This is a genomic window from Pseudomonas sp. CFBP 13602, from assembly GCF_014842725.1.
GTDB classification, from domain to species: domain Bacteria; phylum Pseudomonadota; class Gammaproteobacteria; order Pseudomonadales; family Pseudomonadaceae; genus Aquipseudomonas; species Aquipseudomonas baltica.
The window spans coordinates 1-57,671 of the sequence record NZ_JACYVT010000010.1; the positions used below are offsets into that span (position 1 = coordinate 1).

Annotated in this window: 55 protein-coding genes (1 of these 55 running past the window's edge); 20 read left to right on the plus strand and 35 right to left on the minus strand. The window is 63.0% G+C overall.

Going from position 1 to position 57,671, the window contains the following annotated elements; translation table 11 throughout:
• Together mreC and mreB are read right to left on the minus strand one after the other, a co-directional pair.
• On the minus strand, window positions 1-929 hold a 929-nt coding region (gene mreC / locus IFU31_RS19275; protein ID WP_342345297.1), incomplete at its 3' end, for a rod shape-determining protein MreC.
• Window positions 930-1,113: 184 nt separating this feature from the next.
• The gene (gene mreB, locus IFU31_RS19280) at window positions 1,114-2,151 is read right to left on the minus strand and encodes a rod shape-determining protein MreB (RefSeq protein ID WP_008371426.1); all 1,038 of its coding nucleotides are present in this window, start codon (window positions 2,149-2,151) and stop codon (window positions 1,114-1,116) included.
• A gap of 205 nt (window positions 2,152-2,356) precedes the next feature.
• On the opposite strand from mreB, the gene gatC reads away from it, so the two are divergent.
• The 5 genes from gatC (at window position 2,357) to IFU31_RS19305 (ending at window position 7,167) form a co-directional block, all read left to right on the plus strand.
• Window positions 2,357-2,644, plus strand: coding sequence for an Asp-tRNA(Asn)/Glu-tRNA(Gln) amidotransferase subunit GatC (gatC, locus tag IFU31_RS19285; RefSeq protein WP_122479517.1), 288 nt, complete (start codon window positions 2,357-2,359; stop codon window positions 2,642-2,644).
• Between the two features lie 16 nt (window positions 2,645-2,660).
• On the plus strand, window positions 2,661-4,112 hold the full coding sequence (gatA, locus tag IFU31_RS19290) for an Asp-tRNA(Asn)/Glu-tRNA(Gln) amidotransferase subunit GatA (protein WP_192104244.1): 1,452 nt from the start codon (window positions 2,661-2,663) through the stop codon (window positions 4,110-4,112).
• An 11-nt stretch (window positions 4,113-4,123) separates the two neighbouring features.
• Window positions 4,124-5,569 carry an Asp-tRNA(Asn)/Glu-tRNA(Gln) amidotransferase subunit GatB gene (gene gatB / locus IFU31_RS19295; protein WP_122479519.1) on the plus strand — a complete coding sequence of 482 codons (1,446 nt, stop codon included), beginning with the start codon at window positions 4,124-4,126 and terminating at the stop codon, window positions 5,567-5,569.
• A 149-nt stretch (window positions 5,570-5,718) separates the two neighbouring features.
• Window positions 5,719-6,084 (plus strand): septal ring lytic transglycosylase RlpA family protein, encoded by a 366-nt coding sequence (locus IFU31_RS19300; protein ID WP_342214264.1) that lies wholly within the window; start codon window positions 5,719-5,721, stop codon window positions 6,082-6,084.
• Window positions 6,085-6,141: 57 nt separating this feature from the next.
• Complete coding sequence (locus tag IFU31_RS19305) at window positions 6,142-7,167, plus strand: calcium/sodium antiporter (RefSeq protein ID WP_122479736.1); 1,026 nt, start codon at window positions 6,142-6,144, stop codon at window positions 7,165-7,167.
• A gap of 13 nt (window positions 7,168-7,180) precedes the next feature.
• On the opposite strand, the gene IFU31_RS19310 is transcribed toward IFU31_RS19305, so the two are convergent.
• The 6 genes from IFU31_RS19310 to IFU31_RS19335 all read right to left on the minus strand — a co-directional run bounded on the left by IFU31_RS19310 (window position 7,181) and on the right by IFU31_RS19335 (window position 14,133).
• Entirely contained in the window at window positions 7,181-8,536 is a 1,356-nt protein-coding gene (locus tag IFU31_RS19310; protein WP_122479521.1) for an amino acid permease, read from the minus strand.
• Between the two features lie 45 nt (window positions 8,537-8,581).
• Complete coding sequence (locus IFU31_RS19315) at window positions 8,582-9,523, minus strand: AEC family transporter (RefSeq protein WP_185794060.1); 942 nt, start codon at window positions 9,521-9,523, stop codon at window positions 8,582-8,584.
• A gap of 208 nt (window positions 9,524-9,731) precedes the next feature.
• Window positions 9,732-10,643: a 5-dehydro-4-deoxyglucarate dehydratase gene (kdgD, locus tag IFU31_RS19320; protein ID WP_122479523.1), complete on the minus strand. Its 912-nt coding sequence runs from the start codon at window positions 10,641-10,643 to the stop codon at window positions 9,732-9,734.
• A gap of 769 nt (window positions 10,644-11,412) precedes the next feature.
• Entirely contained in the window at window positions 11,413-12,162 is a 750-nt protein-coding gene (locus tag IFU31_RS19325; protein WP_122479524.1) for a FadR/GntR family transcriptional regulator, read from the minus strand.
• Window positions 12,163-12,316: 154 nt separating this feature from the next.
• On the minus strand, window positions 12,317-12,877 hold the full coding sequence (locus IFU31_RS19330) for a response regulator transcription factor (protein ID WP_122479525.1): 561 nt from the start codon (window positions 12,875-12,877) through the stop codon (window positions 12,317-12,319).
• Entirely contained in the window at window positions 12,874-14,133 is a 1,260-nt protein-coding gene (locus IFU31_RS19335) for an ATP-binding protein (protein WP_122479526.1), read from the minus strand. The genes IFU31_RS19330 and IFU31_RS19335 overlap by 4 nt, the downstream gene beginning before the upstream one ends.
• Window positions 14,134-14,302: 169 nt before the next feature.
• Between IFU31_RS19335 and IFU31_RS19340 the strand changes: the two genes are divergently transcribed.
• The 13 genes from IFU31_RS19340 (at window position 14,303) to leuA (ending at window position 31,860) form a co-directional block, all read left to right on the plus strand.
• Window positions 14,303-15,010: an SIMPL domain-containing protein gene (locus IFU31_RS19340; RefSeq protein ID WP_192104246.1), complete on the plus strand. Its 708-nt coding sequence runs from the start codon at window positions 14,303-14,305 to the stop codon at window positions 15,008-15,010.
• A gap of 62 nt (window positions 15,011-15,072) precedes the next feature.
• Window positions 15,073-16,674 (plus strand): ABC transporter substrate-binding protein, encoded by a 1,602-nt coding sequence (locus tag IFU31_RS19345; protein WP_192057686.1) that lies wholly within the window; start codon window positions 15,073-15,075, stop codon window positions 16,672-16,674.
• 256 nt (window positions 16,675-16,930) lie between these two features.
• Window positions 16,931-18,532 (plus strand): ABC transporter substrate-binding protein, encoded by a 1,602-nt coding sequence (locus IFU31_RS19350; protein ID WP_185794064.1) that lies wholly within the window; start codon window positions 16,931-16,933, stop codon window positions 18,530-18,532.
• Window positions 18,533-18,744: 212 nt separating this feature from the next.
• Complete coding sequence (locus tag IFU31_RS19355; protein WP_122479530.1) at window positions 18,745-20,343, plus strand: ABC transporter substrate-binding protein; 1,599 nt, start codon at window positions 18,745-18,747, stop codon at window positions 20,341-20,343.
• Between the two features lie 161 nt (window positions 20,344-20,504).
• Entirely contained in the window at window positions 20,505-21,884 is a 1,380-nt protein-coding gene (locus IFU31_RS19360; RefSeq protein WP_122479531.1) for an OprD family porin, read from the plus strand.
• Window positions 21,885-21,956: 72 nt separating this feature from the next.
• Window positions 21,957-23,552, plus strand: a complete 1,596-nt coding sequence (locus IFU31_RS19365; protein ID WP_192104248.1) for an ABC transporter substrate-binding protein — start codon at window positions 21,957-21,959, stop codon at window positions 23,550-23,552.
• 76 nt (window positions 23,553-23,628) lie between these two features.
• A complete protein-coding gene (locus IFU31_RS19370; protein WP_122479533.1) occupies window positions 23,629-24,639 on the plus strand; it encodes an ABC transporter permease subunit in 1,011 nt (336 codons plus the stop codon).
• Window positions 24,640-24,649: 10 nt separating this feature from the next.
• Window positions 24,650-25,561, plus strand: coding sequence for an ABC transporter permease subunit (locus IFU31_RS19375; RefSeq protein ID WP_049861914.1), 912 nt, complete (start codon window positions 24,650-24,652; stop codon window positions 25,559-25,561).
• 10 nt (window positions 25,562-25,571) lie between these two features.
• Window positions 25,572-26,540 (plus strand): ABC transporter ATP-binding protein, encoded by a 969-nt coding sequence (locus IFU31_RS19380; RefSeq protein ID WP_122479534.1) that lies wholly within the window; start codon window positions 25,572-25,574, stop codon window positions 26,538-26,540.
• The gene (locus IFU31_RS19385; protein ID WP_122479535.1) at window positions 26,540-27,508 is read left to right on the plus strand and encodes a peptide ABC transporter ATP-binding protein; all 969 of its coding nucleotides are present in this window, start codon (window positions 26,540-26,542) and stop codon (window positions 27,506-27,508) included. Before IFU31_RS19380 ends, IFU31_RS19385 begins: the two co-directional genes overlap by 1 nt.
• Window positions 27,509-27,601: 93 nt before the next feature.
• Complete coding sequence (gene xseA, locus IFU31_RS19390; RefSeq protein ID WP_122479737.1) at window positions 27,602-28,981, plus strand: exodeoxyribonuclease VII large subunit; 1,380 nt, start codon at window positions 27,602-27,604, stop codon at window positions 28,979-28,981.
• A 3-nt stretch (window positions 28,982-28,984) separates the two neighbouring features.
• A complete protein-coding gene (locus tag IFU31_RS19395) occupies window positions 28,985-29,806 on the plus strand; it encodes a M23 family metallopeptidase (RefSeq protein WP_192104250.1) in 822 nt (273 codons plus the stop codon).
• Window positions 29,807-30,189: 383 nt separating this feature from the next.
• Window positions 30,190-31,860, plus strand: coding sequence for a 2-isopropylmalate synthase (leuA, locus tag IFU31_RS19400; RefSeq protein WP_192053571.1), 1,671 nt, complete (start codon window positions 30,190-30,192; stop codon window positions 31,858-31,860).
• A gap of 205 nt (window positions 31,861-32,065) precedes the next feature.
• Here the strand turns inward: leuA and IFU31_RS19405 are convergent, their stop codons facing one another.
• The 19 genes from IFU31_RS19405 to iscR form a co-directional block, all read right to left on the minus strand.
• A complete protein-coding gene (locus IFU31_RS19405) occupies window positions 32,066-32,866 on the minus strand; it encodes an amidohydrolase (protein ID WP_192104351.1) in 801 nt (266 codons plus the stop codon).
• Window positions 32,863-34,011, minus strand: a complete 1,149-nt coding sequence (locus IFU31_RS19410) for a pyridoxal phosphate-dependent aminotransferase (RefSeq protein ID WP_192104252.1) — start codon at window positions 34,009-34,011, stop codon at window positions 32,863-32,865. Before IFU31_RS19410 ends, IFU31_RS19405 begins: the two co-directional genes overlap by 4 nt.
• A gap of 441 nt (window positions 34,012-34,452) precedes the next feature.
• A complete protein-coding gene (gene der, locus IFU31_RS19415) occupies window positions 34,453-35,916 on the minus strand; it encodes a ribosome biogenesis GTPase Der (RefSeq protein WP_192104254.1) in 1,464 nt (487 codons plus the stop codon).
• Window positions 35,917-36,036: 120 nt separating this feature from the next.
• Window positions 36,037-37,191: an outer membrane protein assembly factor BamB gene (bamB, locus tag IFU31_RS19420; protein ID WP_197976848.1), complete on the minus strand. Its 1,155-nt coding sequence runs from the start codon at window positions 37,189-37,191 to the stop codon at window positions 36,037-36,039.
• On the minus strand, window positions 37,184-37,825 hold the full coding sequence (locus IFU31_RS19425) for a tetratricopeptide repeat protein (RefSeq protein WP_122479543.1): 642 nt from the start codon (window positions 37,823-37,825) through the stop codon (window positions 37,184-37,186). Before IFU31_RS19425 ends, bamB begins: the two co-directional genes overlap by 8 nt.
• Before the next feature lie 42 nt (window positions 37,826-37,867).
• Complete coding sequence (gene hisS / locus IFU31_RS19430) at window positions 37,868-39,157, minus strand: histidine--tRNA ligase (RefSeq protein WP_192104256.1); 1,290 nt, start codon at window positions 39,155-39,157, stop codon at window positions 37,868-37,870.
• Window positions 39,158-39,179: 22 nt separating this feature from the next.
• Complete coding sequence (gene ispG, locus IFU31_RS19435; RefSeq protein WP_122713484.1) at window positions 39,180-40,289, minus strand: flavodoxin-dependent (E)-4-hydroxy-3-methylbut-2-enyl-diphosphate synthase; 1,110 nt, start codon at window positions 40,287-40,289, stop codon at window positions 39,180-39,182.
• A gap of 1 nt (window position 40,290) precedes the next feature.
• Entirely contained in the window at window positions 40,291-41,274 is a 984-nt protein-coding gene (locus IFU31_RS19440; protein ID WP_192104258.1) for a RodZ domain-containing protein, read from the minus strand.
• Window positions 41,271-42,026 (minus strand): type IV pilus biogenesis/stability protein PilW, encoded by a 756-nt coding sequence (pilW, locus tag IFU31_RS19445; protein WP_043186565.1) that lies wholly within the window; start codon window positions 42,024-42,026, stop codon window positions 41,271-41,273. The genes IFU31_RS19440 and pilW overlap by 4 nt, the downstream gene beginning before the upstream one ends.
• A gap of 14 nt (window positions 42,027-42,040) precedes the next feature.
• The gene (rlmN, locus tag IFU31_RS19450; protein ID WP_122479547.1) at window positions 42,041-43,189 is read right to left on the minus strand and encodes a 23S rRNA (adenine(2503)-C(2))-methyltransferase RlmN; all 1,149 of its coding nucleotides are present in this window, start codon (window positions 43,187-43,189) and stop codon (window positions 42,041-42,043) included.
• Between the two features lie 28 nt (window positions 43,190-43,217).
• Window positions 43,218-43,643, minus strand: a complete 426-nt coding sequence (gene ndk / locus IFU31_RS19455) for a nucleoside-diphosphate kinase (RefSeq protein WP_043186559.1) — start codon at window positions 43,641-43,643, stop codon at window positions 43,218-43,220.
• Window positions 43,644-43,731: 88 nt separating this feature from the next.
• Window positions 43,732-43,932: a Fe-S cluster assembly protein IscX gene (gene iscX, locus IFU31_RS19460; protein WP_122479548.1), complete on the minus strand. Its 201-nt coding sequence runs from the start codon at window positions 43,930-43,932 to the stop codon at window positions 43,732-43,734.
• A gap of 13 nt (window positions 43,933-43,945) precedes the next feature.
• Window positions 43,946-44,287, minus strand: a complete 342-nt coding sequence (fdx, locus tag IFU31_RS19465; RefSeq protein WP_122479549.1) for an ISC system 2Fe-2S type ferredoxin — start codon at window positions 44,285-44,287, stop codon at window positions 43,946-43,948.
• 3 nt (window positions 44,288-44,290) lie between these two features.
• Entirely contained in the window at window positions 44,291-46,153 is a 1,863-nt protein-coding gene (gene hscA / locus IFU31_RS19470) for a Fe-S protein assembly chaperone HscA (protein ID WP_185794076.1), read from the minus strand.
• A gap of 46 nt (window positions 46,154-46,199) precedes the next feature.
• Window positions 46,200-46,721: a co-chaperone HscB gene (hscB, locus tag IFU31_RS19475; protein ID WP_192104260.1), complete on the minus strand. Its 522-nt coding sequence runs from the start codon at window positions 46,719-46,721 to the stop codon at window positions 46,200-46,202.
• Window positions 46,722-46,729: 8 nt separating this feature from the next.
• Window positions 46,730-47,053: an iron-sulfur cluster assembly protein IscA gene (iscA, locus tag IFU31_RS19480; protein WP_122479552.1), complete on the minus strand. Its 324-nt coding sequence runs from the start codon at window positions 47,051-47,053 to the stop codon at window positions 46,730-46,732.
• 90 nt (window positions 47,054-47,143) lie between these two features.
• Window positions 47,144-47,530 carry a Fe-S cluster assembly scaffold IscU gene (gene iscU, locus IFU31_RS19485; RefSeq protein ID WP_043186545.1) on the minus strand — a complete coding sequence of 129 codons (387 nt, stop codon included), beginning with the start codon at window positions 47,528-47,530 and terminating at the stop codon, window positions 47,144-47,146.
• 53 nt (window positions 47,531-47,583) lie between these two features.
• The gene (locus IFU31_RS19490; RefSeq protein ID WP_122479553.1) at window positions 47,584-48,798 is read right to left on the minus strand and encodes an IscS subfamily cysteine desulfurase; all 1,215 of its coding nucleotides are present in this window, start codon (window positions 48,796-48,798) and stop codon (window positions 47,584-47,586) included.
• A gap of 34 nt (window positions 48,799-48,832) precedes the next feature.
• Window positions 48,833-49,330 (minus strand): Fe-S cluster assembly transcriptional regulator IscR, encoded by a 498-nt coding sequence (gene iscR, locus IFU31_RS19495; RefSeq protein ID WP_122479554.1) that lies wholly within the window; start codon window positions 49,328-49,330, stop codon window positions 48,833-48,835.
• A gap of 150 nt (window positions 49,331-49,480) precedes the next feature.
• Here iscR and IFU31_RS19500 point away from each other — a divergent pair, with 150 nt between their 5' ends.
• Complete coding sequence (locus IFU31_RS19500) at window positions 49,481-49,708, plus strand: hypothetical protein (protein WP_192104262.1); 228 nt, start codon at window positions 49,481-49,483, stop codon at window positions 49,706-49,708.
• A gap of 46 nt (window positions 49,709-49,754) precedes the next feature.
• Here the strand turns inward: IFU31_RS19500 and cysE are convergent, their stop codons facing one another.
• Window positions 49,755-50,534: a serine O-acetyltransferase gene (cysE, locus tag IFU31_RS19505; RefSeq protein ID WP_185794077.1), complete on the minus strand. Its 780-nt coding sequence runs from the start codon at window positions 50,532-50,534 to the stop codon at window positions 49,755-49,757.
• Window positions 50,535-51,287, minus strand: coding sequence for a tRNA (cytosine(32)/uridine(32)-2'-O)-methyltransferase TrmJ (gene trmJ / locus IFU31_RS19510; protein ID WP_192104264.1), 753 nt, complete (start codon window positions 51,285-51,287; stop codon window positions 50,535-50,537).
• A 133-nt stretch (window positions 51,288-51,420) separates the two neighbouring features.
• Between trmJ and suhB the strand changes: the two genes are divergently transcribed.
• On the plus strand, window positions 51,421-52,236 hold the full coding sequence (gene suhB / locus IFU31_RS19515) for a type III secretion system regulator SuhB (protein ID WP_122479557.1): 816 nt from the start codon (window positions 51,421-51,423) through the stop codon (window positions 52,234-52,236).
• An 88-nt stretch (window positions 52,237-52,324) separates the two neighbouring features.
• On the opposite strand, the gene argE is transcribed toward suhB, so the two are convergent.
• The 6 genes from argE to IFU31_RS19545 form a co-directional block, all read right to left on the minus strand.
• On the minus strand, window positions 52,325-53,479 hold the full coding sequence (gene argE, locus IFU31_RS19520; protein ID WP_192104266.1) for an acetylornithine deacetylase: 1,155 nt from the start codon (window positions 53,477-53,479) through the stop codon (window positions 52,325-52,327).
• Window positions 53,476-54,153: a DUF1028 domain-containing protein gene (locus IFU31_RS19525; protein ID WP_192104267.1), complete on the minus strand. Its 678-nt coding sequence runs from the start codon at window positions 54,151-54,153 to the stop codon at window positions 53,476-53,478. Before IFU31_RS19525 ends, argE begins: the two co-directional genes overlap by 4 nt.
• 13 nt (window positions 54,154-54,166) lie before the next feature.
• Window positions 54,167-54,577 (minus strand): RidA family protein, encoded by a 411-nt coding sequence (locus IFU31_RS19530; protein WP_122713495.1) that lies wholly within the window; start codon window positions 54,575-54,577, stop codon window positions 54,167-54,169.
• 62 nt (window positions 54,578-54,639) lie between these two features.
• A complete protein-coding gene (locus IFU31_RS19535; RefSeq protein ID WP_192104269.1) occupies window positions 54,640-55,935 on the minus strand; it encodes a flavin-containing monooxygenase in 1,296 nt (431 codons plus the stop codon).
• Window positions 55,936-56,057: 122 nt separating this feature from the next.
• Entirely contained in the window at window positions 56,058-56,789 is a 732-nt protein-coding gene (locus IFU31_RS19540) for a class II aldolase and adducin N-terminal domain-containing protein (RefSeq protein WP_192104271.1), read from the minus strand.
• A gap of 72 nt (window positions 56,790-56,861) precedes the next feature.
• Window positions 56,862-57,671, minus strand: the 3' portion of a protein-coding gene (locus IFU31_RS19545) for a transporter substrate-binding domain-containing protein (RefSeq protein ID WP_192104273.1). Its footprint extends 24 nt past the window's final position; 810 of the gene's 834 nt are visible here — the last part of the coding sequence; its start codon lies off the right edge, out of view; its stop codon occupies window positions 56,862-56,864.

Below are 57,671 nucleotides of genomic sequence, written 5' to 3' on the forward strand. Positions count from 1 at the left end.
CTAGGCGCTGCCGGTGCCGCAGCGGGCGCAGCAGTGGCTGGCGCGGAGGTTGCTGCAGGGACCGGCGTCGCCGGGGTACCGTCCTGTGGCGCGGCACCCTGGCGGTCGGCCGCCTCTTGCGCCTGCGCCGCTTCGGTAGCCCGCTGCTCCGGCGAGCGACTGTCGCTGAACACCAGCAGCAGATAGCGGCTGCGGTTCAGGGCGGCGGTCGGCACGGCGCGGACGATGGCGAAGGGTTGACCGGAGTCGTGGATGACTTCCTTGACCGTGGCCACCGGGTAACCCGCCGGGAATCGCTGGCCCAGGCCAGAGCTGACCAGCAGGTCGCCTTCCTTGATGTCGGCAGTGTCGGCCACGTGGCGCAGCTCGAGCCGCTCGGGATTGCCCGTGCCGCTGGCGATGGCGCGCAGCCCGTTGCGGTTGACCTGCACTGGAATGCTGTGGGTGGTGTCGGTGAGCAGCAGCACACGCGAGGTGTAGGGCATCAATTCGACCACCTGCCCCATAAGGCCACGCGCGTCGAGCACCGGCTGGCCGAGTACCACGCCATCGCGCTCGCCCTTGTTGATCAGGATGCGATGGGTGAACGGGTTCGGGTCCATGCCGATCAGCTCGGCAACCTCGACCTTTTCGTTCACCAGCGCCGAAGAATTGAGCAACTCGCGCAGGCGCACGTTCTGCTCGGTCAGCGCCGCCAGCTTCTGCAGGCGCCCCTGCAGCAACAGGCCTTCGGTCTTGAGTTTCTCGTTTTCGGCCAGCAGCTCGGTGCGGCTGCCGAACTGGCTGGCAACGCCTTCGTACAGGCGCTGCGGCAGGTCGGTGACCCAATAGGCACGCATCAGCACCAGCGACATTTCGCTGCGCACGGGTTTGAGCAGGGTGAAGCGCGCGTCGACGACCATCAGCGCGACCGACAGCACGACCAGCACCAACAGGCGCACGCCCAGTGAGGGGCCCTTGGTGAAAAGCGGTTTAATAGGCCGCTCCTCCCAGGCAAATGTTCATGTGGTCATTCATGTGACGGCAAACCGGCCCGGATCGAAAGTACAGGACGCATACAGGTAGCATCGAAGACGCTACCTGTAAACGACCCCAGGAATCTTTCCCGCGAAGTTATTCGCTGGAGAGCAGATCCATGGTGTGCTTGTCCATCATTTCCAGGGCGCGACCGCCACCCCGAGCCACGCACGTCAGCGGGTCTTCGGCGACGATCACCGGCAGGCCGGTTTCCTGGGCCAGCAGCTTGTCGAGGTCGCGCAGCAGCGCGCCACCGCCAGTCAGCACCAGGCCGCGCTCGGCGATGTCCGACGCAAGCTCGGGAGGCGACTGTTCCAGCGCGCTCTTGACGGCCTGCACGATGGTCGCGAGCGACTCCTGCAGGGCTTCGAGCACTTCGTTGGAATTCAAGGTGAAGGCGCGTGGAACGCCTTCGGCCAGGTTGCGGCCACGCACGTCGACTTCACGCACTTCGCCGCCTGGGTAAGCGGTGCCGATTTCCTGCTTGATGCGTTCGGCGGTGGATTCGCCGATCAGGCTGCCGTAGTTGCGACGCACGTAGGTGACGATGGCTTCGTCGAAGCGGTCGCCGCCCACACGCACGGATTCGGCATAGACCACGCCATTGAGCGAGATCAGGGCGATTTCGGTGGTACCACCGCCGATGTCGACGACCATCGAACCGCGGGCTTCCTCGACCGGCAGGCCGGCGCCGATGGCGGCCGCCATGGGCTCTTCGATCAGGAACACTTCGCGGGCACCGGCGCCCAGCGCCGATTCACGGATGGCACGGCGTTCCACCTGGGTGGATTTGCAAGGCACGCAGATCAGCACGCGCGGGCTGGGCTGCAGGAAGCTGTTCTCGTGCACCTTGTTGATGAAATATTGCAGCATCTTTTCGCAGACGCTGAAGTCGGCGATCACGCCGTCCTTCATCGGGCGAATGGCGGCGATGTTGCCGGGAGTACGGCCGAGCATGCGCTTGGCTTCGGTACCGACCGCAACGACACTTTTCTGATTACCGTGGGTCCGAATGGCCACAACTGATGGCTCATTCAGGACAATACCGCGCTCACGCACGTAAATAAGGGTGTTGGCAGTGCCCAGGTCAATGGAAAGATCGCTGGAAAACATGCCACGCAGTTTCTTGAACATGGGAAAAGGACCCTAGGCAACGCGTGGGTAAAAAAGTGCGGCAAACTCTAACAACGGCGGGGATTTTGGGCAAGGCGCCAATATGTTAAATTGGCTGTTTTTCCGGGCACGCCTGCACTCGATCGCGGCCATATGACCACAGAAGTGCGATAGTGTTCCCCAAAACCACGGCTTTGCCGTATTTCATTTTCCACTGGAGATCCCCATGGCGCTTGAACGCTGCGACGTGGAAAAAATCGCTCACCTGGCCCGCCTGGGCCTGAATGAAGCCGATATGCCACGCACCATCGAAGCACTGAACAGCATTCTGGGCCTCGTCGACCAGATGCAAGCGGTCGACACCAGCGGCATCGAACCCCTGGCCCACCCACTGGAAGCCAGCCAGCGGCTGCGCGCCGACCAGGTGACCGAACGCAACCAGCGCGAGGCTTACCAGGCCATCGCACCGGCGGTCGAGAACGGCCTGTATCTGGTTCCGAAAGTCATCGAGTAAAGGGAAAGAGCCTGCCATGCATCAACTGACACTGGCCGAGATCGCCCGCGGACTCGCCGACAAGAAATTTTCCGCCGAAGAGCTGACCCGTACCCTGCTGGCGCGTATCGCCGAGCTGGACCCGCAGCTCAACAGCTTCATCACCGTCACCCCCGAGCATGCCATCGCCCAGGCGCAAGCGGCCGATGCGCGCCGCGCCAATGGCGAGGGCGGCGCCCTGCTGGGCGCGCCGCTGGCCCACAAGGACCTGTTCTGCACCCAGGGCATCCGCACCAGTTGCGGGTCGAAGATGCTCGATAACTTCCAGGCGCCCTATGACGCCACCGTGGTGGCCAGGCTCAATGCAGCGGGCGCGGTGACCCTGGGCAAGCTGAACATGGACGAATTCGCCATGGGTTCGGCCAACGAGAACAGCCACTACGGCCCGGTGAAAAACCCCTGGAACCTGGCCCACGTGCCCGGCGGCTCCTCGGGTGGCTCGGCGGCAGCCGTGGCGGCGCGCTTGTTGCCGGTGGCAACGGGCACCGACACCGGCGGTTCGATCCGTCAGCCGGCGGCCTTCACCAACCTCACCGGTATCAAGCCGACCTACGGCCGCGTGTCTCGCTGGGGCATGATCGCCTACGCTTCCAGCCTCGACCAGGCAGGGGTGCTGGCGCGCAACGCAGAGGACTGTGCCCTGTTGCTGCAAGGCATGGCGGGCTTCGACCCGCAGGACTCCACCAGCATCGATGAGCCCGTGCCCGACTACAGCGCCACCCTGGGCGGCTCGCTGCAAGGCCTGCGCATCGGCGTACCGAAGGAATACTTCGGTGCCGGCCTCGATCCGCGCATCGCCGACCTGATTCACGCCAGCATCGAGCAACTGCAGAAGCTGGGCGCAACCATCAAGGACATCAGCCTGCCGAACATGCAGCAGGCAATTGCCGCCTACTATGTGATCGCGCCGGCCGAGGCCTCTTCGAACCTGTCGCGCTTCGACGGCGTACGCTTCGGCTATCGCTGCGAACACCCCAAGGATCTCACCGACCTGTACAAGCGTTCGCGCGCCGAAGGCTTCGGCCCGGAAGTGCAGCGCCGCATCATGGTCGGGGCCTATGCACTTTCGGCGGGCTACTACGACGCCTATTACCTGCAGGCGCAGAAGATCCGCCGCTTGATCAAGAACGATTTCATGGCCGCCTTCGAAGACGTCGACATGATCCTCAGCCCGACCACGCCAAACCCGGCCTGGAAGCTGGGCGCCAAGAATGCCGACCCGGTTGCTGCCTACCTCGAAGACATCTACACGATCACCGCCAACCTGGCCGGCCTGCCGGGCCTGTCGATGCCGGCCGGTTTCGTCGATGGCCTGCCAGTCGGCGTGCAGCTGCTGGCCCCCTATTTCCAGGAAGGCCGCCTGCTCAATGCGGCGCACCAGTACCAGCAAGTCACCGACTGGCACACTCGCGCGCCTGAAGGCTTCTAAGGAGAAACATCATGCAATGGGAAGTCGTGATCGGGCTGGAGATTCATACCCAGCTCGCCACCCAGTCGAAGATTTTCTCCGGCAGCTCCACCACCTTCGGCTCCGAGCCGAACACCCAGGCCAGCCTGGTCGACCTGGGCATGCCCGGCGTACTCCCGGTGCTGAACCAGGAAGCCGTGCGCATGGCCGTGATGTTCGGCCTGGCAATCGACGCCGAAATCGGCCAGCACAACGTGTTCGCGCGCAAGAACTACTTCTATCCCGACCTGCCCAAGGGCTACCAGATCAGCCAGATGGAGCTGCCGATCGTCGGCAAGGGCCATCTGGACATCACCCTGGAAGACGGCACGGTCAAGCGTATCGGCGTGACACGCGCGCACCTGGAAGAAGACGCCGGCAAGAGCCTGCACGAGGACTTCAGCGGCAGCACCGGCATCGACCTCAACCGTGCCGGCACACCGCTGCTGGAAATCGTTTCCGAGCCCGACATGCGCAGTGCCAAGGAAGCCGTGGCGTACGTCAAGGCCATGCATTCGCTGGTCCGTTACCTGGGCATCTGTGACGGCAACATGGCCGAAGGCTCGTTGCGCTGTGACTGCAACGTGTCGATCCGGCCCAAGGGCCAGGTCGAGTTCGGCACCCGCTGCGAGATCAAGAACGTCAACTCGTTCCGCTTCATCGAGCGCGCCATCAACAGCGAGATCGCGCGCCAGATCGAACTGATCGAAGACGGCGGCAAGGTCATCCAGCAGACCCGCCTGTACGATCCGAACAAGGACGAGACACGCGCCATGCGCAGCAAGGAGGAAGCCAACGACTACCGTTACTTCCCCGACCCCGATCTGCTGCCGGTGGTGATCGAGGATTCGTTCCTGGAAACCACCCGGGCCACCCTGCCCGAGTTGCCGCCCGCCAAGCGCGAGCGCTTCAAGAACGAGTTCGGCCTGTCTGCCTACGATGCCAGCGTCCTCGCTTCGAGCCGTGAGCAGGCGGACTTCTTCGAGCAGGTGGTGGCCAGCTGCGCCGATGCCAAGCTTGCCGCCAACTGGGTCATGGTCGAGCTGGGCAGCCTGTTGAACAAGCAGGGTGTGGAAATCGAGGAGTCGCCGGTCAGTGCCGCACAACTGGGTGGCATGCTGCAGCGCATCAAGGACAACACCATCTCCGGCAAGATCGCCAAGATGGTTTTCGAAGCCATGGCCAACGGTGAAGGCGATGCCGACCAGATCATCGAGGCGCGTGGCCTGAAACAGGTCACCGACAGCGGGGCAATCGAGAAGGTGCTCGACGAAGTGCTGGCTGCCAATGCCGAGCAGGTCGAACAGTACCGCGCGGCAGACGAAGCCAAGCGCGGCAAGATGTTCGGCTTCTTCGTCGGCCAGGCAATGAAAGCCTCGAAGGGCAAGGCCAATCCGCAGCAGGTCAACGAGCTGCTCAAGAGCAAGCTGGCCGGTTGATGCGCCGACGCCTTTTCTGTAGCAGCGGCGCGAGCCGCGTCCGGCGCAGTTGTAGCAGCGGCGCGAGCCGCGTCCGGCTTCAACGCGGTGAAGCAAACGGACCGCGAATACCGCCAACGCGGTTTGCGCCGCTGCTACAGGCGCTGCGTGTGTGCTGTGTCGGTGCAATTGCCGTGCTGGCGGGCTGCGCCGGCCAGAACGACCTCATCGACCCGCGCGGCTACAACCGCGAGGGGGTCGCTTCCTACTACGGCGCACGCCATCATGGTGCTCGCACCGCCAGTGGCGAACGCTTCGATCAACACGGTCTCACCGCTGCCCACCGCCAGCTTCCATTCGGTACCCGGGTAGTGGTGACCAATCTGTCCAACAAGCGCAATGTAGTGGTGCGGATCAACGATCGCGGCCCACATTCGCGCGGGCGCCTGATCGATGTGTCAAAAGGCGCTGCCGAAGAATTGGGCATGCTGCGCAGCGGCACGGCCCGAGTGCGCGTGCAGACCTTGCAAGACTGACCTGGAGCGACCCTTATCCCCGATCTTGCCACCCTGCCCGGCCCGACCTTGCTGCAACTGTTCGCAGGGCTGCTGCTGCTGATTGCCGGCGCCGAGTGCCTGGTGCGCGGCGCCGTGCGCCTGGCGGCCGCGCTCAAGATCAGGCCGCTGGTAGTGGGCCTGGGCGTGGTTGCGCTGGGCAGCAGTGTGCCGCAGCTGGCCGTCAGCCTGCAGGCGACGTTCGTCGGTACGCCGGACATCGCCGTCGGCAGCCTGGTGGGCAGCAATATCTTCAGTTTGCTGGTGACCCTGGGGCTGTCCGCGCTGATCATTCCGCTACGGGTTTCGCGGCAACTGCTGCGGCTCGATATTCCTCTGTTGATCGCAGCCAGTGCGCTGGTGTTCGGGCTGGCCCTGAACGAACAGTTGGGGCGCCTGGAAGGCGGCGTCCTGCTTCTGGCCCTGGTCGGCTATCTGGGCGTGCTGTGGCGCCAGTCTCGGCATCCGGGCCGGGTGGCGACAGCCCAGGGCACAGCGCCCTGGCTCAAGTGCCTGGGCATGATGCTCGGCGGCTTGCTGCTGCTGGGCGCGGGCAGCCACTGGCTGCTGGAAGCGGCGCTGGAGCTGGCCACCGATTTCGGCTTGTCGGACCGGGTGATCGGGTTGACCATCGTGGCCGTCGGCACCTCACTGCCGGAACTGGCGACGTCGTTGGTCGCCGCCTTTCGCGGTCACCGCGAGATCGCAGTGGGCAACGTCATCGGCAGCAACCTGTTCAACCTGCTCGGTGTGCTCGGCCTGACCGCAGTGCTGGCACCTGCGCCCCTGAGCGTGTCACCCAACGCGCTGGACTTCGACCTGCCGGTGATGCTCGGCGTCACCCTGCTGTGCCTGCCGCTGTTCTATTCCGGATACCGGGTCACGCGGATCGAAGGGCTGGTGCTGCTGGGGTTGTACGTCGCGTATGGCCTGCACGTGGTGGCGTTCACCACGGGCATGCCATTGGCGGCCAGGCTGGAAGAGCTGATGCTGTTCTACGTGCTGCCGTTGCTGGCGGCGGTGGTGCTGTGGGGCACCCTGCGCGCCTGGCGCCGACAGCACTGAGCCAGGCGGCCTCCTACCCTGCCCGACGCTTCTTGACCATCCAGGCCACGGCCAGCACCCCAAGCCACAAGGGAATCAACAGCACCGAAATGCGGATTCCCGGCGTCATGTACATGATCACCAGAATGCCCGCCAGGAACAGCAGGCATACCCAGTTGGTGATCGGGTAGCCCCAGCTGGGGAAGAACGTCGCCTGACCGTTGGCGCGCATGGCCTTGCGAAACTTCAGGTGAGTGATGCTGATGATGCCCCAGTTGATGACCAGTGCGGACACGGCCAACGCCATCAACAAGCCGAAGGCCTCGCCCGGCATCAGGTAGTTGATGACCACGCTCAACCCGGTCGCCATGGCGGAAATACCCAGCGCTTTCATGGGCACGCCACGGCGGTTGACCTTGAGCAGGGTCTTGGGCGCATCGCCCTGCACCGCCAGGCCGAACAGCATGCGGCTGTTGCAATAGACGCAGCTGTTGTACACCGACAGCGCCGCGGTCAGCACTACCACGTTGAGCACGGTTGCCACTACGTTGCTGTCCAGCGCATGGAAGATCATCACGAACGGGCTGCCACCTTCGACCACTTTCTGCCACGGATACAGCGACAACAAGATGGTCAGGGCGCCCACGTAGAACAGCAGGATCCGGTAGATCACCTGGTTGGTGGCCTTGGGGATGCTGCGCTTGGGATCATCGGCTTCGGCGGCGGTGATGCCGACCAGCTCCAGGCCACCGAAGGAAAACATGATGACCGCCATGGCCAGGGTCAATCCACCGATGCCGTTGGGGAAGAAGCCGCCGTATTGCCACAGGTTGGCGATGCTGGCGTCCGGCCCACCGCTGCCGGTGGCCAGCATCCAGGCGCCGAAGCCGATCATGCTGACGATGGCGGCCACCTTGATCAGCGAAAACCAGAACTCCATCTCGCCATAGATCTTCACCTGGAACATGTTGATCGCGTTGATCAGCACGAAGAACACCGCGGCCGAGGCCCAGGTCGGCACGTCCGGCCACCAGTACTTGATGTAGATGCCCACGGCGGTCAACTCGGCCATGCCTACCAGCACATACAGCACCCAATAGTTCCAACCGGACATGAAGCCAGCCAGGCCGCTCCAGTAGCGGTTGGCGAAATGGCTGAAGGTACCGGTGACCGGCTCTTCAACGACCATTTCGCCCAGCTGGCGCATGATGAAGAAGGCAATCAGGCCGCCGATCGCGTAACCCAGGATGACCGACGGGCCGGCCATGCCGATGGTCTGGGCGATGCCCAGGAACAGGCCGGTGCCGATCGCCCCGCCCAGGGCAATGAGCTGGATATGCCTGTTTTTCAGACCCCGATGCAGACCTTCGGGGGTGGATTGATCATCCATTGCGGTTCCTTAGCGGGTGAATGCTTGCGGGTGTGCAAGCAGCGTCTAGATCCAGCCGCCCCACTGCAACAGGAATATTCCGATATTGGTGGTGATGGCTGCCGCCAGGGTGGTGATGACGATGATGGCGGCGGCGAGCGAATAGTTGCCGCCGCTGGCCCGCACCATGACATAACCGACCGAGGCCGAAGGAGCGCCAATATACAGGAACAGAATGCCCAGTTCCGCCCCGCGAAAGCCCAACAGCCAGGCACCGAAGGTACCGACGATCGGCAGCAGGATCATTTTCACCGCGCTGGCACTCAGCGCCACCGAACCACTGCTGCGCAATGCGGCCAGCGACAGGGTCCCGCCGATGCAGATCAGCGCCAGCGGCAGGCTCATTTGCGCGACGTAGTCAGCGGAGGTCAGGATCCAGTTGGGAATGGGCACCTGCAACCAGGCGAAGGGCACGGCCAATACCACGCTGATGATCAACGGGTTGACCAGGATGCTTTTGCAGATGCTGAGCGGATCGGACTTGATGTTCGGGCTGTAGATCGCCAGCACCACTACCGACAGCGAGTTGTAGAGCACGATCACCAAACCGGCGAGGATCGAGCCCAGGGAGATGCCGTAGTCGCCATACATGCTGCCCGCCAGGGCCAGGCCGATGACACCGTTGTTGCCGCGAAAGGCGCCCTGGGTGAACACCCCACGGTCGACTTGCGGGCATCGCTTGGTGGCGATCCACCAGGCGATGGCGAAGCTGCCCACCGTGGCCACCACGAAATACACCAGCAGGCCCGGCTTGAGTGCAGAGCGCAGGTCGGCATGGTAGATGCCCAGAAACAGCAGCGACGGCATGCAGACGTTGAACACCAGGGCCGAGGCGGTCTTGATGAAGTTGTCGTTGATCCACTCGATCCGCTTCAGCCCGTAGCCGAGAAACAGCATGGCGAACACCGGAGCGGTCACGTTCAGGGTCTGCAGAAATAGGGCGAGCATGCCGGGGAACCTGTTGCCTGGGGTCAGGCGACAATGATAGCGAGGATGTGGGGGTCAGGCGGGGAAATTCTGGAAAGGTATGGCAGGCAGGGCCGCTTCGCGGGCAGAGGGCTGGCCCCCCGCCCCGCTCCCACAGAGATCCTCAGTGTCTGCAGGATTCCCATAGGAGCGGTCAGCGGCCGCGAAAGCCGCACTGCAGTTTCGAGGCTTACTGCGGACCCATCTTGTCCATCAGGGCAGCGAGCATTTCGTACTCTTCGCCGGTCAGGTCGGTCAGCGGGGTGCGCACCGGGCCTGCGTCGTAGCCGGCAATCTTCGCGCCTGCCTTGACGATGCTGACTGCGTAGCCGGATTTACGATTGCGAATGTCCAGGTAAGGCAGGAAGAAGTCGTCGATCAACTTGCCCACGGTGACATGATCTTCAGCGGCGATTGCGCGGTAGAAGTCCATGGCGGTCTTCGGGATGAAGTTGAACACGGCGGACGAATACACCGGCACACCCAGAGCCTTGTAGGCCGCTGCATAGACTTCGGCGGTCGGCAGGCCACCCAGGTAGCTGAAGCGATCGCCCAGGCGACGGCGGATCGACACCATCAGTTCGATGTCGCCCAGGCCGTCCTTGTAGCCGATCAGGTTCGGGCAGCTTTCGGCCAGGCGTTCCAGCAATGGCGCGTTCAAACGGCAGACATTGCGGTTGTAGACGATGACGCCGATGTTGACCGATTTGCACACGGCCTCGACGTGGGCGGCTACGCCGTCCTGGCTCGCTTCGGTCAGGTAGTGCGGCAGCAGCAGCAGACCCTTCGCGCCCAGGCGCTCGGCTTCCTGTGCATACTCGATGGCCTGGCGAGTGGAACCACCAACGCCGGCGAGGATAGGCACGCTGGTGGCGCAGGTGTCGACGGCAGTCTTGATCACTTGCGAGTATTCGCTGGCAGCCAGGGAGAAGAACTCACCGGTGCCGCCGGCGGCGAACAGGGCGCTGGCGCCGTAGGGGGCAAGCCATTCCAGGCGCTTGATGTAGCCTTCGCGATGGAAGTCGCCCTGGGCAGTGAAGTCGGTTACTGGAAAAGACAGCAGGCCGTGATTGAGGATGGACTTTAGTTCTTGTGGATTCATTGTTTGAACACCCTGAGTCGCATGGAAAATTGAACAACCAAGCAGCCATGGCTGGCTGATGTCGTACGTCATCGTACAACTACTTATGCAGTTCCTCAATAGGTTGAACGAAGTATTTTCAGATTGTCCCTGATGGGCTTCACCGAACGCCGAGACGACACAAGGGATCCCTGTAGCAGCGGCGCGAGCCGCGTCCGGTGGCACCGCGTTCTGCCAGATACACCGCGGCAACCGCCGACGCGGCTTGCGCCGCTGCTACAAGGGTTGCGGTGTTTCTGTAGCAGCGGCGCGAGCCGCGTCCGGTGGCACCGCGCTCTGCCAGATACACCGCGCCAGCCGCCGACGCGGCTTGCGCCGCTGCTACAAGGATTGCGGTGTTCTGTAGCAGCGGCGCAAGCCGCGTCCGGCCGCACCGCGTTCTGCCAGGTACACCGCGGCAACCGCCGACGCGGCTTGCGCCGCTGCTACAAGGGTTGCGGTGATTCTGTAGCAGCGGCGCAAGCCGCGTCCGGTGGCACCGCGCTCTGCCAGATACACCGCGCCAGCCGCCGACGCGGCTTGCGCCGCTGCTACAAGGGTTGCGGTGTTTCTGTAGCAGCGGCGCGAGCCGCGTCCGGTGGCACCGCGTTCTGCCAGATACACCGCGGCAACCGCCGACGCGGCTTTCGCCGCTGCTACAAGGGTTGCGGTGTTTCTGTAGCAGCGGCGCAAGCCGCGTCCGGCCTCGCTGCGGTCTGCCAGATCACCGCGCCGACCGCCGACGCGGCGTTCAGCCCCTGCCCGCTTCGGCTTCCTGGTGCGCCTGGCGCAAACGCTCGCGGCTGTTGGTCAGGTGCAGGCGCATGGCTGCGCGTGCGGCATCGGAATCCTGGCGGGCGATGGCGTCGTAGATTTCCTCGTGCTCGCGACTGAGTCGGGTCATGTAGTGCTGCTGGTCGTCATGTGCCAGACGTGCCGAATTCAGGCGGGTGCGGGGAATGATGCTGGTGCCCAGGTGCGTCATGATGTCGGTGAAATAGCGGTTGCCGGTGGACAAGGCAATCTGCAGATGGAACTGGAAATCGGACGCCACTGCATCGCTGGCATGGGCCGCGCTTTCGTTCAGCGCATCGAGGGCCGCGCGCATCGCCGCCAGTTGCTCGGGCGAGCGACGGCTGGCGGCCAGCCCGGCGGACTCCACTTCCAGGCTGATACGCAGCTCGAGCACGGCGAGCACATCGCGCAAGGTCACGATGGTCGCCGGATCGATGCGAAAACCACTCGGGCTGGGCGTATCCAGCACGAAGGTGCCGATGCCGTGGCGGGTTTCGACCTGACCTGCCGCCTGCAGCCGGGAAATGGCTTCACGCACCACGGTCCGGCTGACGCCCTGCTCTTCCATGATGGCCGACTCGGTAGGCAGCTTGTCGCCACGCTTGAGGTCACCATCGAGGATGCGCTGGGTCAGCACGGCCACCAGTTCCTGGGCCAGGCTGCGCGGTTTGCGACGGGCGCGTGGGGCGGCGCTCTGAGTATCCATAGTGAAAGTCATTCTCGAAACGGTCGGTGATTGGAGCAATCATAGCCTAAAGCGGGTTGTACGATCATGGCATGAGCCGCCGCAGGGCCCGGCGGGCGGGCGAATGCCGCCTACCCGGGCGCGCAGGGCGCCAGCCAGAGCGCTCCACGCGAATTTACCGACGCACGGGGCGTTTCTGCAATTTGCGTTGCAGGGTACGCCGGTGCATACCCAGCGCTCGCGCCGTGGCGGAAATGTTGCCGGCGTGCTCGGTGAGCACTCGCTGGATGTGCTCCCATTGCAGGCGGTCGACCGACATCGGGTTTTCCGGCACCAGCGTGTCGAGGTCAGCGTGTTCGGCCGACAGCGCCGCCAGTACGTCATCGGCGTCGGCGGGCTTGCACAGGTAGTTGCAGGCGCCACGCTTGATCGCCTCCACCGCAGTGGCGATGCTCGAATAGCCGGTGAGAATCACCACGCGCATTTCCGGATCCAGCTCCAGCAGCTTGGGCAGCAGCACCAGGCCCGAATCGCCTTCCATCTTCAGGTCCAGCGCGGCGTAGTCGGGTACATCGTCCTGGGCCAGCTTCAAGCCTTCCTCGGCGCTGCCTGCGGTGCTTACGCGAAAGCCTCGGCGGGTCATGGCACGGGCCATCACACGGGTAAACGTGGCGTCGTCGTCCACCAGCAACAGGTGCGGCAGCTCTTCGCCTTCGACTTGGTTTTCGTCAGTCATCGATCATCTCCTGGGACGCCACGGGGCAGGCGCAGCTCGGTGAGCGTGCCGCCCTCTTCATGACTATAGAGTTTTACCGAGCCGCCGGCGCGAGTCACGCTGGCCTTGCTCAAGAACAGGCCAAGGCCGAAGCCCTTGCCCTTGGTAGTGAAGAACGGTTTGCCAATCTGCTCGGCAATGGCCAGGGGAACACCCGCGCCGTGGTCGCGGATCACGATGAAGATGTCTTCACTGTCCCAGTCCAGCTTGACCTCGAGGTTGTCGGGGCAGGCATCGGCGGCGTTGTTGAGCAGGTTGAGCAGCGCCTGGGTGAGGTCCGGAGGCGGCGACAGGTGCGGCACCTCGCCTTGGCCCAGGCGGTGGAAACGGTAGCTGGACTCGGGGCGCATCAGGTGCCAGCGATTGAGGGCTTCGTCGAGCCAGGCGGTGACCGGCTGATCGACCACGGCCATGCGTCGGTTGGCTTCGGCAGCCCGCACCAGTTGCTGGAGGGTTTCCTTGCACAACTTGACCTGATCCTGCAGCACCTGCAGGTCTTCCTGCAGTTCAGGCTGGGGATGGTCCTGGCGCATTTCCTTGAGCAGCACGCTCATGGTGGCCAACGGCGTACCCAGCTCATGGGCTGCGCCCGCAGCCTCGGTGGCCACCGCCAGCAGTTGCTGGTCACGCAGGCCCTCTTCGCGGCGCTGGGCACGCAGCTGTTCCTGGCGCCGCAGCTCTTCGGCCATCTTGGCGGCGAAGAAGGTAATCACCGAAGCGGCCAGGGCGAAGCTCAGCCACATGCCGTAGATCTGCAGGTTTTCACGGCCGATCGGCAGCGTGTCGAGGGGGTAGAAGTGCGCCAGCATGAAGGTGTAGCAAGCCAGCGCGATGCCTGAGAGCACCAGGGAGTAGACCCACGGCAGGGTCACGGCGGCAATGGTCAGGGGCACCAGGTAGTAGGACACGAACGGGTTGGCGCCGCCGCCCGAATAGTAGAGCAGGACGCTGTGGATCAGCAGGTCGCAGGCCAGTTGCAGGGCGTACTCGAGCTCGGTGACCGGCAACGAGAAGCGCAGGCGCAGGACGGTCAGCGCGCAGAGTATGGCGGACACCGCCAGGGTGGTGCTCAGCGCCAGCCAAGGCAAAGGCAGTAGATGCGTGAGGTAGGCGAAACCGACCGAGCCGGCCTGAGCGGCCAGTACCAGGGTGCGGATGAAGGTCAGGCGCCAGAGGTTCTGGCGTGAAGCGGAAAGAGGCATAGGATGGGCGAGCATTTGCTCTCCAGTGAGCGCTGCAGGCGGATCGGTGCAAGTATAACCAACTCGACACGCCGACAGCGGAAACTGCGGCAAATGACCGCGCGAAACGCATGAACCAGGCATCGTTCAGGAACCGCATCCGGCCTGGCCAGTCTTACCCAGCACCTACAACAAGGAGTTTTCCATGCCCGTCATCACCCGCAGCGCTTTGGTCCTTGGCGCGAGCCTGCTGGCCAGCCTTCCCGCGCTGGCCGACGAAGCCCGCTACAACCAGATTTCCCTGCGCGCCGAGGTCAGCCAGGAAGTGCCCCGCGACCTGATGCTCGTGACCCTCTACAGCGAAGAGCAGAACGCCGACCCGGCCAAGCTCGCCGCCGGCATCACCGACACCTTGAACAAGGCCCTCGCCCAGGCGCGCGAAGTCAAGGGCGTGATCGTGCGCCAGGGCAGCCGCAACAGCTACCCGATCTATGACGACAAAGGCCAGGCCATCACCGGCTGGCGCGAGCGCGCGGAAGTGCGCCTGGAAAGCGCCGATTTCCCCGCGCTGTCCAAACTCACCGGCGAACTGCTGCAGAGCCTGAAAATGGGCGCCATGGACTTCTCGATCGCCGACAAGACCCGCAAGCAGAGCGAAGACGCCCTGCTCAAGGAAGCCGTCGCTGCGTTCAAGGCCCGTGCTCAACTGGCCACCGACGCCTTGGGTGGCAAGAGCTACAAGGTGGTCAATCTCAACCTCAACAGCGCGGGCTACCCGCGGCCCTACGCGTCCGCCCCGATGATGATGAAAGCCGCCCGTTCCGACGCTGCCCCGGTGACCCCGGACGTGGAAGCCGGCACCAGCGAGGTCAGCATCAACGCTGATGGCGTCATCGAAGTCGTGATGCCTTGATGCGCTGCCGCCCTTGATCGGGCGGCCCTATCCCCTATTGCCATTCATCTGCCGAGGCCCCCATGCACATCCCCGCCTTCAAGCCACTGCTCCTGACCGCTGCCCTGTGTGCCGGGATGCCCATGGCCCAGGCCGCGAGCACCCTGGTGTACTGCTCCGAAGCCAGCCCCGCCGGCTTCGACCCCAGCCAATACACCAGCGGCACCGATTTCGACGCTTCAGCGGAAACCGTCTTCAATCGCCTGACCCAGTTCAAGCGCGGCGGCACCGAAGTCGAGCCTGGCCTGGCCACCTCCTGGGACGTATCGGCCGACGGTTTGAGCTACACCTTTCACTTGCGCGAAGGGGTCAAGTTCCACAGCACCGACTACTTCACGCCCAGCCGCGATTTCAACGCCGACGACGTGCTGTTCACCTTCCAGCGCCTGCTCGATCCCGAGCACCCCTTTCGCAAGGCCTACCCTTCGGAATCGCCCTACTTCACCGACATGGGCCTGAACACCAACATCAAGTCGGTCAGCAAACAGGACGAGCACACCGTCGTCTTCACCCTCGCCACGGTCGATGCCGCGTTCGTGCAGAACCTGGCCATGAGCTTCGCCTCGGTGCAATCCGCCGAATATGCCGCGCAGCTGCTCAAGCAGGGCAAGGCTGCCGACATCAATCAGAAACCGATCGGCACCGGCCCGTTCGTCTTCAAGCGCTATCAGAAGGATTCGCAGATCCGCTACGTTGCCAACAAGGCGTACTGGAAGCCTGAAGACGTCAAGCTCGACAACCTGATCTTCGCGATCAACACCGATGCTGCCGTGCGCCTGCAGAAACTCAAGGCCGGCGAATGCCAGGTCAGCGGCTATCCGCGTCCCGCCGACATCGAGGTGATGAAACAGGATCCCAACCTGCGTGTGCTCAGCCAGCCCGGCTTCAACCTGGGCTTCCTTGCCTACAACGTGACCCATCCGCCGCTCGATCAACTCAAGGTGCGTCAGGCACTGGACATGGCGATCGACAAGCCCGCCATCATCAAGGCGGTGTACCAGAGCGCCGGCCAACTGGCACAGAACGCCCTGCCCCCCGCGCAATGGTCTTACGACACGGGCATCAAGGACGCGCCCCACGACATCACCAAGGCCCGCGCGCTGCTCAAGGAAGCCGGGATCAAGGAAGGCACGACCATCGACCTGTGGGCCATGACGGTGCAGCGCGCTTCCAACCCCAACGCGCGCATGTCGGCGCAGATGATCCAGAGCGATTGGGCCAAGGTCGGCATCAAGGCCAACATCGTCAGCTACGAATGGGGCGAGTACATCAAGCGCGCCAAGAACGGCGAGCACGACACCATGATCTACGGCTGGACCGGCGACAACGGCGACCCCGACAACTGGCTCGGCGTGCTCTACAGCTGTGCGGCGGTCAAGGGCAGCAACTACGCCAAATGGTGCGACCCGGCCTACGACAAGCTGATCCAGCAGGCCAAGCTGAGCAGCGATCGCGACGAGCGTGTGAAGCTGTACCAGCAGGCGCAGCGTATCCTCAAGCAACAGGTGCCGATCACGCCCATCGCCAACTCCACGGTGTTCCAGCCCATGCGCAAGGAAGTTCAGGACTTCCGCATCAGCCCCTTCGGCCTGACCCCTTTCTACGGTGTCAGCCTCTCGCAGTGATACCTAACGCCCCATTGCAGTGCGCCAGCGTGGTGCAGTGGGGTCGATAAGCGTGCGTTCTGCTGCAAAACGTTATTGATCGTGCGTTCAACTATCGAAAAAATTATATCGATGCGACATTCGTGTACGCCCGTCCCACCGTTTCAACCCCGATTCGATGCAAACAGTTGATTTGGGTATGCCGCCTGCATAAGTATCGGCCGGGTCGGCCCACAAGGTCGCCCTCATTCTTAAAATGACAACAACTGAGGCCACCATGCTCAAAACCGCGGTCATTCCGTTCATCGTCGGGGCCGGCCTGCTTGCCAGCGCCCCTTTCGCCCATGCTGCGAGCAACCTTGTATTCTGCTCCGAAGGCAGTCCGGCGGGTTTTGACCCGGCGCTGTATACCAGTGGCACGGATTTCGACGCTTCTGCAGAAACCGTCTTCAACCGTCTGAGCCAGTTCGAGCGTGGCGGCACTGCGGTCATTCCTGGCCTGGCCACGAGCTGGGACATCTCCGAAGACGCACTGACCTACACCTTCCACCTGCGCGAAGGGGTCAAGTTCCACACCACCGACTACTTCAAGCCGTCCCGCGAATTCAACGCCGACGACGTGCTGTTCACGTTCAACCGCATGATCGACAAGAACATGCCGTTCCGCAAAGCCTATCCGACCGAGTTCCCGTACTTCACCGACATGGGCATGGACGAGAACATCACCAACATCGAGAAGCTCGACGACCACACCGTTCGCTTCACCCTGAAGACCGTCGACGCCGCCTTCATCCAGAACATGGCGATGAGCTTCGCTTCGATCCAGTCCGCCGAATACGCCGCCCAACTGCTCAAGCAGGGCAAGGCCGCCGACATCAACCAGAAGCCGATCGGCACCGGCCCGTTCGTGTTCAACCGCTACCAGAAAGACGCGCAGATTCGCTACAAGGGCAACAAGGACTACTGGAACCCGGATGACGTGAAGATCGACAACCTGATCTTCGCCATCACCACCGATGCATCGGTGCGCATGCAGAAACTCAAGAAGAACGAATGCCAGGTCAGCGTGTACCCACGCCCGGCCGACCTCAAGCCGCTCAAGGAAGACAACAAGCTGCAGATGCCTGACCAGGCCGGCTTCAACCTGGGCTACATCGCCTACAACGTCACCCATGAACCGCTCGGCAACCTCAAGGTCCGCCAGGCGCTGGACATGGCCGTGAACAAGAAAAGCATCATCGAAGCCGTGTACCAGGGCGCTGGCCAGCTGGCAGTGAACGCCATGCCGCCGACCCAGTGGTCCTACGACGAAAGCATCAAGGACGCCGGCTACAACGTGGAAGAGGCCAAGAAGCTGCTCAAGGAGGCCGGCGTCAAGGAAGGTACCGAGATCACCCTGTGGGCGATGCCGGTGCAGCGTCCCTACAACCCCAATGCCAAGTTGATGGCCGAGATGCTGCAATCGGACTGGGCCAAGGTGGGTATCAAGGCCAAGATCGTCAGTTACGAATGGGGTGAGTACCTCAAGCGAGCCAAGGCCGGCGAGACCGATGCCATGCTGATCGGCTGGAGCGGTGACAACGGTGACCCGGACAACTGGCTCGGCACCCTGTACGGCTGCGACGCGGTGAACGGCAACAACTTCTCGAAGTGGTGCGACAAGGACTACGACCAGTTGATCAAGACCGCCAAGGCCACGCCTGACCAGGCCAAGCGCACCGAACTGTACAAGCAGGCCCAGGTGCGCCTCAAGGAACAGGTGCCGATCACCCCGATCGCGCACTCCACGGTCTACCAGCCCATGAGCGCCAAGGTCACCGACTTCAAGATCAGCCCCTTTGGCTTGAACTCGTTCTATGGCGTAGGCCTGAAGGACTGACAAAGGCGTCTCCCCCATGCAGGCGAGCGATGGACCGGCAGGTCCGTCGCTCACTTTGCCTGCACAAACGCCAGGATCTTTCCCACAGCACTACCGGAATACGCCGACATACACCTTAGTCAAATGGAACTAGCTTTCCTTGGCGACGGCCGTCCTATTCCTGCCAGGGGACTGGCGACCCACGATCGGAAAACAACAAGACAGGGACTATCATGCGACATACAAAGCTTTGCTCCGCCATGCTCGCTCTGGGCCTGCTCGGCCAGGTCGGCCTCAGCCAGGCCGCGAACAGCCTGGTGTACTGCTCCGAAGGCAGCCCCGCAGGTTTCGACATCGCCCAGTACACCAGCGGCACCGACAACGATGCTTCGCAACCGATCTACAACCGCCTGACCGAATTCGAAAAAGGCGGGACCAGTGTCATTCCCGCACTGGCCACCAAATGGGACATCTCGGAAGACGGCCTGACCTACACCTTCCACCTGCGCGAAGGGGTCAAGTTCCACAGCAACGAGGCGTTCAAGCCAACCCGTGACTTCAACGCCGACGACGTGCTGTTCACCTTCAACCGCATGCTCGACCCCAACCAGCCGTTCCGCAAGGCCTACCCCACCGAGTTTCCCTACTTCGTCAGCATGAGCCTGGACAAGAACATCGCTAAGGTCGAAAAAGCTGACGACCACACCGTGGTGTTCACCCTCAACGCCGTGGATGCCGCGTTCGTGCAGAACATCGCCATGAACTTTGCCTCCATCCTGTCCGCCGAGTACGCCGACCAGCTGCTCAAGAGCGGCAACATGCGCGACATCAACCAGAAGCCGATCGGCACCGGCCCGTTCGCCTTCCAGCGTTACCAGAAGGACTCGCAGATCCGCTACAAGGCCAACCCGCAGTACTGGGACATGAGCCAGGTAAAGGTCGACCAGCTGATTTTCGCCATCAACACCGATGCTTCGGTGCGCATGCAGAAGCTCAAGAAGAACGAATGCCAGGTGACGGCCTACCCACGCCCCGCCGACCTCGCGGGCCTCAAGGCAGACCCCAAGCTCAAGGTCATGGAGCAGGCCGGCTACAACCTGGGCTACATCACCTACAACGTGCGCCACAAGCCGTTCGACCAGCTGGAAGTGCGCCAGGCGATGGACATGGCGGTGAACAAGGACGCCATCCTCAAGGCCGTCTACCAGGGTGCCGGGCAAAAAGCAGTCAATGCCATGCCGCCGACCCAGTGGTCCTACGACGAGAGCATCAAGGACGCACCTTTCGACCCGGAGAAAGCCAAGCAGATGCTGCAGGCCGCCGGGGTCAAGGAAGGCACCGAGATCACCCTCTGGGCCATGCCCGTGCAGCGTCCGTACAACCCCAACGCCAAGCTGATGGCTGAAATGCTGCAGGCCGACTGGGGCAAGATCGGCCTCAAGGTCAAGATCGTCAGCTACGAATGGGGCGAGTACCTGGACCGCACCAAACGCGGCGAACACGACGTTTCGCTGATTGGCTGGACTGGCGACAACGGTGACCCGGACAACTGGTTGGGCACGCTGTACAGCTGCGATGCGATTGGCAGCAACAACTACTCGATGTGGTGCAACCAGGACTACGACAAGCTGGTGCAGCAGGCCAAGCGCGTGACCGATCGCGACGAGCGCAGCGTGCTCTATCGCCAGGCGCAGCAGTTGCTCAAGCAGCAGGTGCCGATCACCCCGATCGCCCACTCCACCGTCAACCAGCCGGTCAGCGCCAAGGTCGACGGCTTCAAGGTCAGCCCGTTCGGGCGTAACGATTTCGGCGGCGTAAGCGTCCGCGACTAGATAAGCCCAGCCCTCCCAAACCCATGGTCGTGCCATGGGTTTGGGGAGCTTTTGGCAAAAAAGAGCAAGCAAACGTTTGCAACTGTCACCACCCGCCATGGATTGGGCACAAGCCGCCTCGATAAAGCGGCAATAAAACCAAAAAATGTAAGGAGCTTCAGTTGAAAATCACCAAGAGAGCAGTACTCACGTTGTCCTTGAGCGGTTTCACGCCCCTGGCCCTGGCCGAAGAAGTCAGCCAGGCTTTCGTCCCTCTCAGCGTCAAGACCAGCAGCGCCCAGGATGAAGCCCAGGGCTTCATCGAGGACTCGAGCCTGACCGGCTCGACGCGCAACTGGTTCGCCAAGGAAAAAGGCAAGCGCGGCCTGACCTGGGGCATCAACAAAGGCAACGGCGCCACCGAACGCACCGGCAGCCGCGACACCTGGGTACAGGGCACCATCGTCAACTACACCTCGGGCTTTACCCAAGGCACGGTAGGTTTCAGTACCGAAGTGGCGGCCTACAACACCGTGGCTCTGGAGCAAGGCAAAGGCCGCGTGGCTGGCGGCGGCAACCGCACCCTGACCGACCACGACGGCGAAGTGGTCGACCAGTGGACCAAGGCAGGCCTGGCCAACCTCAAGGCACGGGTTTCAAACACGGTGGTGACCGCCGGGCGGCAATCGCTGAACACACCGGTGCTGGCCTTCATCGGCAACCGTGCCCTGCCCTCCAGCTTCGAGGGTGTCAGCGTGCACAGCGCCGAGTTCGACAACCTCGATTTCGACCTCGGTACGTTCAGCCGGGTGTCGCCGCGCACCGAGCAGGGCCTGAGCAAATTCAGGACCGAGTACGGCAACGGCACCACTACCGATCAGGTCAACATCTTCGGCCTCAACTACCAGCCGCTGAAAAGCCTGACCACCAGCCTGTACGCGTCCAACGTCAAGGATCTCTGGAACCAGTACTATTTCGGCGCAGCCCATGAATTGGGGGATGCCTCGGTACTGAGCCTGAGCACCGGGTTCAACTATTACAAGACCAAGGATGCGGGCAGCGCCAAGATGGGTGCCATCGACAACGACACCTACAGCCTGTCGTTGACCGCGACGCACAAGGCGCACAGCCTGACCCTGGCCTTCCAGGAAGTGAACGGCGACGAATACTTCGACTATTTGCACGAGACCAACGCCATCTTCCTGGCCAACTCGCTGTTCTCCGACTACAACGGCCCGAACGAAAAATCGTTCCAGGTCGGCTACGGGCTGGACATGGCCAGCTATGGCGTACCGGGGCTCAAGTTCAGCGTCTACACCGCGCGCGGCTGGGGCATCGATGGCACGCGCTACAAGGGTGGCGGCTATGACGGCATTCAGGCTCAGGACGGCGAAAGCCATTACGAGTACGGCTTCGGCACCTCATACGCCGTGCAGGGCGGGCCATTGAAGGCCAGCACCATTCGCGCGACCTACAGTGCCCACCGCGCCAGCGCCAATCAGGTCGATGGCAGCCTCAACGAGCTGCGCATCGTCACTACCATTCCGTTCCAGATTCTTTGATCGGCGAGCGCTGCCCGTGGTTCGCCGAATCACGGGCAGCGACTACGCTTACGTGCGATTGCGAGGGCAACGATGAAAACGCTATCACTCAAGACTGCCGTAGCCGCCGCCCTGCTCGGCATGAGCCTGGGCGCCAGTGCCAAACCGCTGGTGGTCTGCACCGAAGCCAGTCCCGAAGGTTTCGATATCGTTCAGTACACCGGTGCGGTGACGGCCGACGCCTCAGCCGAAACGGTGTTCAACCGCCTCGTCGACTTCACGCCGGGCAGCACCGATATCCAGCCCGGCCTGGCACGAAGCTGGGACATCAGCGAAGACGGCAAGACCTACACTTTCCACCTGCGCGAGGGCGTGAAGTTCCATACCACGGACTACTTCAAGCCGACCCGCAACCTCACTGCCGACGACGTGCTGTGGAGCTTCATGCGCCAGTTCGATGCCAACCACCCCTGGCATGACAAGTCGACCATGGGCTATCCGTACTTCGAATCAATGGGCATGGGTGAGTTGATCCAGAGCATCGACAAGCTTGATGAGCTGACCGTGCGTTTCGTGCTCAAGCGCCCAGAGGCGCCCTTCCTGCGCGACATGGCAATGGGCTTCACCTCGATCTATTCCGCCGAATATGCCGACCAGTTGCTCAAGGCCGGCAAGACCGCCGAGCTGAACAGCAAGCCGATCGGCACCGGCCCCTTCGTGTTCGTGCGCTACAGCAAGGACGCTCAGGTTCGCTACAAGGCCAACCCCGACTATTACAACGGCAAGCCACCGGCCGACCCGCTGATCTTCGCCATCACCGTGGACAACAACGTGCGGGCGCAGAAGCTGCGCGCCAATGAATGCCAGGTCGCGGTGTACCCCAAGCCGGACGACGTGCCCGGCATCAAGGCCGACCCGCAGCTCAAGATCGCGGAAATGGACGCCCTGATGACCAGCTACGTGGCCATCAACACCACCCACAAGTACCTGAGCGACGTGCGCGTGCGCCAGGCCATCCAGATGGCCTTCGACAAGCAGACCTTCGTCCGTACGCTGTTCGGCGAAGGCAACGCAACGCCGGGCGTGGGCCCCTACCCGACCACCTTGCTGGGCTACAATCATTCCCTGAAGGACTTGCCCTACGATCCGGCCAAGGCCCGGGCGCTGCTCAAGGAAGCCGGCGTTCCGGAAGGTACGTCGTTCACCATCTTTGCGCGCAATGGCAGCAGCCCGACCAACCCCAATTCCAGCCTGGCGGCGCAGCTGCTCCAGGCGGACCTGGCCAAGGTAGGCATCAAGCTGGATATTCGCGTGCTGGAGTGGGGCGAGTTGATCAAGCGCCTGAAACTGAGCGAACATGACCTGGCTTTCTACGGTTGGGCCGGCGACAACGGCGATCCGGACAACTTTCTCAGCCCGAACCTGACGTGTGAAGCGGCGAAGAACGGCGAAAACGCCGCTCGCTGGTGCAACCCGGAGTTCGATGCATTGGTGAACAAGGCCCGCGAAGCCACTGAACCGGCGGCGCGCGCGGCGTTCTACGAACAGGCACAGGTCATTTTTCTCAAAGAGCAACCCTGGTTGAGCCTGGCGTATCCACGCCTGTTCTCGGCCATGCGCAAGAACGTCGAAGGCTTCCACATAAGCCCGATGACCAATAATAACTTCGCCACCACCCAGGTGAAGTAGAAAAAGACGCCCCGCTTCGGCGCCCATCCGGGCGGACGCGGGGCATGCCTAACCGGCTGATGAGGTACTACGCACGATGTTTAGTTTTATTGCCCGACGTGTGGGATTGCTGATCCCCACTTTCTTCGGCATCACGCTATTGACCTTCGCGTTGATACGCCTGATTCCCGGTGACCCTGTCGAAGTGATGATGGGCGAGCGTCGGGTCGACCCCGAAATGCACGCACAGGCGATGGAACGCCTGGGTCTGAACAAGCCCCTGTATGCCCAGTACCTGGACTACATCGGCAACCTTGCCCAGGGCAACCTGGGCGAGTCGCTGCGGACTCGGGAAAGCGTGTGGACCGAGTTCACCGCACTGTTTCCGGCCACCCTGGAGCTGTCCATTGCCGCGTTGATCTTCGCCGGCATTCTGGGCCTGCTCGCCGGGGTAATCGCCGCACTCAAGCGAGGCTCCCTGTTCGATCACGGGGTCATGGGCATCTCCCTGGCCGGCTATTCCATGCCGATTTTCTGGTGGGGCCTGATCCTGATCATGTTCTTCTCGGTGACCCTGGGCTGGACGCCGGTCTCCGGGCGCATCGACCTGTTGTACGACATCGAGCCGAAAACCGGCTTCATGCTCATCGACACGCTGTTCAGCGAAGACGAAGGCGCCTGGTGGGATGCTCTGCACCACCTGATTCTGCCGGCCATCGTATTGGGCACCATCCCGCTTGCGGTGATCGCGCGCATGACCCGTTCCTCGATGCTCGAAGTGCTGCGCGAGGACTACGTGCGCACCGCGCGCGCCAAGGGCCTGTCGCCGGCCCGCGTGGTCTTCGTGCACGGCCTGCGCAACGCGCTGATTCCGGTGCTGACGGTGTTCGGCCTGCAGGTCGGCACGCTGCTGGCCGGTGCGGTACTGACCGAAACCATTTTCTCCTGGCCGGGCATCGGCAAGTGGCTGATCGAGGCCATCGGCGCCCGTGACTACCCTGTCGTGCAGAACGGCATCCTGTTGATCGCCTGCCTGGTGATCCTGGTCAACTTCGTCGTGGATATCCTCTACGGCCTGGCCAACCCACGCATCCGTCATCAGCGCTGAGACCCTATCCATGACTACGAAAATCGAAACGGTAGCGGTGGATCAGAGCCTGCTCTATCCCTCCCCGTACAAAGAATTCTGGCAGGCTTTTGCCAAGAACAAGGGCGCCGTGGCCGGCCTGGTGTTCATGCTGATCATCGTCTTCTGCGCGCTGTTCGCGCCCTGGGTGGCACCGCACAACCCCAGCGAGCAGTACCGCGACTTTCTCCTGACCCCGCCGGTATGGCTGGAAGGCGGCCAGTGGCAGTTCATCCTGGGCACCGACGAACTGGGCCGCGACCTGCTTTCGCGCCTGATCCAGGGTTCGCGGCTGTCGCTGCTGATCGGCCTGTCGTCGGTGGTGATGTCACTGATCCCGGGCATCCTCATGGGTCTGCTGGCCGGCTTTTTCCCACGCATCCTCGGGCCGTCGATCATGCGCCTGATGGACGTCATGCTGGCGCTGCCGTCGCTGCTGCTGGCAGTGGCCATCGTCGCCATTCTCGGCCCTGGCCTGATCAACACCGTGATCGCCATTGCCGTGGTGTCGCTGCCTTCCTACGTGCGCCTGACCCGCGCTGCGGTGATGGGTGAACTGAACCGCGACTACGTGACCGCCGCGCGGCTGGCCGGGGCAACGCTGCCACGCCTGATGTTCATTACCGTGCTGCCCAACTGCATGGCGCCGCTGATCGTGCAGGCCACCTTGAGTTTCTCCTCGGCGATTCTCGACGCCGCTGCGCTGGGCTTCCTGGGCCTGGGCGTGCAGCCGCCGACGCCGGAATGGGGCACCATGCTGGCCTCGGCGCGGGACTACATCGAACGCGCCTGGTGGGTGGTGAGCCTGCCGGGTCTGACCATTCTGCTCAGCGTGCTGGCAATCAACCTGATGGGCGACGGGCTGCGCGATGCGCTGGACCCCAAACTCAAGAACGCCGCCTGAGGAGCCGACCATGTCACTTTTGAATATCAACAACCTGAACGTGCGCTTTGGCGACGCCAAGGCTGTGCCGGTCGTCGACGGGCTGGACCTCAGCGTGGACAAGGGCGAAGTGCTCGCCATCGTCGGCGAGTCGGGTTCGGGCAAGTCGGTGACCATGATGGCCCTGATGGGCCTGATCGACGCGCCCGGCATCGTCACGGCCGACTCGCTGCTGTTCGACGGCCACGACATGCTCAAGCTCAACGCACGGCAACGGCGCAAGGTGGTCGGCAAGGACCTGGCGATGATTTTCCAGGATCCGATGACCGCCCTGAACCCAAGCTACACCGTGGGCTTCCAGATCGAGGAGGTCTTGCGCCAGCATCTGGGCATGTCCGGCAAGGCCGCGCGCCAGCGGGCCCTGGAACTGCTCAAGAAGGTGGAAATTCCTGCGGCGGAAAGCCGTCTGGATGCCTACCCCCATCAACTGTCCGGTGGCATGAGCCAGCGCGTGGCAATCGCCATGGCGATTGCCGGCGAACCCAAGCTGCTGATCGCCGACGAACCCACCACTGCCCTGGACGTGACCATTCAGGCGCAGATCATGGAATTGCTGCTCAACCTGCAGCAAGAGCAGAACATGGGCTTGATCCTGATCACCCACGACCTTGCCGTGGTCGCCGAAACCGCCCAGCGCGTGTGCGTGATGTACGCCGGCCAGGCGGTGGAGGTGGGCCATGTGCCGCAACTGTTCGATATCCCTGCACACCCCTACAGTGAAGCGCTGCTGATGGCCATCCCCGAGCACAGCGAGGGCGCGGAGCGACTGGCCACCCTGCCCGGTATCGTCCCGGGCCGCTACGACCGTCCGCAGGGCTGCCTGCTTTCGCCACGCTGCCCGTACGTGCGTGAAAACTGCCGTACCGAACGCCCTGCCCTGGATCAGAAAACCCAGAGCCTGGCGCGCTGTTTCTACCCACTCAATCAGGAGGTGGCGTAATGAGCGTCGTACTGACCGCCCGCGACCTTACTCGCCACTACAACGTCTCGGCCGGGCTGTTCAAGCCTGATGCCGTGGTGCGCGCCCTCAATGGCGTGTCCTTCGAGCTCGAAGCCGGCAAGACCCTTGCCGTGGTCGGTGAATCGGGCTGCGGCAAGTCGACCCTGGCGCGTGCGCTGACCCTGATCGAAGAGCCTTCGTCCGGCTCGCTGCAGATTGCCGGCCAGGAAGTCGCCGGCGCCAGCAAGGCCGAGCGCAAGCAATTGCGCAAGGACGTGCAGATGGTCTTCCAGAGCCCTTATGCCTCGCTCAATCCGCGGCAGAAGATCGGCGATCAGCTGGGCGAGCCACTGCTCATCAACACCTCGCTGAGCAAGGCCGAGCGACGCGAGAAGGTGCAGGCCATGATGCAACAGGTCGGCCTGCGGCCCGAGCACTACCAGCGCTACCCGCACATGTTCTCCGGTGGTCAGCGCCAGCGTATTGCCTTGGCTCGTGCCATGATGCTGCAGCCAAAGGTGCTGGTCGCCGATGAGCCGACCTCGGCACTCGACGTGTCGATCCAGGCGCAGGTGCTGAACCTGTTCATGGACCTGCAGCAGGAGTTCAACACTGCGTACGTGTTCATTTCACACAACCTGGCGGTTGTGCGTCACGTGGCCGACCAGGTGCTGGTGATGTACCTGGGCCGGCCGGCGGAAATGGGGCCCAAGGAGGACATCTATACCCGGCCTCTGCACCCGTACACCCAGGCCCTGCTGTCGGCAACGCCGACCATCAAGCCCGATCCGCTCAAGCCCAAGATCAAGATCGTCGGCGAATTGCCCAACCCGTTGAATCCGCCGTCGGGCTGTGCATTCCACAAGCGTTGCCCGTACGCCACCGAACGCTGCAGCACGGAAATACCGGCGTTCCGGCCGGTGGATACGCGGCAAGTGGCGTGTCATTACGCCGAACAGTTCCTGTAACGCTTCAAGGCCTCTTCGCTCACTGTCGAAGAGGCCTTTTCCCTCCCCCTCCTCCCAGTGCATCCGCAGACGAATGTCTCTATGATGCCGAACATGATCAAAGACCCCTTCGCCCGCCTCAACCTCGATCGCGAGGTCATCACCGTCAGCCAGCTCAATGGCCGCGCCCGCGTATTGCTCGAAGACGTCTTCAGCAACATCTGGGTCGAAGGTGAAATCTCCAACCTGGCGCGTCCGGCGTCCGGCCACGTCTATTTCACCCTGAAGGACAGTGGTGCGCAGGTACGCTGCGCCTTGTTCAGGCAGAACGCCCAACGCGTGCGCCAGGTCCTCAAGGACGGCGCAGCGGTAAAGGTGCGTGGCAAGGTCTCGCTGTTCGAAGGCCGTGGTGACTATCAGCTGATCCTCGACACCGTGGAGCCTGCCGGCGACGGCGCGCTGCGCATGGCGTTCGATGCGCTCAAGGTCAAGCTCGATGCCGAAGGCCTGTTCAGCAGCGAACGCAAGGTCGCGCTGCCGGCTCACCCGCAACGTATCGGGATCGTCAGCTCGCCGACCGGCGCGGTAATCCGCGACATCATCAGCGTGTTCCGTCGCCGTGCCCCGCAGATCCAGTTGACCCTGATCCCGACCGCCGTGCAAGGCCGCGAAGCCACCGCTCAGATCGTCCGCGCCCTGCGCCTGGCCGATGCGCGCGGGTTCGACGCGATCATCCTCGCCCGTGGCGGCGGTTCGCTGGAAGACCTCTGGTGCTTCAACGAAGAAGCCGTGGCGCGCGCCGTCGATGCCTGCGTGACGCCGATCGTCAGCGCCGTAGGCCACGAGACCGACGTGTCCATCAGCGACTTCGTGGCCGACGTACGTGCCCCTACTCCTTCGGCAGCCGCCGAACTGCTGGCCCCGGATGCCGGCGACCTGCAGCGCCGACTCGACAGCCTGCAGCGGCGCCTGGTGTTGCGCATGCACAATCGCCTGGCCCACGAACGCCTGCGTGTGGAAGGGCTGACCCGTCGCCTGCGCCATCCCGGCGAGCGCCTGCGCCAACAGGCACAGCGCCTGGATGACCTGGACATGCGCATGCGCCGTGCCTTCGAGCGGCAGATGACCGCGCGCGGGCACCGCCTGGCACAGTTGCAGACGCGGCTGGCCGGGCAGCATCCGGACCGAGTCCTGCGGCTGCTCAAACAGCGCCTGGATGGCCTGGCCGAGCGTCTGCCGCGGGCCATGCGCGACACCCTCAAGGCGCGTCGTCTGTTACTGCAGAGCCAGGTGCAGACCCTGCACGTGGTCAGCCCATTGGCGACCCTCGGACGCGGCTACAGCATCCTGCTCGATGAGCGGGGCCAGGCCATCCGCAGCGCCGAGCAGACCCAGCGCGGTCAATGCCTGATCGCAAGGCTCGGCGAAGGCGAGCTTGCAGTGCGCGTCGAGGACAATCACCTCACGCCCGTTACCCTTTCCCTACTGGACTGATCCATGCCGCGTTTTCTCGTTGTCGCCCTGCTGATATGCCTGTCTTCGTTCGCCCAGGCGGACAGCTACATCACCCGGCTGTTGAACAAACCGGTGCCCGGCGGCGTGGTGGTGGTCGATCTGGGCAGCGCCAGCCAGGCACCAAAGGCCACCTACGATGGCAGGCAGGTGCTGGTGGTCAACGAGCAAGGCACCTGGCGCGCCATCGTAGGTATTCCATTGACGGTCAAGCCGGGCCCGGCGCAGTTGAGCGTGGCCGGGCGCACCGTCGCTTTTCAGGTGGGCAGCAAACAGTACCCGGAACAGCGGATCACTTTGAAGAATACACGGCAGGTCAACCCCAACCCGGCCGACATCAAACGCATCGACGGCGAACTGGCCGAGCAGCTGCGCGCCTATCGCAGCTTCAGCGCTGGCACGCCGAGCAACCTGCTGCTGGACAAGCCTGTCAGCGGACCGCTGTCGAGCAAGTTCGGCGTGCGGCGTTTCTTCAACGGCGAGGAGCGCAATCCTCACTCGGGCCTGGATTTCGCGGTGCCGGCCGGCACGCCGATCAAGACCCCTGCCAATGGCAAGGTGATTCTGGTGGGTGATTACTTCTTCAATGGCAACACCGTGTTCGTCGACCATGGGCAGGGCTTCATCAGCATGTTCTGTCACATGTCCAAGATCGACGTGAAGGTCGGGCAAAGCCTGGTACGCGGTGCAGTGGTCGGCCGGGTCGGCTCCACCGGCCGCGCGACCGGACCGCACATGCACTGGAATGTCAGCCTCAACGATGCGCGGGTCGATCCGGCGATCTTCATCAACGCCTTTCAGCCTTGATCCACCGGAAATCCTCTCAGCACTGCTTGACCTGTGGGAGCGGGCTCTGCCCGCGAAGGCCGCACCGTCGACCCAGCGCATTGCGCCGCCCCTTAAAGCCACGCAATCTCTGGCACCTCTTTCCAAATATTCAGCAATAAAATCTCGCCTGCTCCGAGATACCCAACTCCCCTACCATTTTCCTCAATACCCTTGCCATTTTTCACCCCACTGGTTAGGGTTGGGGTCATGAACACTGCACACACCCTCATCCAGCTCCGCCAGCATCGCAGCCTCTGCCTGGTCAGTGCACGACTGCCTGGCTGAAACGCGTCGCCTCGCCTCTTCACCATTCGAATGACCGGCAGGCCCTTTCCCCAGGCTGCTCACCAAGGATTTTCACCATGTCCATGCTCAAAGACCCGTCGCAGAAGTACCGTGCGTTCCCGACTATCGACCTGCCCGACCGCACTTGGCCGTCGAAAGCCATCACGGTGGCCCCTATCTGGTGCAGCTCCGACCTGCGAGACGGCAATCAATCGCTGATCGAGCCCATGGACGCAGCCAAGAAGCTGCGCTTCTGGAAAACCCTGGTCGCCGTTGGCGTGAAGGAAATCGAAGCCTCCTTCCCTTCCGCGTCGCAGACCGATTTCGACTTCGTGCGCACCCTGATCGAAGACGGCCATATCCCGGACGACACGACCATTCAGGTGTTGACCCAAGCCCGCGAAGACCTCATTGCGCGCACCTTCGAATCGCTCAAGGGCGCCAAGAAGGCCATCGTTCACCTGTACAACGCCACGTCGCCGTCCTTCCGCAAGATCGTGTTCAACCAGGACAAGCAGGGCGTCAAGGACATCGCGGTAAATGCCGCCAAGCTGTTCGTCAAATACGCAGCCCAGCAGCCTGAAACCCAGTGGACCTTCCAGTACTCCCCGGAAACTTTCAGCGCCACCGAGCTCGAGTTTGCCAAGGAAGTCTGCGATGCGGTGATCGAGGTGTGGAATCCCACCCCGCAGAACAAGGTCATCCTCAACCTGCCGGCCACCGTGGAGGTGTCCACGCCCAACATCTATGCCGACCAGATCGAATGGTTCGGCCGCCATATCAACCGTCGCGACAGCGTGCTGTTGAGCCTGCACACGCACAACGACCGTGGCACCGGCGTGGCTGCCACCGAGCTGGGTCTGATGGCCGGCGCGGATCGCGTCGAAGGCTGCCTGTTCGGCAACGGCGAACGTACCGGTAACGTCGACCTGGTGACCCTCGGCTTGAACCTGTACACCCAGGGCGTCGATCCCGAGCTGGATTTTTCCGATATCGACGGCATCCGCAAGGTGGTCGAAGAGTGCAACCAGTTGCCGGTGCACCCTCGTCATCCGTACGTGGGCGATCTGGTTCACACCGCGTTTTCCGGCTCGCACCAGGATGCCATCCGCAAGGGGTTTACCCAGCAGAAGGAAGGCACGTTGTGGGAGGTGCCATACCTGCCGATCGACCCGGCCGACATCGGTCGCAGCTACGAAGCAGTCATCCGCGTGAACAGTCAGTCGGGCAAGGGTGGCATCACCTACCTGCTGGAACAAGAATACGGCATCAGCCTGCCGCGCCGCATGCAGATCGAGTTCAGCCAGGTGGTACAGGGTGAAACCGACCGCCTGGGCCTCGAGATGACCGCCCAGCAGATCTACGCCTTGTTGCGTAAAGAGTATCTGCAGGCCAACACGCCTTACGCGCTGATCAGTCATCGGTTGCAGGAAGAAAACGGCAACAGTGCCGTGGACGTCGAAGTGCACAGTGATGGAGAAACCCAACACTGGCGTGGCAAGGGTAACGGCGCGCTGGAAGCGCTGGTCGCCTCCATGCCAATCGCCGTCGAGATCATGGACTACAACGAACACGCCATCGGCGCAGGCACGAACGCCAAGGCCGCAGCCTACATCGAGCTGCGGGTGGCCGGTGGCCGTCCCGTGCATGGCGTGGGTGTGGACGAAAACATCACCACAGCCAGCTTTAAGGCCCTGTTCAGCGCGCTGAACCGGTCGCTGAGCCAGCAGGAAGCGAAAGCTGCCTGATATGGGTAGTCGTACAAGAACCGGCCCATCAGGGCCGGTTTTTTATGCCTGCGCTACCCCGTAGGAGCGGTCATCGGCCGCGAAAAACACACCGCAGTGTGTCAGAGATAACGCCATGAACCCTTCGCGGCCACAGACCGCTCCTACAAACTATCGAATCATCGGCCGCGAAAAACGCACCGCGGCGTGTCAGGCATGAGCATTCCTAGCGCAACTCGTATTCGTCAGCGTCCAGGTGGGCCGGGAACCTGCCGCGGTGGGCGCGCAACGCTTCGGTACTGAGGCTTGCGTGGAAGACCCCGTCGGCCTCGCCAGCGCTCAGCAGATTCTCGCCCTGAAAGTCCAGCACCTGGCTGTCGCCTGTGTAGGCAAAGCCCTTGCCATCGGTGCCCACGCGGTTCACTGCGGCTACGTAACACAGGTTCTCGATTGCCCGAGCTGGCAGCAGGCGGTTCCAGTGCATGCGTCGCGCGCCCGGCCAGTTGGCGGTGTACAGCAGCAGGTCAGTGCCTTGGGCATCGCGGCTCCACACTGGAAAACGCAGGTCGTAGCAGATCAACGGACGCACGCGCCAGCCCTTCACGGAAAACACCGCCTGGTGCTCCCCAGCACTGTAGTGCTCGTGCTCTGCAGCCATGCGAAACAGATGGCGCTTGTCGTAATGCAGCATCTGGCCGTCCGGGCACGCCCACAACAGGCGGTTGCGATAGCTGCCGTCTGCAGCCTGGACGATCACGCTGCCGGTCACTACCGCGTCGAGCTTGTCGGCCCACGCCAACAGCCAGCCGTGAGTCACCCCATTCTCCGGCTCGCACTGGCTTTCGGACTCCATCGAGAACCCTGTGGTGAACATCTCCGGCAGGACCACCAGATCTGCACCCCGCGCGTGCTCGAGCAAGGCATCGAAGTGCTCGAGATTGGCTTCGCGGTCGTGCCAGGCCAGCTGGGTCTGCACCAATGCGAGCTTGAGTTCCGGGGCATGCTCGACAACAGTCGCTTCACTCATATTCGGCATAATGTGCTCGCTGCCTCGCGCAGCGTCTCCTCACGTTTGGCGAAACACAACCGGATCAGGCGCTGATCCGCTACCGGGGTGCAATAGAACACCGACACCGGAATGCTCGCTACCCCATGCTCGCGCGTCAACCACAGCGCCATGTCGACATCGTTCAGGTCAGGCCGGATCGCCGAATAGTCGACCAGTTGGAAGTAGGTACCGGGCGTGGGTGTCAACGTGAAGCGGGAATCCGCCAGCAGGTCGCAGAGCAGATCACGCTTGCCTTGATAGAACGCCGGCAGCTCATCCACATGTCCAGGGTGTGCGGCCATGTAGTCGGCCAACGCGTACTGCAGCGGCGTGACCCCGCAGAAGCTGACGTACTGGTGCACCTTGCGCAGTTCCCGGCTCAGGGCCGGCGGTGCGATCACATAGCCGGTTTTCCAGCCCGTGACGTGGTAGGTCTTGCCGAACGAGCTGACCACGAACGCGCGCTCATACAAGCGTTCATGAGCGAGCACGCTGGCGTGAGCGACGCCGTCGAACACCAGATGCTCATAGACCTCGTCGCTGAGTATGTAGATGTCGCGGTCGGCGATCAGTGCCGCCAACTGGTCCAGTTCCGCGGCACTGATCAAGGCACCGCTGGGATTATGCGGCGTGTTGATGATGATCATGCGTGTGCGCGCGGTAATGGCATCGCTCAACCGCTGCCAGTCGATCGTGAAGTTCTCGGCATCCAGCTGCACGTGCACGCAGGTGCCGCCAGCCAGCTCGACCGAGGGTTCGTAGCTGTCGTAGCAGGGATCGAACACGATGACTTCATCGCCGTGGCGAATGACCGCCTGGATCGCGCAGAAAATTGCCTGGGTGGCGCCCGGTGTGATGGTGATCTCGGTTTCGGCGCTCACAGTGCGCCGGTACAGACGCTCGACCTTGGTCGCCACCTGTTCGCGCAGGGCCGGTAGGCCGGTCATGGGCGAGTATTGGTTGTGGCCTGCCAGCACATGTCGACCGACCGCCTCGAGCAAGGCAGGCGGACCGTCGAAATCCGGGAAACCCTGGGACAGGTTCAAGGCGCCGGTTTGTGCGGCAAGTTGCGACATGGTGGTGAAGATGGTGGTGCCGACATTCGGCAGCTTGCTGCTGATCATGAGCTGCTCCCTGGAAAACCGTTCTCCAGTGTAGCAGGCAGACCGCATCCACCGCCGACGCGGCTTGCGCCGCTGCTACGGGGGGCGTGGTGTGTCTGATGGACCGCATCCACCGCCGACGCGGCTTGCGCCGCTGCTACGGGGGGCGTGGTGTGTCTGACGGACCGCAACCACCGCTGACGCGGCTTGCGCCGCTGCTACGGGGGGCGTGGTGTGTCTGACGGACCGCATCCACCGCCGACGCGGCTTGCGCCGCTGCTACGGGAGCGTGGTGCGTCTGAAGGACCGCATCCACCGCCGACGCGGCTTGCGCCGCTGCTACGGGGGGCGTGGTGTGTCTGACGGACCGCAACCACCGCCGACGCGGCTTGCGCCGCTGCTACGGGTTACACATTTTCCTGTAGCAGCGGCGCGAGCCGCGTCCGGCGTCACCACGGTGTATCAACGCTTGTCGCGGCGCTTCTTGTCGGCCTTCTTGTGGTGCGACATCAGGCGGCGCTTCTTGTTGACCTGGCGATCGGTGAGGGTGTTCTTGTTGCCCTCGTACGGGTTCTCGCCACCCTTGAACTCGATACGGATCGGCGTACCGACCAGCTTGAGCACCCGGCGATAGGTGTTTTCCAGATAGCGCACATACGACTTGGGTACCCGCTCCACCTGGTTGCCGTGGATCACGATCAACGGCGGGTTGGCACCACCCAAGTGCGCGTAACGCAACTTGATGCGGCGGCTGTTGACCATCGGCGGCTGGTGCTCCTGCACCGCATCCTCGAGGATCTGCGTCAGGCGGCTGGTGGGCCAACGCGTGATCGCCGACTTGAACGAAGCCTGCACCGATGCATACAGGTTACCCACGCCGGTGCCGTGCAGCGCCGAGATGAAGTGGATGTCGGCAAAGTCGACGAAGAACAACCGCCGCTCCAGCTCGACCTTCACATAGTCGCGCTCGCTGGGCTGCATGCCATCCCACTTGTTCAGCGCGATGACGATGGCACGACCGGTTTCCAGGGCGAAGCCCAGCAGGTTCAAGTCGTGGTCGACCACGCCTTCGCGCGCGTCCATGACGAAGATCACCACGTTGGCGTCCTTGATCGCCTGCAGCGTCTTGACCACCGAGAACTTCTCGACTTCCTCGTGGATCTTGCCGCGCTTGCGCACACCGGCCGTGTCGATCAGCGTGTATTTCTCTTCGTTGCGCTCGAAGGGAATGTAGATGCTGTCGCGGGTAGTGCCCGGCTGGTCATAGACGATGACCCGGTCTTCACCGAGCATGCGGTTGACCAGGGTCGACTTGCCAACGTTGGGCCGACCGATGATGGCGATCTTGATGCCATCCTTCTCGCTCGGGCCCGGGATGCGCACGGCCTCCTCGCCTTCGGCCACATCGGCTTCGAGGTCGACTTCGTCATCGTCGCGCGGAAACTCGCCCAGGGCGGCTTCGAGCAACGTGTTGAGGCCGCGGCCCTGGGCACCGGCCACGGGAATCGCGTCGCCCATGCCCAACGGGGCAAATTCGGCCTTGGCCATTTCCGGGTCGACGTTGTCGACCTTGTTGGCCACCAGCAGCGAGCGCTTGTTACGCTTGCGCAGGTGTTCGGCAATCATCTGGTCCGCGGAGGTGAAACCGGCGCGCGCGTCGACCAGGAACATCACGACATCGGCTTCTTCGATGGCCAGCAGCGACTGCTCGGCCATCTTTTCGTCCATGCCGTGCTCGTCACCGGAAATACCACCGGTGTCGACCAGAATGTAGGAACGCCCTTGCCAGCGCGCCTCACCGTATTGGCGATCACGGGTAAGACCAGACAGGTCGCCGACAATGGCGTCACGGCTCTTGGTCAGGCGGTTGAACATGGTGGATTTACCGACGTTGGGTCGGCCCACCAGGGCGATTACGGGAACCATGCGGCTCTCCACTGCGTTGATTCAGAAAATACAAAGGCCGCTGCAGGCAGCGGCCGGAGTTCGAGGCGCTTCTAAGGAAGCGGCTTGCCGACACCCGCGGGTGTCAGCAAGCATAGTCAATCACTGCTTGACGGTCAGGGCTTCCAGCTTGCCACTGTTGCCGAAAATATAAAGCATGTCGCCGACGACCAGCGGGCGAGCCCGCACGCCATCGCTGTCGACCCGGGTGCGGCTGACGAAACGACCGTCGACCTGGCTCAACAGATGGACATAACCTTCCAGGTCGCCCACTGCGATGTAGCTGGAGAACACTTCGGGCGCCGACAACTGACGACGGGCCAGCTGGTCGTTGCTCCACAGGGCGGTGGTGGAACGCTCGTCGACGCCCTCCACGGTTCCCGAGGCCAGGCTGGTGTAGACGTTGCCGAAGCCCTGCGCGACACCCGCGTAGCTGGAGGCATCACGCTGCCACAGCACGCGCCCGCTTTCCAGGTCCAGGCCGGCCATGCGGCCCTGATAGGTGGTCACATACAACGTGCCACCGGACAGCAGCAGGCCGCCGTCGATATCGACCACCCGATCCAGTTCGGAGCGGCCCTGGGGCACGGCAACCCGCGCTTCCCAGACCGGCACGCCGTTGGAAACGTCCAACGCCACGACCTTGCCGGTCGACAGCCCGGCAATCGCCAGCTGGTTGGTCACCAGCGGCGCGCCCGTACCGCGCAGGGTCAGCACCGCCGGGGTGCTGTCGTACAGCCAGCGCTGGTCGCCAGTGCTGGCATCCAGGCCGATCAGGCGATCATCCTGGGTCTGCACTACAACGACGTTGCCATTGTTGGCCGGTGGCGCCAGCACTTCACTGTTCACCCGCGCCTTCCAGCGCTGTTCGCCGGTATCGGCGTCCAGAGCGATCACGTCGCCACGCAGGGTCCCCAGGGTCACCATGCCGTAGCTCACACCGACGGCACCGGAAACCGGCTGGTCCAGATCCTTCTTCCACAACACGTCACCGGTCATGCGGTTCATCGCGACCACTTCACCGGTTACATCGGCGGCGTAGATACGGTCGTTCTCGACGGCCGGCACGAGCATGTTGTAGGTCTTGCCCTGGCCATCGCCGATACCGCGGCTCCAGACCTTCTGCAAGGACACTTCTTCCTTGAAGTCGGTCAGCTCGGCCGGTGGTAGTTCCTTCTTGCTGTTGCTGCTGCAACCCACGGCCATCAAGGCCAGGGCCAGCAATGCTGCATGTTTCCAACGGATCACGTCACGCATCCCCTTTGGCCAGGTCGTCGAGCTTGATTTGAAGGCCACCCACCGCCGCTTCATCGGACAGCGCAGCCTTGGCTTTTTGATAGGCGGCATAAGCGTCGTCGCTGCGGCCCAGTTGCACCAGCAGGTCACCCTTGAGCTCTTCGCGGGCCGCCAGGAAGGCCTTGTCGGTGTCGCCGTCGAGCAGCTTCAAGGCGTCTTCGGCCTTGTTCTGCGCGGCCATGACCTGTGCCAGGCGCTGACGCGCAACCTCACCCAAGGTGGTGTCGGCTGGCTTGTCGACCACCGTCTTGAGCTCGGCTGCAGCGTCATCGAGCTTGCCGGCATCGACGGCAGCCTTGGCCAGGAACAGGCTGGCGTACTGCGCGTAGGCAGTACCGCCGAACTCGTTCTTGAGCTTGCCGGCCAGATCCGCCACCTGGGCGGTATCGGGCTTGCCGGTCGGGGTCAGGCTGGCTTCCAGCAACTGCTGGTACAGGTTGGAAGCGCTCTGCGACTGGTTGCTCTGGTATCGGGTCCAGGCTTGCCAGCCGAACACGATGACCAGGGCCAGCAGGCCACCAGTCACCAAGGGCTTGCCGTTACGCTGCCACCAGTCCTTGAGTTCGCCCATTTGTTCGTCTTCGGTACTCGACACCCCAATGCTCCTATTCGCGCAAATGCTTGATGCTTGCTTGATTCAGCCCTGCACAACGCAGGTCGCCAGATGATCGGCCAATGCCGACCAGGCAATGTTCTGTTGTTCGCCCTGGCCGCGCAGGGGTTTGAAACCTAACACTTGTTGGGCCAGTTCGTCGTCCCCCAGGATCAAGGCATGCAACGCACCGCTCTTGTCGGCTTTCTTGAACTGACTCTTGAAGCTGCCGGCACCGGCATTGACCATCAAGCGCAGCCCAGGCACTTCGTCGCGCAGCCGCTCGGCCAGGGTCAGACCTGCCAGCTCGGCCTGCTCGCCAAATGCACACAGGTACACATCGACCTGTCGGGAAATCGACTCGGGCACCTGCTCCAGGGTTTCGAGCAGCAGGATCAGACGCTCGATGCCCATGGCAAAGCCCACGCCCGGTGTCGGCTTGCCGCCCATCTGCTCGACCAGGCCATCATAGCGGCCACCGGCACAGACGGTGCCCTGGGCGCCCAGCTTGTCGGTGACCCATTCGAAGACGGTCTTGCTGTAGTAGTCCAGGCCACGCACCAGCTTGGGGTTGATCACGTAGGGAATGCCGGCGGCGTCCAGACGTGCCTTCAAACCTTCGAAATGCACGCGCGACTCGTCGTCGAGATAATCCGCCAGCTTCGGTGCGTTGACCAACACCGCCTGGGTTTCCGGGTGCTTGGTATCGAGCACGCGCAGCGGGTTGGTTTTCAGGCGGCGCTGACTGTCCTCGTCGATCTGGTCCAGGTGCGCGGTGAGAAACTCCACCAACGCCTCGCGATAGCGACCGCGCGCTTCGCTGGTACCCAGGCTGTTGAGTTCCAGGGTGACCGCGTCACGAATACCCAGCAGCTTCCACAGCCGCCAGGTCAGCACGATCAGCTCGGCATCGATGTCCGGGCCGTCGAGGTTGAACACCTCCAGGCCAATCTGGTGAAACTGGCGATAGCGCCCTTTCTGCGGCCGCTCATGACGAAACATCGGCCCCATGTACCAGAGCTTCTGCACCTGGCCACCACCGCTCAAGCCATGTTCGAGCACTGCCCGAACACAGGCTGCAGTGCCTTCGGGGCGCAGCGTGAGGGAATCGCCGTTGCGATCCTCGAAGGTGTACATCTCTTTTTCGACGATATCGGTGACTTCGCCGATGGAGCGCTTGAACAGGTCGGTGAACTCGACGATGGGCATGCGGATCTGGCGGTAGCCGTAGCCGTCCAGCAAACCGGCCACGGTGCCTTCGAAGTAGCGCCACAGCGGCGTCTGCTCGGGCAGGATGTCGTTCATGCCACGAATGGCTTGCAGAGTCTTGCTCACAAAATATCCTTAGAAATCCCGGTTAGCCGCGAATGATCAACGCCGCGTCGGCTTCGACCTTTTCCGCTGCCTTCTGCCGGATCAGCCTTTCGAGCTCATCCACCAGATTGTCGTTGGTCAGTTTCTGTGACGGCTTGCCGTCGATGTAGATCAGGTTTGGCGTACCGCCAGTCAGACCGACATGGGCCTCCTTGGCCTCGCCCGGTCCGTTGACCACGCAACCGATGACCGCGACGTCCAGCGGCACCAGCAGGTCTTCGAGACGCCCTTCCAGTTCGTTCATGGTCTTGACCACGTCGAAGTTCTGTCGCGAACAGCTGGGGCAGGCAATGAAGTTGATGCCACGCGAACGCAGGCGCAACGACTTGAGGATGTCGTAACCAACCTTGACCTCCTCCACCGGATCGGCTGCCAGCGAAATGCGAATGGTGTCGCCGATACCGTCGGCCAGCAGCATGCCCAGACCGACCGCCGACTTGACCGTGCCGGAGCGCAGGCCACCGGCCTCGGTGATGCCCAGGTGCAAGGGCTGGATGATCTGCTTGGCGAGCAGGCGATAGGCGTCGACGGCCATGAACACGTCGGACGCTTTCACGCTGACCTTGAAATCGTGGAAATCCAGGCGCACCAGATGCTCGACGTGACGCAGCGCCGACTCGACCAGCGCTTCGGGCGTCGGCTCGCCGTACTTCTTCTGCAGATCCTTTTCCAGCGAGCCTGCGTTGACGCCGATCCGGATCGGGATACCGCGATCGCGAGCGGCATCGACCACGGCACGCACGCGGTCTTCGCGACCGATGTTGCCGGGGTTGATGCGCAGGCAGTCCACGCCCAGTTCGGCCACACGCAAGGCGATCTTGTAGTCGAAGTGGATGTCTGCCACCAGCGGCACGCTGACGCGCTGCTTGATGCGACCGAACGCCTCGGCGGCGTCCATGTCGGGCACGGACACGCGCACGATGTCGGCACCGGCATCGACCAGACGCTGGATCTGCCCCACGGTGGCATCGACGTCATTGGTATCGGTATTGGTCATGCTTTGCACGGCAATGGGCGCATCGCCCCCCACCGGTACCGAGCCAACCCATATTTTGCGCGATTCGCGGCGCTTGATCGGAGATTCACCGTGCATGTTATTGCCCCAGCTTCATGCGAGCAGTATTGCCCTTGGTAAAGGGCGCGACATCCACCGCTTGACCGTTGTAAGTCACCTGGGCGGCATTGGCCACGCCCAGGCGTATGGCGAACGGCGGCTTGCCGCCGACCTGAAGATTCTCGCCGGAACGCTTGAGACCGCTGTACAGGACCTTGCCGGTGGCATCACTGACCTGAGTCCAGCAATCGGCGACGAAGTTGATCCCGACCTGGCCTTGCCCGGCCACTGGAGCCTCAATGGGCGCAGGGACGGCAGCCGGGGCGGCAGCACTGCTAGTCGGGGCGCTGCTCGGGCTCGGCGCGGCAACGGTCGCTGGTGTCTGCGCCGCAACCGGCGGCTGCGGCGCCGTGGCGGCAGGCGTACCGGTGGTGGCCGGGTCGACCGGGGCCTGGCCCTGGTTCAGGCTCAAGGCCGTCGGCTCGCCTTCGCGCGCAGCCACGACCGCCTGGTCTTCAGGCTCGTCGAGCGGATGGATCTGGGTGGTGCCATCGGCGCTTTCGACTTCGACGTGCTCCAGCGCGACGTTGGTCGGATCGGTGCCCCGCGCGGTGGTCTTGTCCTGCCACCAGAGGAAACCGCCACCCACCAGCGCCAGTACCAGCATCAGGCTGACGATGCGCAGCAGGTTGTGAGCCAGGCGCGATGGTTCTTCGATGCGACCCAGGCCATGCACGTTGCTGCCCTGCGCATTGGTGCCCGTGTACTGGTCGAACGCCTGCACCAGTACTGCCTGATCCAGACCCAGCAACTTGGCATAGGCGCGGATGTAGCCACGGGAAAAGGTGTGCCCGGGCAGCTTGTCGAACGCGCCCGCTTCCAGGTTGGCCAGCGAGGTGGGCGTGAGATTGAGCCGGGCGGCCACCTCAGGCAACGACCACTCTTTGCTTTCGCGGGCCTGACGCAAGGTATCGCCGGGGTTTACACGAGAGCCTGCTGCTACTTCGGGATGCGCCGCTTTCATCTTTGCTCCGACAGGTATTGCTGATATTCCGGCGTACCGGGATAAAGCCGTTTGAGTTGCAGGCCATAACTGGCGGCCTTGTTCTTGTCTTCGTAGACTTTCGCCAGACGCGTGCCAAGCAGCAGGCTGCGCGCGGTGTGCTCGCTCAGCTGGGTGAACCGGTCGAAATACTCCTTGGCCGGCACATAATGCATGTCCTGGTATGACATCTCGGCCATTTCCAGCAATGCACGGGGCTGCTGCCGATTGAGCCGCAGGGCCTTCTCCAGGTTCTGCTGTGCCACCTCGCGTTGCCCAAGGGCCACTGCGGTCATGCCGAGGTTCTCGAAGACCCGTGAACGCTCCGGGTAAAGCGTATCGGCGGCGGCCTTCTCGAACAGTTCATAGGCTTCCTTGTAGCGTTTCTGCTCGTACAGGAAACTGCCGTAGTTGTTCAGGATACGGGCATCGCTGCGAGCGTTCAAAGCCTTGCGAAAATGCTGCTCGGCGAGCTCCGGTTCCATCTCCGCCTGGAACACCAGGGCCAGTGCGGCATTGGCGTCGGCGTCGGAGCTGTTCAGCTCCAGGGCCTTTTTCAAGGGAATCTTCGCCCGTTCGGTACTGCCTTCCTGCAGGTAGCCCAGGCCCAGTTGCACATAGGCCTGACGTGCCTCGTCCCGCCCCTTGCTGGTGTCCATCGGATTGACCTTGCCCGTGGTGACGCAGCCGGTCAGCAAGGCGAATACGATCAGCAGCGCAGCGCGCAGGGTCATGGGGTTCCTCTCGTTCAGTTCCGATTCGCGGCAGTTTGCGGCATATCGGCCTCAGCGCCTAATTGGCGTACGGCGATGTAGCGTTCACTGCGGCGCGTGCGGTCCATGACCTGACCCACCAACTGGCCACAGGCCGCGTCGATGTCCTCGCCGCGGGTGGTGCGTACGGTGACGTTGAAGCCAGCCTGATGCAGGTGATCCTGGAAACGACGGATCGCATTGTTGCTCGGGCGCTCGTAGCCGGAATGCGGGAACGGGTTGAACGGAATGAGGTTGACCTTGCAGGGCACGTTCTTGAGCAACTCGACCATTTCCACGGCATGCTCGAGCTGGTCGTTGACGTCCTTGAGCAGGGTGTACTCGATAGTCAGCACGCGCTTCTCGCCCAGCTGCGACATGTAGCGCTGGCACGACTCGAGCAGCATCTTGAGCGGGTACTTCTTGTTGATCGGCACCAACTGGTTGCGCAACGCGTCGTTGGGCGCGTGCAGCGACAGGGCCAGGGAGACGTCGATGTGATCGGCGAGCACGTCGATCATGGGCACGACACCCGAGGTCGACAGGGTGACCCGGCGTTTGGAGATGCCATAGCCCAGGTCATCCATCATCAGGCGCATGGCCGCGATGACGTTGTCGAAGTTCAGCAGCGGCTCGCCCATGCCCATCATCACCACGTTGGTGATGGCACGGTCGACGGTCGCCGGGACGCTGCCGAAGGATTTGTTGGCAATCCACACCTGGCCAATGACTTCGGCGGCGGTGAGGTTGCTGTTGAAGCCTTGTTTGCCGGTGGAGCAGAAACTGCAATCCAGCGCACAGCCCGCCTGGGACGACACACACAAGGTGCCACGCTTGCCCTGGGGGATGTACACGGTCTCGACGCAGCTGCCGGACGCCACGCGCACCACCCACTTGCGGGTGCCGTCGGTGGAAATGTCCTCGCTGACCACTTCGGGGCCGCGGATCTCGGCACAGGCCTTGAGCTTTTCGCGCAGGGCCTTGCCGACGTTGGTCATGGCATCGAAATCGTCCACGCCAAAATGGTGAATCCACTTCATGACCTGACCGGCACGAAAGCGCTTCTCCCCGATCGAGTCGAAGAACTGTTCCATTTCCGGTTGAGTCAGACCCAACAGGTTCGTCTTGCCAGTCATATCAGTCATGGGTTCACCTTCACTCGTTGGCCGTGGCTTAGCGAGTGGTTACTTCGGTAGTAGCGAAGAAGTATGCGATTTCGCGGGCAGCAGCGGCTTCGGAGTCCGAACCGTGGACGGCGTTGGCGTCGATGGATTCGGCGAAGTCGGCACGGATGGTACCGGCAGCAGCTTCTTTAGGGTTGGTAGCACCCATCAGTTCGCGGTTCAGAGCGATGGCGTTTTCACCTTCCAGAACCTGGACGACGACCGGGCCGGAAGTCATGAAGGCAACCAGCTCACCGAAGAAGCCACGAGCGCTGTGTTCGGCGTAGAAGCCTTCGGCTTCGGCTTTGGACAGTTGCTTGAGTTTCGAGGCAACGACGCGCAGGCCGGCTTTTTCGAAACGAGTGGTGATCTCGCCGATGACGTTCTTGGCGACGGCGTCGGGCTTGATGATGGAGAAAGTACGTTGAACAGCCATGTGAAACTCCAGAAACAGTGATTGAAGCGAAAAATTAAACCCGCGAATTATACGCGGGTTCCGGGGTATTGCCTAACCTGCAAATCGATCAGTCCTTTTCGGCAGCCCAGAGGGTCTGCACCGCCTCGAGCACCTTCTCGCCGACGCGACCGGAGGCGTCGTCGAAATCGGGCAGCGCCTTGATCATCTGCTGCAGGCGGGTGAAGCCGATCGAATACGGATCGAGTTCCGGATGCCGTTCTTCCAGCTCCTCGGCGATCCGCTGTACATCATTCCAACCATAGCTCATGACGATTCCTCGGTCAGTGCGGCGCTTCGGCGGCGTGATTGAGCGAGTACTTGGGAATCTCGACGGTGATGTCCTGGGTGCCGACCTTGGCCTGGCAGCTCAGGCGCGACGTCGGCTCAAGGCCCCAAGCGCGATCGAGGAAATCCTCTTCCAGCTCGTCGGCTTCTTCCAGCGTGTCGAAACCGGCACGGATCACGCAATGGCAGGTGGTGCAGGCGCACACGCCGCCACAGGCACTCTCGATCTCGATGTGATGATCGTGGGCAACGTCGAGCAGCGACCGGCCAGTTTCAGCTTCGACCACCATGCCGTCCGGGCAATGCTCGGCGTGGGGCAGAAAAGTCACCTTCGGCATCAGTTATTCCTCAATTTCATTCAGGTTGCGCCCTGACAGGGCGTCTTTCACGGCATTGTTCATACGACGCGCGGCGAAGGCATCGGTCACCTGCGACAGCAGCTTGGTCTGCTGTTCGATGGCCGGACCGTCGTCGCCCTTCACCCGCGCGCGCAACTCGTCCATCTGCAGGCCGATCACCATGCGCTCTTCGTCGTCGAGCAGACGCTCGCCATCGGCGTCCAGCGCGGCCTGTACCGCTTCGAGCAGACGCTCGCCGTCGACCTGGTGCTCGCGCAGCTGGCGAGCGACCTTGTCGTCACCGGCGTACTGGAAGGAATCGGTGAGCATCCTGGCGACCTCGCCATCGGTCAGGCCATAGGAGGGCTTGACCTGAATGCTCGCTTCCACGCCAGAGCCCAGCTCGCGCGCGGACACACTGAGCAGGCCATCGGCATCGACCTGAAAGGTCACACGGATCTTCGCCGCGCCGGCCACCATGGCTGGGATGCCACGCAGCTCGAAACGGGCCAGCGACCGGCAGTCGCTGATCAGCTCGCGCTCACCCTGCAGAACGTGCACGAGCAAGGCCGACTGGCCGTCCTTGTAGGTGGTGAAATCCTGGGCACGCGCAACGGGAATGGTGGTGTTGCGCGGAATCACCTTCTCCATCAGCCCGCCCATGGTTTCCAACCCCAGGGACAGCGGGATGACGTCCAGCAGCAACAGCTCGCCGCCGTCGCGCTTGTTGCCGGCCAGGGTATCGGCCTGGATGGCCGCACCGATGGCCACCACCTGATCGGGGTCGATGTCGGTCAACGGCTGGCGCCCGAACAGCTCGCCGACCGCTTCACGTACCCGCGGCACGCGGGTAGAGCCACCGACCATGACCACGGCAAGGATCTCGTCGATCTCGATGCTGGCGTCACGCACGGCGCGTCGGCAGGCCTTGAGGCTGCGCGCGATCATGGGTTCGATCAGCGCCTGGAAGGCGTCGCGCGTGAGCTCCGCACTCCAGGTGCCGTATTCGATGGTGGCGCTGTACGACTGGCTCAGGGCTTCCTTGGCAGCGCACGCCGCCTGCAGCAGCTGGCGCTGGGCACCGGGGTCGAGGTTGGCGGATACGCCCGCCTGCTCGACGATCCAGCCTGCGATGGCATGATCGAAATCGTCGCCACCCAGCGCGCTGTCGCCGCCGGTGGCCAGCACTTCGAAGACCCCGCCGGTCAGGCGCAGGATGGAGATATCGAAAGTGCCACCGCCCAGGTCGTAGATCGCCACCAGCCCTTCGGCGTGCTGATCCAGGCCATAGGCGACGGCAGCGGCCGTCGGCTCGTTGAGCAGGCGCAGCACGTTCAGCCCGGCCAGGCGCGCGGCGTCCTTGGTGGCTTGCCGCTGGGCGTCATCGAAATAGGCGGGAACGGTGATCACCGCCCCGACCAGGTCGCCGCCCAAGACGTCTTCGGCGCGCTGGCGCAGGGCCTTGAGAATATCGGCAGACACTTCCACCGGGCTTTTCGGCCCTTGGACGGTCTGGATGAACGGCATGTGCGACTCGCCACCGACGAAGCGGTAGGGCAATTGCTCGCCCAGCTGCTTGACGTCGGCCAGGCCACGGCCCATCAGGCGCTTGACCGAGAGCACGGTGTTGAAAGGGTCGCTGGCGGCGGCAGCCTTGGCAGCCGCTCCGACCTCGACACGATCGGCGTGATAGCGAACGGCAGACGGCAGGATGACCTGCCCGTCTGCGTCTGCCAGGGGTTCGGATAGACCGCTGCGCAGCGCAGCGACCAGCGAATTGGTAGTGCCCAGGTCGATCCCCACGGCCAGACGACGCTGGTGTGGTTGAGGACTCTGGCCAGGTTCGGCGATCTGCAGTAGGGCCATGCTTATCAGGTCAGGAATTCAGGCGTGTGGCCGTAGCGACACTGGGTTAATCGTCGAGGCGCTCTTCGAGCTGGCGCACTTCATAGGAAAGCTTGTCGAGAAACTGCATGCGCCGCATCAGGCGTTCGGCCTGTTCGCGTTGCGCCGCGTCATCCCAACAGGCAGCGAAGCTGTCTTCGAGTTCAGCCTGCGCGGCCTTGACCCGCCGCTTGAAGGCGGCCACACCGGGCAAGTCGGCGCTGTCCTGCAGGTCTTCGAGCTCTTCGCGCCACTGCATCTGCTGCAGAAGAAAGTCGGGGTCATGGACCGTGACTTCCTGCGGTACTTCCTGCCCACCGATGGACAGCAGGTAACGCGCACGCTTGGGCGCAGCCTTCAGGGTCTGGTAGGCATCGTTCAAACCCGCGGACTTTTCCAGCGCCTGGCGCTGCTCGCGCTCGGGAGCGTCGGCAAAGCGATCGGGGTGGACTTCACGGGCCAACTCGCGGTAGCGGGTAGCCAGCTGGTCGAGATCCAGGCGAAAGCCGGGCTTGAGGTCGAACAGGGCGAAATGACAAGGAGTACCCACGGTCAGCCTCAGATATTGAAGCTTTCGCCGCAGCCACATTCGCCGCGTACGTTGGGGTTGTTGAACTTGAAGCCTTCGTTCAACCCTTCCTTGACGAAATCGAGTTCGGTACCGTCCAGGTAGACCAGGCTCTTGGGATCGATGATCACCTTGACGCCATGGTTCTCGAAGACCTTGTCTTCGCTGCCGGCTTCATCGACGAACTCCAGCACGTAGGCCAACCCCGAGCAACCGGTGGTGCGTACGCCCAAACGAATGCCGTCACCCTTGCCACGCCCTGCCAGGGAGCGGCGAACGTGATTGGCGGCGGCTTCTGTCATGCTGATGGCCATCGTGACTCCTTACCTGCAAACGGTTGCGCGCGAGCGGTCACCCGCACCGCGCTGTATCGAACCTGCGACTATGTCCAGCTTCGCTCTGACTCAGAGCAGACCTTTCTTCTGCTTGTAGTCGCGTACGGCCGCCTTGATGGCGTCCTCGGCGAGCACCGAGCAGTGGATCTTCACCGGCGGCAACGCCAGTTCTTCGGCCAGCTGGGTGTTCTTGATGGTCTCGGCTTCGTCCAGGGTCTTGCCCTTCATCCACTCGGTGGCGAGGGAGCTGGAAGCGATGGCCGAACCGCAGCCGTAGGTCTTGAACTTGGCATCTTCGATGATGCCCTGCTCGTTGACGCGGATCTGCAGACGCATCACATCGCCGCACGCCGGAGCGCCGACCATGCCAGTGCCGACATCGGCATCTTCGGCGTCCATCTTGCCCACGTTACGTGGGTTTTCGTAGTGGTCGATGACCTTTTCACTGTAAGCCATGATATTGATCCTTACTGAAACTCATCAGGTAAGCCGCTCTTGCCGGCAGCTACTTAGTGCGCCGCCCACTCGATCTTCGAGATATCGACACCGTCTTTGTACATGTCCCACAGCGGCGACAACGCGCGCAGCTTGGTGACGGCCTCGCAGACTTTCTGCGCGGCGTAATCGACTTCTTCCTCGGTGGTGAAGCGACCGAAGGTGAAACGAATGGAGCTGTGTGCCAGCTCGTCGTTGCGGCCCAGGGCGCGCAGCACGTACGAGGGCTCGAGCGAGGCCGAGGTGCACGCGGAACCGGAAGACACTGCCAGGTCCTTGAGGGCCATGATCAGCGACTCGCCTTCGACATAGTTGAAGGACAGGTTCAGGTTGTGCGGTACGCGGGCAGTCAGGCTACCGTTGACGTACAGCTCTTCCAGGTTTTCGACCTGCTGGTAGAACCGGTCGCTGAGGGCCTTGATGCGTGCGTTCTCGTCCGCCATGGTTTCCTTGGCGATACGGAAGGCTTCACCCATGCCGACGATCTGGTGCGTGGCCAGGGTGCCCGAACGCATGCCGCGCTCGTGACCACCGCCGTGCATGGCAGCTTCCAGACGAACGCGCGGCTTGCGGCTGACGTACAGCGCGCCGATACCCTTGGGGCCGTAGGTCTTGTGTGCCGAGAACGACATCAGGTCGACCTTGAGCGCGGCCAGGTCGATGTCGACCTTGCCGGTGGACTGCGCAGCATCGACATGGAACAGCACGCCGCGCGAACGGGTCAGTTCGCCGATGGCCGCGATGTCGTTGATCACGCCGATCTCGTTGTTCACGTGGATGACCGAAACCAGGATGGTGTCGTCGCGCATCACCGCTTCGATCATGGCCGGGGTGACCAGGCCATCGGTGCCGGGCTCGAGGTAGGTGACGTCGAAGCCTTCACGCTCGAGCTGGCGGGTGGTGTCCAGCACCGCCTTGTGCTCGATCTTGGTGGTGATGATGTGCTTGCCCTTGGTCTGGTAGAAGTGCGCCACACCTTTGATCGCGAGGTTGTCGGACTCGGTGGCACCGCTGGTCCAGACGATTTCGCGCGGGTCGGCACCGACCAGGTCGGCCACTTGGCGACGGGCGTTTTCGACGGCTTCTTCGGCTTTCCAGCCGAACACGTGCGAACGGGAAGCCGGGTTACCGAAGTTCCCGTCCATCTGCAGGCATTCGATCATCTTCTGTGCAACGCGTGGATCCACTGGCGTGGTCGCGGAGTAATCGAGGTAAATCGGCAACTTCATTGGTATCTCCTATCAGGCGGCTAACCTGGCTTTCTCATTCGACGGCAGACGTTTCGATCTTGTCCAGGCGTTGCGTGCGGCCGTTGCTGTTGCAACGGCGCAGGTCCTGGCGCTGGGCGACTTCTTGCACTTCACGGCGAGTGACAAGGTCGGACAGACTGATGCCGCTCAAAAATTCATGGATCTGCTGGCTGAGGTCGCACCACAGGTGATGGGTCAGGCAGGTGTCTCCGGCGTGGCAATCACCCAGGCCCTGGCACTTGGTGGCGTCGACCGATTCGTTGACCGCGTCGATGACCTGTGCAACCTGGATGCCTTCCATTTCGCGGGAAAGCTGGTAACCACCGCCCGGGCCGCGCACGCTGGACACCAGGTTGCCCCGGCGCAGCTTGGCGAACAGTTGCTCCAGGTAGGACAGCGAAATGCCCTGGCGCTCGGAGATGTCGGCCAATGAGACCGGCCCACGCTGCGCGTGCAATGCCAGGTCAAGCATGGCAGTGACGGCGTATCGGCCTTTAGTTGTCAGTCGCATGGCTATTACCACGGGTTCTCGGAATAGGTTCGATCATCCTATTTCCGAGTAAATTTGTCAACTATAAGTCCTACTGAATTACTAGGACTTGAGTGCAAAAACGGCGGCGCAATGATAGCAGACTAATGATGCAGGAGGGAGAACCCCATCGTGCGCACTCCCCCCGCAGGAGCGGCCATCGGCCGCGAAATGGATGCCGCGGTGGATCTGCCAGACCGAGATGCGCCTTTCGCGGCCATGGACCGCTCCTACGGGGGTGTCGAGGCACGCGTAGGAGCGGTCATCGGCCGCGAAATGGGCGCCGCGGTGGATCTGCTGGACCGCGGTGCGCCTTTCGCGGCCATGGACCGCTCCTACGGGGTATCGAGGCACGCGTAGGAGCGGTCATCGGCCGCGAAACGGACACCGCGGTGGATCTGATGGATCAGGGATTGGCCTTGCGCTCCGCACCCTGCACGCATTCGAAATCCTCGTCACGCAGGGGCGGCAGGTCCTTGGCACGGTAGTCGCTGCCCAACTGGTTGAGCGCGCCACACATGCCCTCGAGGCGCCCATCCACTGCATGCAGGTGATCGAGCAGTTGGCCGATGGCCCTGGCCACCGGGTCCGGCATATCTTCCCCACCGACACCGTAGGCATCGAAGCCGATCTTCTCGGCCATGGCCTTGCGCCGCGCATCGAGCTGGTCGTCGCTCTTGACGATGATCTTGCCCGGGATCCCCACCACGGTCGCGCCGGGCGGCACCTCCTTGGTCACCACCGCATTGGAGCCGACCTTGGCCCCGGCGCCCACGGTGAACGGCCCGAGCACCTTGGCGCCCGCCCCTACCACCACGCCGTCGGCCAGGGTTGGATGGCGCTTGCCTTTGTTCCAACTGGTACCGCCCAGGGTCACGCCCTGATAGATCGTCACATCGTCGCCGATCTCGGCCGTCTCGCCGATCACGATGCCCATGCCGTGATCGATGAAAAACCGCCGGCCCACCGTGGCGCCCGGATGAATTTCGATCCCGGTCATCCAGCGACCGAAATTCGACACCACCCGCGCCAGCCATTTCAGATCCCGCTTCCACAAGGCATGGGCCGCCCGATGCAGCCAGATGGCGTGCATGCCGGGGTAGCAGGTCAATACCTCGAACGCATTGCGCGCAGCCGGATCGCGATGAAAAACACTCTGGATATCTTCCCGCAGACGTTCGAACATTTACTGATCCTTGCGCTTATGCGGCTCGCCCCGAGCGACCTTCTGGGTCTCGGTGAGAATGCCGCGCAAAATACTCATTTCCGACTTGTTCACGGCGCTGCGGCCAAACAGCCGACGCAGGCGCGCCATCAAATGCCGCGGTTTTTCCGGGTCGAGAAAGGCGATATCGACCAGCGTGTCCTGCAGATGGCCATAGAAGCGCTCCATCTCGTCGCTGGTCGCCAGCTCTTCGGCCTTCTCCACGGCAGCCGCCGGCCGCTTGCCCGCCAGCCAGGCCATGCGCACCTCATAGCCGAGCACCTGCACAGCAGCCGCCAGGTTCAGCGAGCTGAAATCGGGGTTGGACGGGATGTGCACATGGAAATGACAGCGTTGCAGCTCGTCGTTGGTCAAGCCCGCATGCTCGCGGCCGAACACCAGCGCGATCTGCTTGCCCTGCCCCGCTTCGTCGATGACTTTTTCGCCGCATTCACGGGGATCCACCAAGGGCCAGGGCAGGCTGCGGTCGCGGGCGCTGGTACCCAACACCACCGTGCAGCCCACCAGTGCCTCTTCCAGCGTGGCGACCACCTGGGCGTTTTCCAGCACGTCGCTGGCACCCGAGGCGCGCGCCTCGGCTTCGGGCGACGGAAAATCGCGGGGCTCGACCAGCACCAGCCGCGACAGGCCCATGTTCTTCATGGCGCGCGCCGCTCCACCGATGTTGCCGGGATGGCTGGTATTGACCAGGACGACTCGGATGTTATCCAGCACGGCTAGGGCTCTGTGTCGGGGAAAGGGCGGCAAATATTACAGAAGGCCTATAACTAAGGCTATGTCCCTCTTCTTGTCCACGACTTTTCTGCTAGAATGCGCGGCTTTCTTTAACGACCTAGGTGAAACGTCCATGCAGCCCATGCTGAATATCGCGCTGCGCGCCGCCCGCAGCGCCAGTGAATTGATCTTCCGCTCCATCGAGCGCCTGGATACCATCAAGGTCGACGAGAAAGATGCCAAGGACTACGTGTCCGAAGTCGATCGCGCCGCCGAACAGAAAATCATCGACGCCCTGCGCAAGGCCTATCCAACCCACGGCATCCGTGGCGAAGAAACCGGCTTCCACGCCGGCAGCGGCGAAGGCGAAGACTACCTGTGGATCATCGACCCACTGGACGGCACCACCAACTTCCTGCGCGGCGTCCCGCATTTCGCCGTCAGCATCGCCTGCAAATACCGCGGTCGCCTGGAGCACGCGGTGGTTCTGGACCCGGTGCGCCAGGAAGAATTCACCGCCAGCCGTGGCCGTGGCGCCCAACTCAACGGTCGCCGCCTGCGTGTCAGCGGTCGCACCAGCCTGGACGGCGCCTTGCTGGGCACCGGCTTTCCGTTCCGTGACAACCAGATGGACAACCTCGACAACTACCTGGGCATGTTCCGCAGCCTGGTGGGCCAGACCGCCGGCATCCGCCGCGCCGGCTCCGCCAGCCTGGATCTGGCCTACGTCGCCGCGGGCCGCTTCGACGCATTCTGGGAGTCGGGTCTGTCGGAATGGGACATGGCTGCGGGCGTGCTGCTGATTCAGGAAGCAGGCGGTCTGGTGAGCGATTTCACCGGCGGCCACAACTTCCTCGAAAACGGCCACATCGTGGCCGGCAACACCAAGTGCTTCAAGGCGGTGCTGACCGCCATCCAGCCGCACCTGCCGGCTTCGCTCAAGCGCTGAGCGCCGAGCGCCGACGCGACAAGCGCCGCGACGAAAAAAGCACCCTGATGGGTGCTTTTTTCATGCCCGAGATTCACGCCAACACGGACTATTCTTCGCAGGCAAAGGCCAGTATTCGACCCAGCATCTCGTCGCAGCCAGCCAGTTGCGCGATGCTGACGAACTCATCGGGCTTGTGCCCCTGCGCCATGCTGCCCGGCCCGCACACCACCGTGGCGATACCTGCCTGATCGAACAGCCCGCCTTCGGTGCCGAACGCCACTGTGGAGAACGCCCGCGAACCGCTGAACCGTGCGATCCAGCCAGCGGCCTCGCTGGCATGGCTCACGTCCAGGCCCGGATAGCTGGACAACTCGCTGAAGCGAATGGCGCTCTGGCCACCGACCGCCTGCATGGCCGGCAGCAACGTGTGCTCAGCGTAACGTTGCAGGGCCTGGGTCAACTGTCGCGGATCCTCGGCGGGCAGCGAGCGCACCTCGAAATCGAAACGGCAATGCTGGGGTACGATGTTGAGCGCCGTACCGCCCGCGATCATCCCCACCTGCACCGTGGAAAACGGCGGATCGAAGCGCTCGTTGCGTGCATCCGGGGTTTGCAGCGCCTCACCCAGCCGTCCCAGTTCGGCAATCAGCCGCGCGGCGTACTCGATGGCATTGACCCCGCTCGGCGCATGGGCCGAGTGACAAGCCAACCCCTCTACCTCGCAACGCATCGCCAGCTTGCCCTTGTGGCCGAGCACGGGCGCCAGTTCGGTCGGTTCGCCGATCACGCACAACATCGGCTGCACCGGCCGGTGACGTAACGCTTCGAGCAGCGAGCGCACGCCCAGGCAGCCGACTTCCTCATCGTAGGACAGCGCAATGTGCAGCGGCCTGCGCAGGGGTGCCTCGACCCATGCCGGCACCTGCGCCAGTACGCAGGCGATGTAGCCTTTCATGTCGGCCGTGCCGCGGCCATACAGGCGCCCATCCGCCTCGCTCAGCTGGAACGGCGGATGGGTCCAAGCCTGGCCGTCTACCGGCACCACATCGGTATGGCTCGACAGGACGATGCCCGGCACATGGTCAGGGCCGATGCTGGCGAACAGATTGGCCTTGCTGCGAGCCTCGTTGTAGATCAGCTCGCTGCTCACGCCGTACTCTGCCAGGTAGCCCTGAACGAATTCGATCAGCGCCAGGTTCGACTCGCGACTGGTGGTGTCGAAGGCCACCAACTGCGCCAGCAGATCACGGCTGGCGCTCATCGGGCGTCTCCCGGCACGCCGTAACCCGGCGCCACCGCCGGATTCAAAGCGCGGTCGAGATAGTCCTGCATCTGCGGTCGATAGGCCTGCCACAGCTGCTGCAACTCACCCAAAGGATCATGCTCGGCCCAGTCCACTCGCAGGTCGACGACGGGCCACGGCAGCTCACCTACTACTTTCAGCGCCGCAGAGTGCACCGGCCCGGCTTCGCCACCGGCGGCCAGCCCGGCCAGCATGGCATGCAGCAAGCGCTCGGCCAGGTGCCCGGAGGCCTCTTGGAACGCCTCGACCAAAGCGTCGACCACCGCGGTGGCGGCCAGCATGTTGCCTGCCGCTACGCAGTGTTCACCGCTGCGCGCATGGTGAATGCCCAAGGTCTGGCTACCACTGACATGGGCGCTGCGCCCCTGCGCATCGATGGCGATGATCTGCCGGTACTCACCGAAACCGTCGCGGCCCAGCACCTGCCGCAACGCCTCGGCAGGCGACACCTGCTGTTCGAGCAGCACAAGCGTCTGCGGGCCGAGGGCTGGCAGGGTGATGTTCTGTGACGACACCGCCCCCACACCGGCCAGCAGCCACGGGCAGCGGGCGCCCACGGCGATGCTCGAAGAACTGATGGCGATGCCCAACTGGCCGGTTTCGGCGCAGCGTGCCGCAATGGAAAAGGTCATGGCAGGGAACTCCTCATTCCGGGATGACGGCGATCACGTCGATTTCCATCAACCACTGCGGTTGGCCGAGGGCCGACACCACCAGGCCCGTGGAAATCGGGAAGACTCCCTTGAGCCAGCGGCCGACGACGTGATAGACCGGCTCGCGATAGCGCGGATCGATGATGTAGGTAGTGGTCTTGACGATATGCGACAGGTCGCTGCCCGCCTCTTCCAGCAACTGCTTGACGTTTTTCATGGCCTGCTCGGCCTGCGCGGCCGGGTCACCGAGCCCCACGAGGTTGCCGTCGAAATCGGTGCCCACCTGGCCACGCACATAGACGGTATTGCCGGCCCGGACAGCTTGGCACAGGTCATTGTCCAGGCTCTGGTTGGGGTAGGTGTCCTTGGTGTTGAACATCCGAATGCGGGTATGGGTAACCATGAACGAAACTCCTTGGCGTAGGCGTCGAGGTGACGCCACACAGTAGTGATCAACAGCTGCGATCAAGCGTTGGCGCGCAACGCGGCGGGCAAGTCCGCGGCCGACCTGGATTCGTCGTAGGCGCGGTATTTGCGCTGGGTGGCGATCTGGTCGGCGACATGCCGGGCGTCGTGCCATACGCCCCAGATAAACGCCGAACCGCGTCGCGACAACCATGGCAGACCGACGAAATAGATGCCTTGTTCGCTGCTCACGCCGCGCTGGTGACGCGGCTTGCCGTTGGCGTGGAAGGCGTCCACCTGCAGCCAGCTGTAGTCTTGCGAATAACCGGTGGCCCAGATGATCGTGGCCACGCCCGCCTCGGCCAGGTCCAGCGCCTGCAGCGGCTGGGCGATGCACGCCGCGTCGGCTACGCGCTCGCGGGCAGTGGGTTCCAGGGGCAAGTCCAGGCCGTTGCGCTCGGCATAGGCATCGGCCGCATCGAGCAGGGCCAGATAGTTCTCGTCACCCCGGTCGAGGTTGTCGTTCAGGTCCTGGGCAAAGGTGACGGTGCCATCGGCAAAACGCTCGGTCAGGCCGACCAGCACCATCCCGGCTTGCGCCAAGCGACGAAAGTCCACGGTATGCCCGCCACGGGCGCCACTGACGGCAATGGTGACGTGCTCGCGGCCCGCCTGCACGGTCTCGCTGTCCCACAGCCCGAGCACACCCAGCCACCAGCAGAAATCCCGCCCGCGGTAAGCGCGTGGCGGCCGGTCGTGCGGCCCAACCGACAGGTAGACCTTGCGCCCTGCGCGCAGCAGCTCCTCGGCGATCTGCACCCCGGATGACCCCGCACCGACCACCAGCACCGCGCCTGCGGGCAATTGCTCGGGGTTGAAATAGTGCGCCGAATGGATCTGGTGAAGCGCTGAATCAGTGGGCGCGATGGCCGGGATGACCGGTTTCTGGAACGGCCCGGTGGCCGACACCAGGTGCTTGACCGAATAGGTGCCCGCGCTGGTTTCCACGGTGAAGCCGGCGCGACCGACGTTGCGCGTCACTCGCTTGACCTCCACACCGGTCTTGATCGGCGCGTCGAATGTGCGGGCATAGGCTTCGAAATAATCGGCCACCTGCTCCTTGCCGGCGAAGCCATCCGGGTCCATGTCGAATTCCAGGCCGGGGAACCGATCGTGCCAGGCCGGGCCGTTGGCCACCAGTGAGTCCCAACGGCCCGAGCGCCAGGCTTCGGCGATGCGAGCCCGCTCCAGTACCAGGTGAGGGATGCCCAGACGGCTCAGGTGCTCGCTCATGGCCACCCCGGCCTGTCCAGCACCCACTACCAGGGTGTCTATTTCGGTGATCTGTTGGTTCATCTTGGCATCCTTCGGCAGGCCGTCAGGGCTTGCCGCTGTCTTCATGAAAATTCGAAAGCCGGGCACACGGCGTCCTGCGGCACCCGCGAGGCTGTGCAGAGCGCTCAGTGGATGTCGGGTGCTCAGTCCACCAGCGAGGGATCCGCCTGAATCATCAGGTACTTCATTTCTTCGAAATGGCGCTGGGAAAAATCGCTGATTTTCTCCCAGTCCCGCGCGGTCTTTTCCGCCACTTCATCAGCCAGCACCTTGAGCGGCTGGCCGGTCGACCAGGCGGTTACCAAAATCTGGCAGGCGCGCTCCAGGGTCCAGATGTCATCGAACGCCTCACCCACCGTGGGGGCAGTGACGATGACACCATGGTTGCCCATCAGCAGCCGGCTCTTGTCCTGCAGCAGGCTGGCCAGGCGCGCGCCCTCGGCGCTGGTATCGGCCATGCCGCCATACAGTTCATCCACCGCGACGCGGTTGAAATAGCGCGCCGTGTTCTGGTCGACCGGCACGATCCTGGGCTGCGCCAGGCAGGCCACGGCGGTGGTATAGACCGGATGCAGATGCAGCACCACACGGGCATCGGGCAGGCGTTGGTGAACCTGGCCGTGGATCGACCAGGCAGTGGCATCCACGTCCGGGCGCTGGGCGGCTTCGGCATCGTCGGCATCGAGCAGCAACAGATCGCTGGCCCGCAGGCGGGAAAAATGCACCCATTTGGGGTTGAGCAGAAACTGCTTGCCGTCGGCGCTGATGGCCGCACTGAAATGGTTGGCGACCGCCTCATGCATGCCCAGGTGGGCGATGATACGGAACGTCGCCGCCAGGTCGACGCGCGTCTGTTCTTCGAAACTCAGGGCCATGGCGCTGGGCACTCCGTTGGCACGTACCCGCGACGATCCACGGGCACTGTTGGCTGATCTTGATGCGCGATATCAGGGCTTGGGCATCAATGTGGCGATGTCATCGGCAGTCGGCGCCTGGAACTTGTACTTGGCCAGCAAGGCGGCGTACTCAGGGGTCTTGCTGTACTTTTCCAGGCCTTCGACGAGCGCGTTTCTGACGGCATCGTTGCCCTTCTTCACGCCGAAGCCGTTGAGCACCGGGTAGATCAGGGTCTGCGAGGAAATCACCACGCGGTTGCCCAGCTTGTCGACCACACCACGGGCGACCGCCGCATCGGTGATCTGCGCCTCGACTGCGTGCGCCAGCATGGCCTGGGTTGCCTGTGGATCGGTGCCGTACTCGCTGATGGCAATCGGCTGCAGGCCATTCTTCACGCAATATTCGGCAGACAGCTTCTGCAACTGCTGCAGCCAGGACGTGGCACCCATGGAGCCGATCTTGTGGCCGCAGAACTCTTCGGGCGTCTTGGGCTGATAGTCACTGCCCTTCACCGCAAGTATCGACTCGCCACTCTTCAGGTAAGGGACCATGTCGATCACCTTCAGGCGGTCGGCGGTGATGTACATCGACGAGTTGGTGATATCGAACCGTCCGGCCTGCAGTCCGCTGATCAGGTTGGGAAAGCGCGTGTCGATGTTTCCCGCAGTCATGCCCATGACCTTGGCCAGACCGTCGAGAAATTCGATATCGAAGCCGGCGGGTTTGTTCTTCTCCATGTACTCGTAGGGGAAGAACGTCATATCGGAACCGGCGACGATCTTGCCGGGCTGCTGGAACGCCGAAGCGCTCAACGAGCTGGCAGCCAGGACGGCGCCGAACACGGCCATGGCAACGGGGCG

Coding starts and splice junctions, on each gene's coding strand:
- mreB (WP_008371426.1), bottom strand. CDS start 2,151: ATGTTCAAGAAACTGCGTGGCATGTTTTCCAGCGATCTTTCCATTGAC.
- gatC (WP_122479517.1), top strand. CDS start 2,357: ATGGCGCTTGAACGCTGCGACGTGGAAAAAATCGCTCACCTGGCCCGC.
- gatA (WP_192104244.1), top strand. CDS start 2,661: ATGCATCAACTGACACTGGCCGAGATCGCCCGCGGACTCGCCGACAAG.
- gatB (WP_122479519.1), top strand. CDS start 4,124: ATGCAATGGGAAGTCGTGATCGGGCTGGAGATTCATACCCAGCTCGCC.
- IFU31_RS19310 (WP_122479521.1), bottom strand. CDS start 8,536: ATGGATGATCAATCCACCCCCGAAGGTCTGCATCGGGGTCTGAAAAAC.
- IFU31_RS19315 (WP_185794060.1), bottom strand. CDS start 9,523: ATGCTCGCCCTATTTCTGCAGACCCTGAACGTGACCGCTCCGGTGTTC.
- kdgD (WP_122479523.1), bottom strand. CDS start 10,643: ATGAATCCACAAGAACTAAAGTCCATCCTCAATCACGGCCTGCTGTCT.
- IFU31_RS19325 (WP_122479524.1), bottom strand. CDS start 12,162: ATGGATACTCAGAGCGCCGCCCCACGCGCCCGTCGCAAACCGCGCAGC.
- IFU31_RS19330 (WP_122479525.1), bottom strand. CDS start 12,877: ATGACTGACGAAAACCAAGTCGAAGGCGAAGAGCTGCCGCACCTGTTG.
- IFU31_RS19335 (WP_122479526.1), bottom strand. CDS start 14,133: ATGCTCGCCCATCCTATGCCTCTTTCCGCTTCACGCCAGAACCTCTGG.
- IFU31_RS19340 (WP_192104246.1), top strand. CDS start 14,303: ATGCCCGTCATCACCCGCAGCGCTTTGGTCCTTGGCGCGAGCCTGCTG.
- IFU31_RS19345 (WP_192057686.1), top strand. CDS start 15,073: ATGCACATCCCCGCCTTCAAGCCACTGCTCCTGACCGCTGCCCTGTGT.
- IFU31_RS19350 (WP_185794064.1), top strand. CDS start 16,931: ATGCTCAAAACCGCGGTCATTCCGTTCATCGTCGGGGCCGGCCTGCTT.
- IFU31_RS19355 (WP_122479530.1), top strand. CDS start 18,745: ATGCGACATACAAAGCTTTGCTCCGCCATGCTCGCTCTGGGCCTGCTC.
- IFU31_RS19365 (WP_192104248.1), top strand. CDS start 21,957: ATGAAAACGCTATCACTCAAGACTGCCGTAGCCGCCGCCCTGCTCGGC.
- IFU31_RS19370 (WP_122479533.1), top strand. CDS start 23,629: ATGTTTAGTTTTATTGCCCGACGTGTGGGATTGCTGATCCCCACTTTC.
- IFU31_RS19375 (WP_049861914.1), top strand. CDS start 24,650: ATGACTACGAAAATCGAAACGGTAGCGGTGGATCAGAGCCTGCTCTAT.
- IFU31_RS19380 (WP_122479534.1), top strand. CDS start 25,572: ATGTCACTTTTGAATATCAACAACCTGAACGTGCGCTTTGGCGACGCC.
- IFU31_RS19385 (WP_122479535.1), top strand. CDS start 26,540: ATGAGCGTCGTACTGACCGCCCGCGACCTTACTCGCCACTACAACGTC.
- xseA (WP_122479737.1), top strand. CDS start 27,602: ATGATCAAAGACCCCTTCGCCCGCCTCAACCTCGATCGCGAGGTCATC.
- IFU31_RS19395 (WP_192104250.1), top strand. CDS start 28,985: ATGCCGCGTTTTCTCGTTGTCGCCCTGCTGATATGCCTGTCTTCGTTC.
- leuA (WP_192053571.1), top strand. CDS start 30,190: ATGTCCATGCTCAAAGACCCGTCGCAGAAGTACCGTGCGTTCCCGACT.
- IFU31_RS19405 (WP_192104351.1), bottom strand. CDS start 32,866: ATGAGTGAAGCGACTGTTGTCGAGCATGCCCCGGAACTCAAGCTCGCA.
- IFU31_RS19410 (WP_192104252.1), bottom strand. CDS start 34,011: ATGATCAGCAGCAAGCTGCCGAATGTCGGCACCACCATCTTCACCACC.
- der (WP_192104254.1), bottom strand. CDS start 35,916: ATGGTTCCCGTAATCGCCCTGGTGGGCCGACCCAACGTCGGTAAATCC.
- bamB (WP_197976848.1), bottom strand. CDS start 37,191: ATGCGTGACGTGATCCGTTGGAAACATGCAGCATTGCTGGCCCTGGCC.
- ispG (WP_122713484.1), bottom strand. CDS start 40,289: ATGCACGGTGAATCTCCGATCAAGCGCCGCGAATCGCGCAAAATATGG.
- IFU31_RS19440 (WP_192104258.1), bottom strand. CDS start 41,274: ATGAAAGCGGCGCATCCCGAAGTAGCAGCAGGCTCTCGTGTAAACCCC.
- pilW (WP_043186565.1), bottom strand. CDS start 42,026: ATGACCCTGCGCGCTGCGCTGCTGATCGTATTCGCCTTGCTGACCGGC.
- rlmN (WP_122479547.1), bottom strand. CDS start 43,189: ATGACTGATATGACTGGCAAGACGAACCTGTTGGGTCTGACTCAACCG.
- ndk (WP_043186559.1), bottom strand. CDS start 43,643: ATGGCTGTTCAACGTACTTTCTCCATCATCAAGCCCGACGCCGTCGCC.
- iscX (WP_122479548.1), bottom strand. CDS start 43,932: ATGAGCTATGGTTGGAATGATGTACAGCGGATCGCCGAGGAGCTGGAA.
- fdx (WP_122479549.1), bottom strand. CDS start 44,287: ATGCCGAAGGTGACTTTTCTGCCCCACGCCGAGCATTGCCCGGACGGC.
- hscA (WP_185794076.1), bottom strand. CDS start 46,153: ATGGCCCTACTGCAGATCGCCGAACCTGGCCAGAGTCCTCAACCACAC.
- iscA (WP_122479552.1), bottom strand. CDS start 47,053: ATGGCCATCAGCATGACAGAAGCCGCCGCCAATCACGTTCGCCGCTCC.
- iscU (WP_043186545.1), bottom strand. CDS start 47,530: ATGGCTTACAGTGAAAAGGTCATCGACCACTACGAAAACCCACGTAAC.
- IFU31_RS19490 (WP_122479553.1), bottom strand. CDS start 48,798: ATGAAGTTGCCGATTTACCTCGATTACTCCGCGACCACGCCAGTGGAT.
- iscR (WP_122479554.1), bottom strand. CDS start 49,330: ATGCGACTGACAACTAAAGGCCGATACGCCGTCACTGCCATGCTTGAC.
- cysE (WP_185794077.1), bottom strand. CDS start 50,534: ATGTTCGAACGTCTGCGGGAAGATATCCAGAGTGTTTTTCATCGCGAT.
- suhB (WP_122479557.1), top strand. CDS start 51,421: ATGCAGCCCATGCTGAATATCGCGCTGCGCGCCGCCCGCAGCGCCAGT.
- argE (WP_192104266.1), bottom strand. CDS start 53,479: ATGAGCGCCAGCCGTGATCTGCTGGCGCAGTTGGTGGCCTTCGACACC.
- IFU31_RS19525 (WP_192104267.1), bottom strand. CDS start 54,153: ATGACCTTTTCCATTGCGGCACGCTGCGCCGAAACCGGCCAGTTGGGC.
- IFU31_RS19530 (WP_122713495.1), bottom strand. CDS start 54,577: ATGGTTACCCATACCCGCATTCGGATGTTCAACACCAAGGACACCTAC.
- IFU31_RS19535 (WP_192104269.1), bottom strand. CDS start 55,935: ATGAACCAACAGATCACCGAAATAGACACCCTGGTAGTGGGTGCTGGA.
- IFU31_RS19540 (WP_192104271.1), bottom strand. CDS start 56,789: ATGGCCCTGAGTTTCGAAGAACAGACGCGCGTCGACCTGGCGGCGACG.